The 57,671-nt window shown below is 35.5% G+C and carries 50 protein-coding genes (2 of these 50 cut by a window edge); 19 read left to right on the top strand and 31 right to left on the bottom strand.

The window, feature by feature from the left end:
* From NBRC110019_RS08160 to NBRC110019_RS08135, 6 genes are all read right to left on the bottom strand, one after another.
* Nucleotides 1-1,512: the 5' portion of a hypothetical protein gene (locus tag NBRC110019_RS08160; protein WP_281753909.1), read on the bottom strand. 798 nt of this gene lie to the left of the window's left edge; 1,512 of the gene's 2,310 nt are visible here — the first part of the coding sequence; it begins with the start codon at nt 1,510-1,512; the stop codon falls past the left edge of the window.
* A 93-nt stretch (nt 1,513-1,605) separates the two neighbouring features.
* On the bottom strand, nt 1,606-2,346 hold the full coding sequence (locus NBRC110019_RS08155; protein ID WP_281753907.1) for a glycerophosphodiester phosphodiesterase: 741 nt from the start codon (nt 2,344-2,346) through the stop codon (nt 1,606-1,608).
* Nucleotides 2,347-2,410: 64 nt separating this feature from the next.
* On the bottom strand, nt 2,411-2,827 hold the full coding sequence (locus NBRC110019_RS08150) for a GNAT family N-acetyltransferase (RefSeq protein ID WP_281753905.1): 417 nt from the start codon (nt 2,825-2,827) through the stop codon (nt 2,411-2,413).
* 5 nt (nt 2,828-2,832) lie between these two features.
* The gene (locus NBRC110019_RS08145) at nt 2,833-3,720 is read right to left on the bottom strand and encodes a putative outer membrane beta-barrel protein (protein WP_281753903.1); all 888 of its coding nucleotides are present in this window, start codon (nt 3,718-3,720) and stop codon (nt 2,833-2,835) included.
* A 31-nt stretch (nt 3,721-3,751) separates the two neighbouring features.
* Nucleotides 3,752-4,879 (bottom strand): glycosyltransferase family 2 protein, encoded by a 1,128-nt coding sequence (locus NBRC110019_RS08140; RefSeq protein WP_281753901.1) that lies wholly within the window; start codon nt 4,877-4,879, stop codon nt 3,752-3,754.
* Nucleotides 4,880-4,961: 82 nt separating this feature from the next.
* Nucleotides 4,962-5,888: a lysylphosphatidylglycerol synthase transmembrane domain-containing protein gene (locus tag NBRC110019_RS08135; RefSeq protein WP_281753899.1), complete on the bottom strand. Its 927-nt coding sequence runs from the start codon at nt 5,886-5,888 to the stop codon at nt 4,962-4,964.
* 36 nt (nt 5,889-5,924) lie between these two features.
* Between NBRC110019_RS08135 and ruvC the strand changes: the two genes are divergently transcribed.
* Both ruvC and NBRC110019_RS08125 read left to right on the top strand, forming a co-directional pair.
* A complete protein-coding gene (ruvC, locus tag NBRC110019_RS08130; RefSeq protein WP_281753897.1) occupies nt 5,925-6,476 on the top strand; it encodes a crossover junction endodeoxyribonuclease RuvC in 552 nt (183 codons plus the stop codon).
* 96 nt (nt 6,477-6,572) lie between these two features.
* The gene (locus tag NBRC110019_RS08125) at nt 6,573-8,354 is read left to right on the top strand and encodes a metallophosphoesterase family protein (RefSeq protein ID WP_281753894.1); all 1,782 of its coding nucleotides are present in this window, start codon (nt 6,573-6,575) and stop codon (nt 8,352-8,354) included.
* Between the two features lie 648 nt (nt 8,355-9,002).
* On the opposite strand, the gene NBRC110019_RS08120 is transcribed toward NBRC110019_RS08125, so the two are convergent.
* The 7 genes from NBRC110019_RS08120 to NBRC110019_RS08090 all read right to left on the bottom strand — a co-directional run bounded on the left by NBRC110019_RS08120 (nt 9,003) and on the right by NBRC110019_RS08090 (nt 19,732).
* A complete protein-coding gene (locus tag NBRC110019_RS08120; RefSeq protein WP_281753892.1) occupies nt 9,003-10,772 on the bottom strand; it encodes an alkaline phosphatase in 1,770 nt (589 codons plus the stop codon).
* Complete coding sequence (locus tag NBRC110019_RS08115) at nt 10,762-11,907, bottom strand: alkaline phosphatase (protein WP_281753890.1); 1,146 nt, start codon at nt 11,905-11,907, stop codon at nt 10,762-10,764. The genes NBRC110019_RS08120 and NBRC110019_RS08115 overlap by 11 nt, the downstream gene beginning before the upstream one ends.
* Nucleotides 11,908-11,986: 79 nt before the next feature.
* Nucleotides 11,987-13,690 (bottom strand): RagB/SusD family nutrient uptake outer membrane protein, encoded by a 1,704-nt coding sequence (locus NBRC110019_RS08110; RefSeq protein ID WP_281753889.1) that lies wholly within the window; start codon nt 13,688-13,690, stop codon nt 11,987-11,989.
* A gap of 21 nt (nt 13,691-13,711) precedes the next feature.
* Complete coding sequence (locus NBRC110019_RS08105) at nt 13,712-16,951, bottom strand: SusC/RagA family TonB-linked outer membrane protein (protein ID WP_281753888.1); 3,240 nt, start codon at nt 16,949-16,951, stop codon at nt 13,712-13,714.
* Nucleotides 16,952-17,046: 95 nt separating this feature from the next.
* A complete protein-coding gene (locus tag NBRC110019_RS08100) occupies nt 17,047-17,979 on the bottom strand; it encodes a FecR family protein (RefSeq protein WP_281753886.1) in 933 nt (310 codons plus the stop codon).
* Nucleotides 17,980-18,126: 147 nt separating this feature from the next.
* Nucleotides 18,127-18,699 (bottom strand): RNA polymerase sigma-70 factor, encoded by a 573-nt coding sequence (locus NBRC110019_RS08095; protein WP_281753885.1) that lies wholly within the window; start codon nt 18,697-18,699, stop codon nt 18,127-18,129.
* A 343-nt stretch (nt 18,700-19,042) separates the two neighbouring features.
* The gene (locus tag NBRC110019_RS08090; protein WP_281753884.1) at nt 19,043-19,732 is read right to left on the bottom strand and encodes a hypothetical protein; all 690 of its coding nucleotides are present in this window, start codon (nt 19,730-19,732) and stop codon (nt 19,043-19,045) included.
* Between the two features lie 746 nt (nt 19,733-20,478).
* On the opposite strand from NBRC110019_RS08090, the gene hemW reads away from it, so the two are divergent.
* The 3 genes from hemW to NBRC110019_RS08075 all read left to right on the top strand — a co-directional run bounded on the left by hemW (nt 20,479) and on the right by NBRC110019_RS08075 (nt 23,681).
* Nucleotides 20,479-21,636 carry a radical SAM family heme chaperone HemW gene (hemW, locus tag NBRC110019_RS08085; RefSeq protein ID WP_281753883.1) on the top strand — a complete coding sequence of 386 codons (1,158 nt, stop codon included), beginning with the start codon at nt 20,479-20,481 and terminating at the stop codon, nt 21,634-21,636.
* A complete protein-coding gene (locus tag NBRC110019_RS08080; RefSeq protein ID WP_281753881.1) occupies nt 21,636-22,382 on the top strand; it encodes a cyclase family protein in 747 nt (248 codons plus the stop codon). Before hemW ends, NBRC110019_RS08080 begins: the two co-directional genes overlap by 1 nt.
* A 111-nt stretch (nt 22,383-22,493) precedes the next feature.
* Nucleotides 22,494-23,681: a tetratricopeptide repeat protein gene (locus tag NBRC110019_RS08075; RefSeq protein WP_281753880.1), complete on the top strand. Its 1,188-nt coding sequence runs from the start codon at nt 22,494-22,496 to the stop codon at nt 23,679-23,681.
* Nucleotides 23,682-23,856: 175 nt separating this feature from the next.
* Here NBRC110019_RS08075 and NBRC110019_RS08070 read toward each other — a convergent pair whose 3' ends face one another.
* Nucleotides 23,857-25,059 (bottom strand): BaiN/RdsA family NAD(P)/FAD-dependent oxidoreductase, encoded by a 1,203-nt coding sequence (locus tag NBRC110019_RS08070; protein WP_281753879.1) that lies wholly within the window; start codon nt 25,057-25,059, stop codon nt 23,857-23,859.
* A gap of 227 nt (nt 25,060-25,286) precedes the next feature.
* On the opposite strand from NBRC110019_RS08070, the gene NBRC110019_RS08065 reads away from it, so the two are divergent.
* From NBRC110019_RS08065 to NBRC110019_RS08035, 7 genes are all read left to right on the top strand, one after another.
* Nucleotides 25,287-25,571 (top strand): hypothetical protein, encoded by a 285-nt coding sequence (locus NBRC110019_RS08065; protein ID WP_281753877.1) that lies wholly within the window; start codon nt 25,287-25,289, stop codon nt 25,569-25,571.
* Between the two features lie 302 nt (nt 25,572-25,873).
* Nucleotides 25,874-26,134, top strand: a complete 261-nt coding sequence (locus NBRC110019_RS08060) for a hypothetical protein (protein WP_281753875.1) — start codon at nt 25,874-25,876, stop codon at nt 26,132-26,134.
* A 205-nt stretch (nt 26,135-26,339) separates the two neighbouring features.
* Nucleotides 26,340-26,900: a hypothetical protein gene (locus tag NBRC110019_RS08055; RefSeq protein WP_281753874.1), complete on the top strand. Its 561-nt coding sequence runs from the start codon at nt 26,340-26,342 to the stop codon at nt 26,898-26,900.
* A gap of 62 nt (nt 26,901-26,962) precedes the next feature.
* Nucleotides 26,963-27,472 (top strand): hypothetical protein, encoded by a 510-nt coding sequence (locus tag NBRC110019_RS08050; protein ID WP_281753872.1) that lies wholly within the window; start codon nt 26,963-26,965, stop codon nt 27,470-27,472.
* A gap of 199 nt (nt 27,473-27,671) precedes the next feature.
* Entirely contained in the window at nt 27,672-28,358 is a 687-nt protein-coding gene (locus NBRC110019_RS08045) for a DUF4919 domain-containing protein (protein ID WP_281753870.1), read from the top strand.
* Nucleotides 28,359-28,395: 37 nt separating this feature from the next.
* Entirely contained in the window at nt 28,396-29,058 is a 663-nt protein-coding gene (locus NBRC110019_RS08040) for a hypothetical protein (RefSeq protein WP_281753869.1), read from the top strand.
* Between the two features lie 404 nt (nt 29,059-29,462).
* On the top strand, nt 29,463-29,963 hold the full coding sequence (locus tag NBRC110019_RS08035) for a hypothetical protein (RefSeq protein WP_281753868.1): 501 nt from the start codon (nt 29,463-29,465) through the stop codon (nt 29,961-29,963).
* Between the two features lie 59 nt (nt 29,964-30,022).
* Here NBRC110019_RS08035 and NBRC110019_RS08030 read toward each other — a convergent pair whose 3' ends face one another.
* From NBRC110019_RS08030 to NBRC110019_RS08020, 3 genes are all read right to left on the bottom strand, one after another.
* The gene (locus tag NBRC110019_RS08030) at nt 30,023-30,469 is read right to left on the bottom strand and encodes a hypothetical protein (RefSeq protein ID WP_281753867.1); all 447 of its coding nucleotides are present in this window, start codon (nt 30,467-30,469) and stop codon (nt 30,023-30,025) included.
* A 131-nt stretch (nt 30,470-30,600) separates the two neighbouring features.
* Nucleotides 30,601-30,795, bottom strand: coding sequence for a 30S ribosomal protein S21 (gene rpsU, locus NBRC110019_RS08025; protein ID WP_281753866.1), 195 nt, complete (start codon nt 30,793-30,795; stop codon nt 30,601-30,603).
* Nucleotides 30,796-31,248: 453 nt separating this feature from the next.
* A complete protein-coding gene (locus tag NBRC110019_RS08020) occupies nt 31,249-31,536 on the bottom strand; it encodes a hypothetical protein (protein ID WP_281753865.1) in 288 nt (95 codons plus the stop codon).
* 124 nt (nt 31,537-31,660) lie between these two features.
* Between NBRC110019_RS08020 and NBRC110019_RS08015 the strand changes: the two genes are divergently transcribed.
* Together NBRC110019_RS08015 and NBRC110019_RS08010 are read left to right on the top strand one after the other, a co-directional pair.
* On the top strand, nt 31,661-32,761 hold the full coding sequence (locus NBRC110019_RS08015) for a DUF4407 domain-containing protein (protein WP_281753864.1): 1,101 nt from the start codon (nt 31,661-31,663) through the stop codon (nt 32,759-32,761).
* 132 nt (nt 32,762-32,893) lie between these two features.
* On the top strand, nt 32,894-33,670 hold the full coding sequence (locus tag NBRC110019_RS08010; RefSeq protein ID WP_281753863.1) for a M15 family metallopeptidase: 777 nt from the start codon (nt 32,894-32,896) through the stop codon (nt 33,668-33,670).
* A 78-nt stretch (nt 33,671-33,748) separates the two neighbouring features.
* Here NBRC110019_RS08010 and NBRC110019_RS08005 read toward each other — a convergent pair whose 3' ends face one another.
* From NBRC110019_RS08005 to NBRC110019_RS07985, 5 genes are all read right to left on the bottom strand, one after another.
* Nucleotides 33,749-34,255 (bottom strand): hypothetical protein, encoded by a 507-nt coding sequence (locus NBRC110019_RS08005; protein ID WP_281753862.1) that lies wholly within the window; start codon nt 34,253-34,255, stop codon nt 33,749-33,751.
* Nucleotides 34,256-34,417: 162 nt separating this feature from the next.
* Nucleotides 34,418-34,780, bottom strand: a complete 363-nt coding sequence (locus tag NBRC110019_RS08000; protein ID WP_281753861.1) for a DUF805 domain-containing protein — start codon at nt 34,778-34,780, stop codon at nt 34,418-34,420.
* Nucleotides 34,781-34,983: 203 nt separating this feature from the next.
* Nucleotides 34,984-35,742 carry a succinate dehydrogenase/fumarate reductase iron-sulfur subunit gene (locus tag NBRC110019_RS07995; protein WP_281753986.1) on the bottom strand — a complete coding sequence of 253 codons (759 nt, stop codon included), beginning with the start codon at nt 35,740-35,742 and terminating at the stop codon, nt 34,984-34,986.
* Nucleotide 35,743: 1 nt separating this feature from the next.
* Nucleotides 35,744-37,759 (bottom strand): fumarate reductase/succinate dehydrogenase flavoprotein subunit, encoded by a 2,016-nt coding sequence (locus NBRC110019_RS07990; protein ID WP_281753860.1) that lies wholly within the window; start codon nt 37,757-37,759, stop codon nt 35,744-35,746.
* A gap of 12 nt (nt 37,760-37,771) precedes the next feature.
* Entirely contained in the window at nt 37,772-38,446 is a 675-nt protein-coding gene (locus NBRC110019_RS07985; protein ID WP_281753859.1) for a succinate dehydrogenase cytochrome b subunit, read from the bottom strand.
* Between the two features lie 343 nt (nt 38,447-38,789).
* Between NBRC110019_RS07985 and NBRC110019_RS07980 the strand changes: the two genes are divergently transcribed.
* The 4 genes from NBRC110019_RS07980 to NBRC110019_RS07965 all read left to right on the top strand — a co-directional run bounded on the left by NBRC110019_RS07980 (nt 38,790) and on the right by NBRC110019_RS07965 (nt 41,860).
* Nucleotides 38,790-40,082, top strand: coding sequence for an aminopeptidase P family protein (locus NBRC110019_RS07980; RefSeq protein WP_281753858.1), 1,293 nt, complete (start codon nt 38,790-38,792; stop codon nt 40,080-40,082).
* 259 nt (nt 40,083-40,341) lie between these two features.
* Nucleotides 40,342-41,121 carry an alpha/beta fold hydrolase gene (locus NBRC110019_RS07975; RefSeq protein WP_281753857.1) on the top strand — a complete coding sequence of 260 codons (780 nt, stop codon included), beginning with the start codon at nt 40,342-40,344 and terminating at the stop codon, nt 41,119-41,121.
* Nucleotides 41,121-41,612 carry a GNAT family N-acetyltransferase gene (locus NBRC110019_RS07970; RefSeq protein WP_281753856.1) on the top strand — a complete coding sequence of 164 codons (492 nt, stop codon included), beginning with the start codon at nt 41,121-41,123 and terminating at the stop codon, nt 41,610-41,612. The genes NBRC110019_RS07975 and NBRC110019_RS07970 overlap by 1 nt, the downstream gene beginning before the upstream one ends.
* A 53-nt stretch (nt 41,613-41,665) precedes the next feature.
* On the top strand, nt 41,666-41,860 hold the full coding sequence (locus NBRC110019_RS07965) for a hypothetical protein (RefSeq protein ID WP_281753854.1): 195 nt from the start codon (nt 41,666-41,668) through the stop codon (nt 41,858-41,860).
* Nucleotides 41,861-41,864: 4 nt separating this feature from the next.
* Here the strand turns inward: NBRC110019_RS07965 and NBRC110019_RS07960 are convergent, their stop codons facing one another.
* Nucleotides 41,865-42,077 carry a PH domain-containing protein gene (locus NBRC110019_RS07960; RefSeq protein WP_281753852.1) on the bottom strand — a complete coding sequence of 71 codons (213 nt, stop codon included), beginning with the start codon at nt 42,075-42,077 and terminating at the stop codon, nt 41,865-41,867.
* A gap of 25 nt (nt 42,078-42,102) precedes the next feature.
* Nucleotides 42,103-42,882 carry a nucleotidyltransferase domain-containing protein gene (locus NBRC110019_RS07955; protein WP_281753850.1) on the bottom strand — a complete coding sequence of 260 codons (780 nt, stop codon included), beginning with the start codon at nt 42,880-42,882 and terminating at the stop codon, nt 42,103-42,105.
* A 307-nt stretch (nt 42,883-43,189) separates the two neighbouring features.
* On the opposite strand from NBRC110019_RS07955, the gene NBRC110019_RS07950 reads away from it, so the two are divergent.
* Nucleotides 43,190-44,050: a sulfurtransferase gene (locus NBRC110019_RS07950; RefSeq protein ID WP_281753848.1), complete on the top strand. Its 861-nt coding sequence runs from the start codon at nt 43,190-43,192 to the stop codon at nt 44,048-44,050.
* A 94-nt stretch (nt 44,051-44,144) separates the two neighbouring features.
* Here NBRC110019_RS07950 and NBRC110019_RS07945 read toward each other — a convergent pair whose 3' ends face one another.
* The 7 genes from NBRC110019_RS07945 to NBRC110019_RS07915 all read right to left on the bottom strand — a co-directional run.
* The gene (locus tag NBRC110019_RS07945; protein ID WP_281753846.1) at nt 44,145-46,520 is read right to left on the bottom strand and encodes an outer membrane beta-barrel protein; all 2,376 of its coding nucleotides are present in this window, start codon (nt 46,518-46,520) and stop codon (nt 44,145-44,147) included.
* A gap of 334 nt (nt 46,521-46,854) precedes the next feature.
* Nucleotides 46,855-47,130: a FoF1 ATP synthase subunit delta/epsilon gene (locus tag NBRC110019_RS07940; RefSeq protein ID WP_281753844.1), complete on the bottom strand. Its 276-nt coding sequence runs from the start codon at nt 47,128-47,130 to the stop codon at nt 46,855-46,857.
* Nucleotides 47,131-47,189: 59 nt separating this feature from the next.
* Complete coding sequence (gene atpD / locus NBRC110019_RS07935) at nt 47,190-48,698, bottom strand: F0F1 ATP synthase subunit beta (RefSeq protein WP_281753842.1); 1,509 nt, start codon at nt 48,696-48,698, stop codon at nt 47,190-47,192.
* 216 nt (nt 48,699-48,914) lie between these two features.
* Complete coding sequence (locus tag NBRC110019_RS07930; protein ID WP_281753840.1) at nt 48,915-51,662, bottom strand: TonB-dependent receptor; 2,748 nt, start codon at nt 51,660-51,662, stop codon at nt 48,915-48,917.
* A gap of 281 nt (nt 51,663-51,943) precedes the next feature.
* Nucleotides 51,944-52,840, bottom strand: coding sequence for a restriction endonuclease (locus tag NBRC110019_RS07925; RefSeq protein WP_281753838.1), 897 nt, complete (start codon nt 52,838-52,840; stop codon nt 51,944-51,946).
* Nucleotides 52,841-52,914: 74 nt separating this feature from the next.
* A complete protein-coding gene (locus NBRC110019_RS07920; RefSeq protein WP_281753837.1) occupies nt 52,915-55,920 on the bottom strand; it encodes a type I restriction endonuclease subunit R in 3,006 nt (1,001 codons plus the stop codon).
* A 2-nt stretch (nt 55,921-55,922) separates the two neighbouring features.
* Nucleotides 55,923-57,671: the 3' portion of a DUF262 domain-containing protein gene (locus NBRC110019_RS07915; RefSeq protein ID WP_281753836.1), read on the bottom strand. It continues 219 nt past the right edge of the window; 1,749 of the gene's 1,968 nt are visible here — the last part of the coding sequence; its start codon lies beyond the right edge, outside the window; the stop codon is at nt 55,923-55,925.

Genomic DNA, 57,671 nt, shown 5'->3' with positions numbered 1-57,671 from the left:
AGCAGAAATCGTAATTCCGTACGAGAACATATTGGTAACAAACCTATCGTTATGCGGTATGTATTTAGGCATCTCTGTATTAAATGCGAAGGAACATTCCGCCTCGGGACCAAACAACACTAGCTTGGCTGTTCTTACATAGCTTAAGTCGGTCACCTTTTTTTGTATCACATCATCTTTATATAAATGATGCTCACTCTTGGTCACTTTTCGGGTATCTGTTTGGCTTAGTCCAAAATCACCAATAGTTAAACCTATTTTAAGTGATTTTAAAATCTCTGTAGCCGTAATTTTTTTGTATTCTATAAGCGCAATTGCAGTATTATCTACTTCCGATGCTTCTAAAATTTTATTCGCTCTTAATCGGATAATATTCTTGTGCTGACTTTCTAAAGCAGCCTCTGTAAAGGTGGCACTTAATAAGGTTTCCTCTGTTTTGGTATACGAGTATGAATACCCAACCCCAAGTTCTAACGTACTTTTAAGAACTCCTTTTATATCGTCTATTAATTTTTCTTCCAGTAGCTCATGTGCATCTGCAACCTTATCAGCTATCAGCCCCTTCACAGCTTCTATATTCTCAAAAGATTTTACTGTATCGGGTACATCTATCCCTAACTTATCTGCAATGTCTAGTAATTTTTTAAAATCAAAATCGGTATAGTTCTCTGGTAGTTTATCAAGCAGCCCCGTAGTTACCTCCACCAACTGGGTTACTTTATCACTAATAAACGCATCTAAGGCTTCGGTTATCAGTTCCGGATTATCAAAACTAACCCCAACTTTAAGACTCGCATCAACAGTCCCTTTTTGGGTAAGCGACTTACTTAAGGCTACAAAGTATTCATCTTGTTTCTTCTGTATAAGTATCTCAAAAGAATCTTCAATCTTATAGGTACATTTTAAATCGGCTCCCGAAGCTATCTTTAACTGTAACACATCTGATAACGATAACACCTTAGAAATCTCTTTTAAAGAAGCACTCAAGGTATCTGACAACGATACCGAAACACTCCCTTCTAAACTACCGTTTAAAGATGCTGTAAGCGCCGAATTATCCGATAAATTTTTAATACTTTTTAACGACAGAATATTTTTAAAATGGGTAACATCATCTATAACTGCACCCATTAACGAGCTAGTTTTATCATGTACTGAATAATACGAAAAAGACAATGCCTGATTGGCCTTAATCCCAAAATCAAAATTTCCAGAAGTAAAACTAACAGACGGAGCTACTCTACCTGTAATGGTATAAGCTAATATCCCTGAAGTATGTACCACATCGGCATAGTTCAATTTCATTAGAACCTCATCATCTGCAGGTATGGTAGTATTGTTATAAAGACATACTGAACCTGCCAATGAAGGTGTAATACCTACCGACCAATCATCGGTATTTGCTAAATCAATCTCCTCTTCAACTTCCTTAGATATAATTTCTTTTGAAGTACCTTCTGCTAATGTACTATTGGGTAAATTTATCCCATCAAAGTATTCACTTAAATCCATAGTCTTAATTGGTTTTATGATTTCAATAAAAAATAGAAATAAGCCCCTAACATATCAATACCTACTTATAGGTATTTTATAGAAAATATTCAGCTACTCCTCCCTATCAGGATAATTGGTAATAATACCTTCTACGCCTAACGTTTTCATATATGAAATATCTTCATCATTGTTCACGGTCCAGGTATAAATTTTAAAACCGGCACTATGTATACGGGCTACATTGGCCTCGGTAAGCTTACTATACTGCGGATTAATAGCTTCGGCTTTTACTTTAACAGCCATATCCATCGCTTTTAGTGGATCACCATCCACTAATACCGCTAATGGCATGGTGGTATCTAAAGCATACATTTTTTCCAATTCCTCCCAACGAAAACTCGAAAAGATGATATGCTCTTTTGTCCAACCCTTGGTGGCTATATATTCTTGTACCACCTTATACGATGGCCCAGCTGTATTAGCGCCTTTTAACTCAATATTAAATCTACATTTTGCGTCTATCAAGTCCATTACCTCTTGCAGTGTAGGTATCTTATATCCGCCTGTAAGTTTTAGTTTTTGCAACTCCTCATAGGTAAAGCCTTCAATGTTTCCTTTTACTCCAGTCATACGTTCCAAATCATCATCATGAAAAACCATTAACTCACCCGACTTAATTACGAACACATCAATCTCAATTGCATCTACATGCAAGTCTAACGCTTTCTGAATAGAAGGTAAGCTGTTTTCTGTTTCATATCCCATGGCACCACGGTGCCCAATTACCAAAGGTTGTTTTTGAATCGGCATAACTAATAAACCTATCAAGGCAAGAATTATTGTTGTTTTCATACCTCCAAATTACACTATTCCTAAGGTACAAAAAAGAAGCTTGTATTAAGTTTTGGCTAAATATTTATAATAGCTTTTCAAAACACACACTACTTGCTACCTCTTTATATTGTCCGTAATTCGGTATCACTTGGTAGTTGTTCTTCTTGTAAAGTCCGATAGCCTCGGGGTGTTTCTCTCCCGTTTCCAAAATTAATCGGATCATATTTAACGCTGTTGCCCATTCTTCCAGCGCCTTTAGTACTGCTGTGGCAATCCCTTTACCCCTGGCGGTTTCACTTACATACATACGTTTTACTTCCATCACTCCGGGTTCATAGAGCTTAACAGCTCCACACCCTACAGGAATACTATCTACGTACGCCACCACAACATGTTGCAGCATGTCTATTTTATTAAACTGGGCAAAAAACGCATGGTCTGCCCCATCTCTATGTGCTAAATCGGTATGCTCACTAGTAGTTTTATGTATTTTAATCATTGCTGTTATAGCGTAAATTTAAGTCCCAAGTTTACATCTACAGGAAACTCATCATTTGCATCATAAAACATGGCAACAATATCTGTATATTGTAATGTTACAAACATGTTATCAGATAGTTTTATGTCGGCCCCAACACCAAAAATAACTGGAATATCCAAATCGAAACCATCTTCGTCAAAGGTTATAATACCTCCGTCTTCAATAGCATATGCCTTGGTGAACGATTTATACCCAAAAGTAGCAATTTTACATTGGCCGTATAATTTAAAGGTTTCGTTATTCACAACCTTATATCTATAGTTAATAGACAATTGGGTAGCCGAATAATCATAATCTGTTGCTGTAAAGTTATGTCTTACATGTACAAAAGCACTGTGACCCGACGCTGGTGCAAGCTTATTATACACTTCCAACTCAGCCGTAATTTGTGGTGCCATTACATTGTTTGGGTTGTATGTATACACATTGTTAGAAACACCCCCCATAACACCTAACCTATATCCCATCTGAAAATGAATATTGGTATATACATAATTGCTATCCTTCGCCTTGTTGTAAGCTATGACAACCTTTTTAATACTGGTAAGGGTTAAGGTTGTTCTATTTATATTCACAGAAATGTCTGCATCTGAGGTAAGTTCTCTTAAAATTTCTTTGTATTCAAACTGATACTTAGCTGATTGATTCTGCGTATTCTTAAGTTCATAAAAAGTACCTTCTTTTGACACAAAATAACGGTACGTATTATTCTCTTTATGTACATATAAAGACAGGGCACCTTCTACTTCTGTCTGCATAGTTACACGTTCCTTATTAACCGTATACGATTGTTGGGTATAGCCTGCCAGTGTTACCAAACACATAAGTAAACCAAGAAATGTTTTTTTCATAAATGTTAGTTATATAGATAAAAATATTAATTTATTTTTTAAACGTATTTCCTTTCCAAGTATATGTACCAAAAAAACTACTAAATGCGGTGTAAGTAATAAAAAACGGATAAATAAACACAGCCAAATAGTACGAGCGAAGCATTTGCTGCTGATTAAAAAAGCCAGCGGTAGTGTAAATCATAAAAAAGTCCAAATTCATTTTTACTGCAAATCCAAGCAGCAACCATTTTACACTCATTTGTTCTAAGAACACCAACCCCGTATATATAGGCAATGCCATATTCATAAGCAATACAATAACCGCCACCAACTTTGTTATTGGATTACGGTAGGCGCTTGCTTTGGCACCCCAGCGTTTACGCTGGTGCAACAACTTTTTTAAGGTAGGTTGCGGTACCGTTGCTACAATGCTTTTAACCGATTTTAAATAACGTACACCATCAGGATACTTCTCCTGTATTTTTTCCATTAAAAAGATATCATCTCCACTACTAATATGTGTATTGCCCTTATAGCCTTCTACCTCGTTAAACACCTCTTTAGCATATGCCAAATTAGCCCCGTTGCACATAAAAGGTTTTCCTATACCAAAACCACCTATGGTACTTCCCATTAAGCTAAGAAAATCTAGTAGCTGAAACTTTTCTAAAAAGGTATTATTTACACTGTAAGCAACTGGCATAACTACCATTTTTGGCTGGTACTTGGTAATAAACATGGCCAACACTTCTAACCATTTAGAAGGTATTATACAATCACCATCGGTAGTTACTATCCAATCATGATGGGCTTGCGTGATGGCTAACCCAATTGCATCTTTTTTCGGACTATTGGTATGGCGTATACTATTTAGTAAATGGATATTATACGTTGAATGCTCGGTCATAAAATCGAGTACAATTTTCTCTGAGGTATCGGTTGAATTATCGTTTACCAATAGCACCTCCCATAAATGTCTAGGGTACTCTAACTGTTTTAACGAAGAAAGTAATAATGCCAGATGCTCGGCTTCGTTTTTAAACGGAATAACAATGGTAAATCCAATAGCATCCATTTTTTTAGAGAGTTTAAAGGGTTTTACCTTGGTAAAGCCATATAATAAAAGAAGGACTAGCATACCATAAACGGTACAAATAACTACCCAAAAAATAATCATGCTACAGTTGATTTAAGTCTAAATTTACTCGATAATCGAGATTCTATACTCCGAGGCTTGTCTCGAAATTAAAACATAATGCTTATAAATACTTCGTGGGCTTCCCCAGAAGTGATTTACCTATTACAAAGGTACCCAACAAGGCGGGAAAACCCGTATTAAAAATCCACATTAACAACGTTACTCCCAATACCAACGATGCCGGAATATGATATACCGAAAACAAAAAAACTGCTGCTCCTGCTTTTAATACCACATCAAATAACGCCATTACCGGAAGCAGCGACGCTGTAATATACATCACGGCAATAACACTCATACAAATACCATAGGGTACAGCTACCCCAAACGCTAACAGGAATACATAAAATTGATGCGAAAACACCAAATATCTTGCTAAGGAAACGAATAAATTAAGCCTTCTGTTTGCCAAAGGAAGTTGCTTATAATCTTGCCAAAGTACGGCTAGCGAGTAGTTTTTTATGGTGATATTTTTTAAAAACTTGAAGGCTAACAATACTAATATTGTACCTACAATTACCATACTAACCAACTGATACATTTGCAGATATAGCATACCTAGCAACCCCGCTATACAGGTTATTAATAACTGGTGCATATTGTGGTAAAAGGTAAGTTCAAAAACGGTAGCTCTTTTTTCTTTGGCATAGTATAACGACTTGGCTCCGTACTCTCCTAACCTGCCCGGTGTAAGTACTGCCAGTGTTTGGGCACCTATGGTTTGTACATAGGCTTGTACAAAACTAATGGGGGCTAATAGCGTTGCTAACTGTTGCCACTTTATAATTTCTAATCCCCAATTAATAACAGATAATAACGCAATACTTAACAGCAACCACCCCATATGTGCTTGGTTAAGAGCGTTTAAAAGATAGGTAAATCCTTCTGGTTCGGTACTTATATGGTGGTATACTACCCAAAAAGCAGCGAATATAATGGTTACTTTCAGCAGAACTATCAGATATTGTTTAGCTTTGTTGTAGTGCATAGGCATGCACGCAAATTACGTAATAAAGCAATACTATTGAAAACAGAGAGGATTATATTAGGAGTGGATCCGGGAACTACCATTATGGGATTCGGACTTATTAGGGTGGTGAATCGTAAAATGGAGTTTTTACAATTGAACGAACTAGACCTTAAAAAGTATACCGACCACTACCTGAAGCTTCAGAAAATATTTGAACGTACTATAGAACTTATTGATACGCATCACCCCGACGAAATTGCTATTGAAGCTCCTTTCTTTGGAAAAAATGTACAGAGTATGCTTAAATTGGGGCGTGCCCAAGGGGTTGCCATGGCAGCCGGACTCTCACGCCAAATACCGATTACCGAATACGAGCCTAAGAAAATAAAAATGGCGATTACCGGAAACGGAAACGCCAGCAAAGAGCAAGTGGCTAAAATGCTTCAGCAACTGCTAGGGATTAAAACCCTACCAAAAAACCTAGACTCTACCGACGGACTAGCCGCGGCGGTATGTCATTTCTTTAACGACGGCAAACCTGCTAAAACTAAAAACTACAGTGGTTGGGATAGTTTTGTAAAACAAAATAAGGATAGGGTTAAATAAAAGCCCCCTAGCCACCAATGGGGGCTACTAACCTTAAATTTCCCTTAACACGCTTTACTTTCTGCTATTGTATCTTAGAGGTTTTAATAACTGTATATGTTTCATAAGGTTCTTTTTAGTTTACTATTCTTGTATAGTTCTGTTACTATGGCGCAACAAACTCCAACTACGCAAATTGCCTTTTTAGCCGATGTGCATTTGCAAGACATCTACGGTAGTTTTTCAGACACCGATTTTAACGGCATTGTGAATCCGAATACCGGAAAGCCTACGATTCTTAGAACCATGGCTTCGCAATTACATTCTACCCGTATTTTTAATGAGAATTACTTTGCTTTTATAACAGCGTTGGAAGATATTGCCAAACGCAATATTCATTTAGTAGCTTTACCGGGCGACTATTCCGATGACGGGCAGCCCATTCATATAAAAGGGTTGAGTCGTATTTTACATCAATATGAAAAGGCGTATAACATACAGTTTTTTATTACTACCGGAAATCATGATCCGGTGGGACCGTTCCTTAAAGAATCTGGTAAAAATGACTTTCTAGGGGAAGGCGGAAAAGCACAACCTATTTTTAGTACAGAAGGATTATACACCCCTAATAAAGAAACAGAACATCCTACCATTATCACCAAAGACATTGCTAAAATGGGGTACGATGGCATTTTAAAAGAGCTCGGTGATTTCGGCTTTTTCCCAAGAGAACAATATACCTATTGGGCTACGCCATTTTCTGATTATTCGTACGAAACTTACACCTATAAAAAAGCACAGGCAGCAGCCAACTTAGACCAACGTACCTATGAGGTAGCACCCGGTTTTACCGTACCCGATGTTAGTTATGTGGTAGAACCTGTACCGGGCATTTGGTTATTGGCCATAGATGGCGATGTATACCTCCCTAAAAACACCAACGGAAATCCTGCTGACCCTCACAACTACCATGGAGCCAGTACGGGCTACAACAATGTACTTACCAACAAAAAACACCTAATAAATTGGGCTAAAAAAGTAGCTGCCGAAGCAAAAAAACATAACAAAACACTAATTACATTTAGTCATTTCCCCATGGTTGATTTTAACGATGATGCCAGCGCTACCATTGCAAAATTTATGGGATCTAAAAAGTGGCAACTAGAACGTGTACCAGACGAAGCCGTAGCCCAAGCCTTTGCTGATGCCGGAATTACCATTCATATTGCCGGACATATGCATATTAACGACACGGGAATACGCACCACTAAAAACGGACATACATTGGTGAATATTCAGTCGCCCTCATTGGCAGCATATATTCCAGGCTATAAGATTTTAACGTTGCATGATAAAACAACCATTGAAGTTGAAACTGTGACTTTAGATTCCGTACCTCACTTTGATGAATTGTTCCCTATGTATGAGACAGAACATGAATTTTTAAATGAATTACATTCTCCTAACATTTGGAATATGGAGGTTCTTGAATCTGACACCTATCATGATTTTATGTTATGGCATTTAAAAGAGCTGGTTCGGTTGCGTTTTATCAACGACTGGCCTGAGCCTGTTAAATCGTATTTACAACAAGCCTCTTTAGAAGATATTGCCCAAAAAGTGGGCTTGTCTATTACCAAAACCAACTGGACGGGTACCGATGTGATTTATGATTTTTATAAACTACGAAATGCCGATGTATTGGCCTTGCAAGATATTCCTGAGGAACGACTAAAATACTACCGCCAATTGATTTTAGCTTATAAAAATAATACCCCAAAAGATACCCTTGAAGCGCAACTACAACAGGTATTCTATTGTATTGATGCATTTTTAAATGGAGCTCCTGCACAGCATTTTAAGGTGAATCTGGAAACAGGTGAAGTAACTACCCTCTAACCCCAATGGGGAATTCTTACTCTGATGAGATGATAAATTTTGAATTGAAATGAAACTCGTCATGCTGGATTTATTTCAGCATCGCACAAGTAGCTCATGTGCTGTTTGGCTCACTCTGATGAGACACTGAACAAATTTCAGGGTGACGGTTCGGGTTTTGCCCGTCATGCTAGACTTGATTCAGCATCGCACAAGTAGCTCACGGACTGAATTTCTATTTTAAATTTTGAATGTATTTAGTCGAAAGTTGATGACTCAATCTCATGAGACACTGAACAAATTTCAGGGTGGACAGTTCGGGCTTTGCCCGTCATGCTAGACTTGATTCAGCATCGCACAAGTAGCTCACGGACTGAATTTCTATCTTAAATTTTGAATGTATTTAGTTGAAAGTTGATGACTCAATCTCATGAGACCCTGAACAAATTTCAGGGTGGACGATTCGGGCTTTGCCCGTCATGCTGGACTTGGTTCAGCATCGCACAAGTAGCTCACGTGCTGTTTGGCTGACTCAGATGCGACCCTGAAATGAATTCAGGGTGACGAGAAAGAAAAAAAGCGCGGCTTTTACAGCCGCGCTTTACGTAATTCAACTAAAAACACAAAAAAGCAATCCTGCTTATATTTTAGAATAAACTCTATGAAAAGTTATTCTGTTATTTCAACTATTTTTTTAAAAATTTCGGTGTTCTCATACACCCCTCTAAATATGGCCGCTTGTGGTCCGTAGGCAAATAAAGGTACCATCACCGCCGTATGATCGTGGGTTAAGAAACCTCCTTTAAAACCACCGTTATCGGTACCCTGCATAATCCCAAAACCAGATGTTTCATGATCGGCAGTAATAATAACCAACGTATTTTTATTCGCATCTGCTACTTTTAATACCTCCGCAATGGTTTGGTCAAAATCCAGCATTTCGTCTACAATACCTTTTACATTATTGGTATGTCCGTTACTATCAATTTTAGCCCCCTCAATCATCATAAAATAGGGTTTGTCCTGCGTTTCTAAGGTTTCTAAAACCTTTTTTACATGCATTGGGAAAATAGTCCCTCTTTCAAACGCTGCTGCTAGTCCTTTTTCAGACAAATACATGCTCGTTTTATCGGTAACCGAGTTAAAATGGGCTACATCTTTTAACGTATATGCTTCAGCAATCGCCTCCTGATCCTCTGCCCCTGCCGCTACAAAAAAGCGTACATTACTCTGGGTTAAGTCTTTTAAAATAGCTTTACTATCATCACGTTCTTGTACGTGTGCATAAAACGCAGACGGCGTAGCGCCGGTAATTCTATCGGTAGTAGCAAGTCCACAGATATACCCTTTAGCCGACAGGTATTCTACTAACGTTTCTAATGGCTTTCCATTGGGGTCGGTACCAATTGCACGGTTATTGGTTTTTTTACCTGTTGCCATAGCGGTTCCTCCGGCAGCAGAATCGGTTACCAAATCGTCATAAGACGAGGTTTTTACTAAACCTATATCTTTTAATTGCGTAACAGTAAGATTTCCTCCGTTACTAATCATAGCCGAAGTAATCTGACTCAATCCGTTACCATCACCTATCATTAAAATAATATTCATAGGAGTAGCCGCTGCATCATAATCATAGGCAGGTGTATACACATTAATGCCCTTTTCTAACGTATAGGTTTGCTCATCCATATGCGCCAAAAACTCAGCTGCGATTCCTGGTTTATCGGTATTTATAAAATCAATTCCCATGGTAGCAAAACGGTACCAAGCGGTTTTGGTATCGGGTGCTCCCCAAAAGCGCATAGGTTTCCCCATTTTATGCACTTTGGTAATTACCGCATTCAGCTTGTCAGAATCTCCGGCAGTAATACGCCCTAATCCGTTCCAAACCGAATACTCTTTAAAGCTTTTGCTTACCAAAGCCACCTTACTCAAATCAATGGTATCTAAGTCTTCTATATTTTGATGGTCGAACCAAATAAAATTAGGGTACGCTTTGTACTCCTTTGGTGCTGGGCGATTTCCCGAAATAACGACCTTGAAATTCTTATTATTAATTAGCTCAGGATATTCTTTTAATACCTTAACCAATGCTTTTAGGGTAGCTTTCGCATCCGATTTAACATCTACCAATAGCTGTACCTTGTTTAAGTTATTCGCTTTAGCCAATTTGGCAATAGGCGTCAGATACAATGATTCTATGGTATTAGCTGCAATAATTTCATCTTCTGCATGCGTTACATATAAAGTACCTTTCTTTAAAAACACATCGGCTTCTATAGAGTTGGCTCCATTGGTATACGCTTTCCAAAACGGAAACTGCTGATGATAATCGTTGTGCGAGTGCATGCCGTACGTTGCTTGTTGCGCAAACGTATAGGTAACACCCAATACTAATAATCCTATTAGTAGTAAAAATCGGAATGTTTTATTTTTCATGAGTTGTGTTATTTAAAGCCTGCATAAATTTGTGATAGATTTCGTTATTCTCATACACTCCTCTAAAGAGTTCTTCCCCTTTGCCTTTGGCAAATACAGGAACCAATTCTGTACTGTGTTGATTGTCCTGAAAATATACTTGTATCTTATCTTTTACTTCATGTTGCTTACCATCTGCCCCCATTTCGTAGTACTTACCCAAACTAACACCCCCCGTTTCATGGTCGGCCGTAATCACAACTAACGTATTTGGGTGTTTTTCTACATAGTCTAACACCACTCCTATAGTTTTATCAAAATCTAGTACCTCTCGTATCATCATGGTATCATTTTTAGCATGACCACCCCAATCAATAAATGAGCCCTCTACCATCATAAAAAACGGTTTCTTTTTGGCATCAAAATAATCCAGTGCTTTTTTAGTAGCATCCGGCAGAAAATCACCTCTCCCTTTTAGTTTGTTAGGCAATTCGTCTTCTGCTAATAAAAAGGCATTCGATTTTTTATAGTCTACCTTTCCTAAGTCAACCGTATCTATATGGTAATTTTTGGCTATCAAAGTATCCATCAGGTTGATTCCGTCGGTACGTTTATTGAAAAACTTTTTACCACCACCTGCAAGAAAATCAATATTTGCATTGGCTAATTGCATCGCAATTTCTTCGTGCATATCTCTATCTGGTACATGCGCATAAAACGCCGCCGGAGTTGCATGTGTAATAGCAGTTAAACTAATTAACCCAGTGGCATAGCCCCTATCTTGCAGTTGCTCTAAAATAGTAGGTTTTGCAACCGTATCGGTGGTTACACCAATAGCTCTTTTATATGTTTTTTCACCAATAGAAAAAGCGGTAGCTCCGGCTGCAGAATCAGTTATTAAATAATCACTGCTCGAGGTTCTGCTTAATCCTAAGGATGTAAATTGTTTAAAATTAGGGGTTTCTTCACCAAAATAGAAAGCACTAGATACCTGCGGAACCCCCATTCCGTCACCTATCATAAAAATAACACTTAGCGGTTCTTCTTGTTCAGTATCGGTGGTAGCAGCTTCCTCTGTATTTTTTATATCAGTACATCCAATAGCAAAAGATGTCAATACACCTACTAATGCTATTTTACCAAAATTCATCATCATCAACTTATTTTAAAAAGTAATGGCAGCAAGTAAAAATGCTTACTGCCATTACTATATATTTTAAGTACTTCAATTATTATTAGTAACCAGAATTTTGCTCTAAATATCCAGGCGTGTTAGAAGCTCCGTCAACTGCACTCTGTGGAATTGGGAACAATCTATTGTATACATCCGTATCTGTTTTAGATGTCCAAGAATCCTCATAGTGACCAAAACGAATCATATCTGTACGTCTAAGTGCTTCCCAGTAAAACTCAAATCCACGCTCACGATACATGATATCTAAATCGATAGAAGACAACGCTGCAGGAATAGGAGTTCTAGCAGTTCTTGAGGTTCTTACAGTATTAACGTCTGCCAATGCACTCGCATTATCTCCGTTTCTTAAATACGCTTCAGCACGCATCATATAAATATCTGCATAACGTAACAATACTAAATCTGCCTGCCCTTTATTTCTACCAGTGTTAGAAGTACTAGAGAATTCGTATTTCTCTACACGGTATCCATCAGAGTAATCTCTATTGGTTTCAAGGTCAATTAACAACGTATGATCTACATAGCTATTATACCCATCTCTTTGCTCAATCACAGCTCCTACAAAATAAGAACCATCAGAACATAAATCAAAAGGTTGTCCGTCGTCAGCATTACGTAATCCCCACTGAACACCTCTTAAAATACCTCTGTTAATTTCAAAATCAGCTCCGTCTATACAGAAAGAATCATCGTTTGTTAAACCAGCAGGAATCTCTAGATTTTCTTTAAAGAAACGGTTATCAGCCTCTGCCGGATCTACACTTCCGTAAGCATCTACCCATGTTTGGTAGAAATCAGGAGTAATAGCCGGTCCATCTGTACCATTTGCTCCAGGATACTCTGGCAATGGGTACATACTACCAGAAAGTGACCAATATGCCCAACGGTTATGGCTACCCTCGATATCAGGACGTTGATCAACTGCAAAAATTAACTCAGCGTTATCATGATTGTCATCATTAAACAACTCAAAATACTCAGGAGAAAGTGTATACTTACCAGAATTGATTACTAGGTTACAGTAGTAAATTACATTATCCATATCTTGCGATGTAAATGAAGGCGTTCCATAAGGATCACGGTAAACCGCAGCATTCAAATACAATCTAGATAACATACCATATACAGCTGGTTGTGAAATTCTACCAGGACCTAAATCGTCACCAATTAAATCTGCTATAGCTAAAAATTCGCTTTCAATATAATCTATGGCTTCTTGTGTACGTAAAATTTCAGAAGTTTCGTCGTTACTGTCTTTCTTAAAAACAATACCCCAGTTATCTAAAAACAACATGTTGTAATAAGCTCTTAAGGCTTTCATTTCATATAAAGCAGCCTGTGCCTGAGCATCACTTTCTGCTAAAGGTTCTAATACTTCAATAGCCGTTACTGATCTTGATAATAATAAAGTTAGGTACGACCAAGTATCACCAACCACTCCATTACTCGTAGTAGTGGTATGCTTATGTAACTCTATGTATTTACCGTTATCATACCAATCTTGGTTTGCTCCACGAGGAGGTAAAATACCTTCATCAGAAGAAATTAATTGCAATCCAAAATAACGTGTATGTCTAAAAGCTTGTGGAAGCGGGCCATATGCCGGAGCTACAATACCATCAACTACATCTGCCTCTCCTGTTCCGGTTAAGGATTCATCTAAAATTTGTTCGTCTAAATCGGTACATCCACTTATAAATAATAAGTTGAACCCTAAAAACGCTATAAATATTTTCTTTATCATTTTAAAATTGATTTTCTAAGATTAAAAATTAACATCTAAGCCAAACAAGAAAGTTCGAGCCTTTGGATAACTGTAGTAATCGATTCCAAAAGATTGTACACCTCCTGTAGAATAATCGATATTAACCTCTGGATCAAAACCACTATAGTTTGTAATTACAAATAAGTTCTGACCAGTAACAGATAAACGAATACTCTTAATTACATCTTGGAATCCTAAAATTTTAGAGTCTAATGTATATCCAAGTGTAGCATTATTTAAACGTAAGTAACTACCATCTTCAAGGTAACGCGTAGAAATTTCAGAAGTATTGTTTACATTTTCGTTAGGATACTGCAATGCAAGATCTGTAGTGTTAGAAGAAATTGATAAATCTCCCACAGTGAATGATGTTAATGCTGTATTGTTGAATATTTTGTTTCCAGCAACCCCATTAAAATTCAACCCAAGATCAAACTTCTTGTAGTTCATATTAATGTAGAATGCATAGTTTACATCTGGTAAAGCTGAACCTACCGCCACACGGTCATCATCAGTACTTTCACCATCTCCGTTCACATCTCTAAAAATATTATACCCGTCATCATCTATTCCTAAGAACTCTTTCATGTAGAAAGAACCAATAGGCTGTCCGTTGATATAACCATTTACAGTAGCACCTGTTAAACCAGGTCCTTGTGCAGATCCGGTAGTAAGCACTTTAAAAGGAGAGCTTTCAACTTTGTTTTTAATAAAACTTACGTTACCTCCCACATTAATTTTAAACTTATCTGAAATAGCCTGTGTATAATCTAAAGCCAATTCAACACCACTATTCTTAATTTTCATACCCGGAATATTAGTCCAGTATGTATCGGTAGGCTGAATAGGGTCTGTTGGTGTAACTTCTAATAAGATATTATCAGATACTTTACTAAAGTAATCTACACTACCACTTAGTCTACCATCAAGAAAACCAAAGTCTAAACCAATGTTTGTTTGCGTAGTTACCTCCCACTGAATATCAGGGTTCGCAATACGTGTATAGATAGTCCCTACAGGGTAATCTCCTGTTTCGTATAACGGATACGTAACATTTTTTCCGGTAGAATCTTCAAAACTTGCTTGTGTAATTTTACTAGGAATCTCTTGATTACCCGTTTTACCCCAGCTAGCTCTTAATTTTAAGTTGTTGAAGATATCCTGACTTTTCATAAAATCTTCCTGCGTAATTCTCCAAACCATTGCTAAAGAAGGGAAGTATCCGTATTTGTTATTATCACCAAATTTAGAAGAACCATCTGCTCTAAAAGTAGCGGTAAGTAAATATCTATCGTCATAGTTATAATTCACTCTACCAAAGAAAGATTGTAACTCGTTAATAGTAGCCTCAGAAGTTGGTGTAAAAGTTTCACCAGCAGCTTCTAATTGGTAGCTTGGCTCTACCCCATTTACAGGGAAATCGCTGTAAGACCAGCTTCTTTTTACATAAAATATCTCCTGATAAGTATGTCCTGCTAAGAATGACATGCTATGCTTATTAAAAGCAACATCATAAGTAAAGTAGTTTTCTACTAAAGTGTTTCTGTTTTCAGCATAGTTAACAGTTAAATCTCCCTCTTCTAAAGGTAGTGAGTTTGGTGTGTTCTGTACGTTACGATTCGTTACCGAATAGTCTACCCCTAAGTTTAATTTATAGGTTAACCCTTTAATAATTTCAAGAGACGGAGAAATGTTTGCCAAAATACGGTTGTTACTGGTATCGTCTCCATATAAATTTTGTCTAATAAGCGGGTTAAAAGCACCATTATTAAAAGTAGTAGTAGGCTCGCCATCTGTATAAGCAGCATATGTTGGGTTCATAGTTAACATGTCTCCAACAATGGTAGTAATTAATGGTCTTTCCATTTTAGTTCTACTACCCGTTAAGTTAAAGTCTACTTTAAAACGATCGTTAAATAACTCCTGCGTTAAATTAACTCTAGCAGAATAACGTCTTAAATTACTATTTGCAAAAATACCTTCTAAATTTTCTGCATTTACAGAAGCGTAGTATTTTGTATCACTATTACCTCCACTAGCAGAGAATCCTAAGTTATGAGAAATCCCAGTTCTTGTTAATACATCTTGCCAATCGGTGTTTGCACCACCGTCATCTAATGTACCACCAATAGCCTGAACCTCAGTACGGAATTTACTTGCAGAGAAAACGTCCATTTTATTAGCCATGCTAGAAATAGAAACGCTAGAAGTAAATTGCATATTTGCTTTTCCTTCTTTTCCTTTTTTAGTGGTAATTACAATTACCCCGTTAGCTGCTCTAGCACCGTAGATAGCAGAAGCAGAAGCATCTTTTAAAACATCAATGCTTTCAATATCTTGAGGGTTAAGAAAGTTTAATGGGTTAGTTGGTACCCCATTACTAGTATTATCTAAAGCAAAACCATCTACTACATATAAAGGAGTAGACCCCGAACGTAAACTTCCCATACCACGAATGGTAATGTTTTGAGCACTTCCAGGTTCTCCACTAGCAGAGGTAACCGTAACACCCGCTACTTTACCCTGAATTAATTGCTCTGGAGAAGTCACCAATCCTTTATTTAAATCTTCTTCATTTAAAGAAGTTACCGAACCTGTTAGATCTGATTTCTTTTGGGTACCATACCCAATTACAACTACCTCATCTAATTGAGCTGCATCTGGAACAAGTGATATATCGATAGACGTTTGCCCGTTTACAGAAACATCTATGGTCTTATACCCTAAGTAAGAGATTGATAAAACAGCATCTTCACTTTGTAATGTAATTTTATACTCCCCATTAAAGTCGGTTGAAACTCCGTTAGAGGTTCCTTTTTCCATAACGGTAACTCCTGGTACAGGTACGCCCGTTTCGTCGGTTACTTTACCAGTAACCTCTAGTTGTTGTAATCTTTTAGTACTTGTAACTTTTTGAGACTCTGTTATAATTACATCATCTTCCTGAGCTATGTATGTAAAATCGGCCTTTTTAGCTAAATTGTCTAAAATGTTCTTTACCGTTTCGTTGGTATACACTGCTTTGTAAGAAGTATTGTTCTTTAAAACAAACTCACCATAGGTAAATGTAACGTGCGACTTTTTGCTGATCTCTGAAAAAATCTTGGTTAACGAAACATTTTCTAAATTAATAGTTATTTTTGTTTCCTCTATTTTGTTCGCATCAAGGGCATAAGAAGATGAAAACAATAAGAAGAAAGCAACGACACACCATATGTGCCTGTTTTTTTTCAAATTCATAATAAAAATGTAATTAAGTGTTTGTGTTATCTATTTACATGGGCGCTTTTAGGAGGTGCCTGTGGCTGCAGGCCCTCTTTTTTGTTCATTCTTTTTTAGTCTACTTTTTCAATTAAAATCATATTATTTTTTGCTGTGTTATGGGTTATTTTAACTTCGTTTAAAAGATTAATACGGTTTATAATTTTATCTAGTTCTTCTCCTCTTCTAAATCCTACAGACACCAATACGTTTTTAGCATCGTCATCTTTAAACTCATAGGTTACATCATACAGTTCTGTTAACACCTTACTAAAATCTTCCATAGATATACCGCTCAATGTTACTCGTTCATGTTGCCATAGATTATACAAACCAGCAGTTACCGGTAATTCGGTTAAACTTCCGCTTGGTACATCAAAAATTCCTTGTTCGTTTAAGACTAAGTTTACAGTATCCTTTTGGTGGTATACCTTTACCTGTCCTTCGGTTACGGTAACTTTAATATCTTGACTCCTTTGTTTTATATTAAATTGAGTACCTACCACTCTGGTTTGTAAATCGCCCGTTTTAATTATAAATGGCTTTTCAGGATTTTTAGCTACCTTAAAAAATGCTTCCCCTTTAAGCTTCACATTTCTCATTTCTGTATTAAAGTTTTCTGTATACTCTAACTGGCTATTAATATTAAGAGTTACTACAGACCCATCTGCCAGCACCAACTCTTTTGGAGCATTTCCTTTATTATATACAATGGTGTTGTTAGGTAGTGTATCGGTAAAGAAATAAGCTCCCAAACCTACTCCAACTAACACAACTACCGCTGCTGCTATACGCAACCAATAATATCCGTTGGTATTCATATGACTTTGTACACCACTAAATATTTCGGCATTTAATCGTTCTTTCGTTTGAGCATTGGTAAATACCTTTTCTTCACCAGTATGGGTAAAGTAATCCTCAAACTTTTTTATCAGTGCCGCCTCAGCATCTGTTGCCTTTCCGTCAAAATATTTCTGCAATAATTGCTTAAACTTCTTCTCTGTCATCGAGTGTCTTTTGCCTTATATACCAACAAGACATGTTTACCCCTACTCATTTTTTTCAATTAATGTTTTGGTAATATTCAAGAAGAAAATCCACCGATTTGTTTACAGTGAGTTAATAAATGAAGATTAATTTCTTTACAAAAGAGATTATATAATAGGTGTTAAAGAGAATAGTAAGGCAGCCGATTTTTTAAGTAATTTAAAGGCCTTGGTGATGTGATTTTCTACTGTGCTTTCAGAAATCCCCAACTCTTCTGCAATTTCTTTATTTTTTAGTCCGTCTATACGACTCAACTTAAATACTTCTTTGCATTTTTCGGGTAAAACTTCCATCTTTTTTTCAATCAGTTGTTTTGTCTCGTCAAGTGTAATTATATCGCTATCATCGGTTTCTAAAGCATTTTCTATGTGCAGTTCTTTTAATGCTTCTAAGTGCGACTCACTAAATTTAATGTTACGAAGTTCTTTTAATACACGAAATCGGACAGCCTTGTACAAATATGCTTTTATATTATCGTTTTGGATGTCTTTACGACGTTCCCAGAAGTCTATCCAAACATCTTGTACCATATCTTTGGCCAAAGACTCTTCTTGTAAAAGTGAAAATGCGTAATAATACAGTGGCTCCCACAATAAATTGAATAGCTTTCTAAAGGCTTTTTCATCAGAAGCCTTTACTTGCTTAACCAACGTATTAATAGCTGTAGTATCACTTGTCATTTGACAAAGGAAATAAAAATATGTTGAAGGAAATTTAAGAAAATGTAAAATGATTTGTTCGCCACTGATAATTTAACCTACAACGATTTCTCTTATTTTTAACTTCAAAAAACAACTATAAAACAACATATTACACCCTGAAACCCTAAAGTAGAAAACAAGCTTTGACATGCTCACCTATTGTGGTTTTTAGAAAAAAATCTGACTGTGAGGTCTCGCAGAAAGATGAAGCTTGACCGCTATTTTGAAGTGGCTCAATACTAGAAATTACATACTCTGAGACGTCTTTCGAAATAGGAATGCAATGCTTACTAAATGCTTTGTGAAATTGCCCCGAAGTAGTTTACTCATTTTTCTTGAGCAATGCCTTTAATCGATTTATTTTATCGATATGCGATTTTTTACCAAAATTAATGAATGCCTTTTTTTGAGTTTCATCCATTCCTTTATTAGCTATCATTGTTTCTATTAATTCATTTCCTCTTATGGTATCTCTTACCTCAATAAACATAGAAATCATTCCTAATGTATCTACACGCTTCCAATAAGCCCCTTCCTTTTCTTTAAGTAGTCGTTGTGCTTGCTTGTAGTAGGATGCTGCCTTCGCAGGCTTATTCATTACTTCCAATAACAATCCGGAATGTACATAATCTCCAAAAGTAGGGTCTCCTGTAAGCAACACCTTTTTATTAGCCGAAAGTGCCTCATTAAACTTACCAGAATTTGTATATAAGTTTACCAATAGCTTATTGGCACTAGTATAATAGGCATCTGCCGCCACAATTTGCTCACAAATAGCAATGGCTTTTGCCGTATTACCAATCATACGTGCATTAGTAGCAACCAGATATAGACTATCTGAAATTTTTTCCTGTATTGCGGTTCGTTGTGGTACAATTTTCTTAGCGGTAACCTCCTCGGGTAGCGGAATGGTATCTGTAGCAGCATGTTTTTGCTCTGAGCTTGTAGTTGTATTACAAGAAACTAAAACACCCAAGGTAACAAGTACCCATAATCTGACTATTACTTTCATATGTACAAAGGCAATTTTTAACGAGGTTAAAAGTACTAATTGTACGTTAGAAAAGATCGTTTATATCCATAAAAAAAAGCGCCATTAACCGGTAAATTAATGACGCTTTTAAAGATATTACCAACTATTACTTACTACTTGTTTTGGTACTTTACAACTGTGCTCCATATGCTTTCTAAACGTATATAGAAAGTACCTTAAATTATAGATATCAAAAATAACAATTCTATTCAAACATGGTATTTTTTAGAATACTATTTTTTAAAAATAACACTTAAATAGTTAAAAACATAAAAATAATACAAAAAAAACTTAATTCCCTTTCTTTTTCTACAACCTTGTACATAATCTTTACAATAAAGAAACTTTTTACTACATACCTACAAGTGTTTTACCCTCAATAATTTTATATTCCACTTGGTAGTTTACATAATTGTATCTATACAAGTTATCTTTTACCCATGTGATACTCGTATCTGTTCCATCCGATTACTATACTTCCAAAGTATTAGCATCTTTTCAAAAATAAAGAGAACCCTCTAACACTACCTCCTTGTACTCAGATGTATGGCTGCACCCCAATAATAGCATGCTAAGTAACGCCAAAATATAATATTTCTTCATTGCAGATTGTTTTGGTATTAAATGTAGGGTTTTTATACCGTAAAAAAATAATCCATAGCCCTTAATCAATAATTCTTAATTATAAATTCCCGTACCTTTGCCCTGTTAACCCAATAACACCTATGGCCGGTATTTATATTCATATTCCATTTTGCAAACAGGCATGTCATTATTGCGACTTCCATTTTTCTACTTCATTAAAAAAGAAAGAAGAAATGATTGCTGCTTTAAAGACTGAAATTACACTGCGCAAAACCGAATTTGAAAATAGCCCTGTAGAAACCATCTACTTTGGTGGGGGCACGCCTAGCATATTATCGGTAGCTGAAATTAACGACCTCATCCAACAGGTGTATGCGCACTACACGGTAGTTTCTAATCCTGAGATTACCTTAGAAGCAAACCCCGACGATTTAGATACGGATGTGTTTGAGCAGTACAAAGCCATTGGTATTAATAGACTAAGCATTGGAGTGCAAAGCTTTTTTGAGGAAGATTTGCAGCTAATGAACAGAGCCCACAATGCTACCGAAGCGGAAAAATGTATTAGAGAGGCTACCGTATATTTTGATAATATTACCATAGACCTCATCTACGGGATTCCGAATATGACGAACGAACGTTGGTTGCAAAATGTACAGAAGGCATTAGATTTTGGTATTCCGCATATTAGCAGTTATGCTCTTACAGTTGAACCTAAAACGGCATTAGCTAGTTTTATAGCCAAAGGCACCGTGCCCGATGTTGACGATGCCGTAGCACAAGAACACTTTTACTTATTAGTAGACACCCTAGCCAACAACGGTTTTATACATTACGAACTATCTAATTTTGGGAAACCCGACTATTTTAGCAAGAACAATACGGCTTATTGGCTGGGCAAAAAATACATAGGTATTGGTCCGTCTGCACATAGTTACAATGGTGTGCAACGTAGCTGGAATATTGCCAACAATACCAAATATATTAAGAGTTTACAGGAAGGCATACTACCTGCTGAGGTAGAAACCCTAACACTAACCGACCGTTACAATGAGGCAATAATGACCGGTCTACGTACCATTTGGGGCGTATCGGTAAATAGAGTTCAGCAGGAATTTGGCGACACCTGCCATAACTACCTTTTAGAACAAGCAGCTAAACCTGTAGAACATGGTTTATTAGCCTTAGAAACTACTCCACACGGAACCGTACTAAAAACCACCGCTAAAGGAAAGTTTTTAGCAGACGGATTGGCTTCTGATTTATTTCTGTTAAATTTGGAAGAAACAGCAGAGTAGTGAAAGTAGCTATTACACATTCCGGTAAACAGTATCAGGCAGACTTTAGCCTACCTATAGATATTTCCATTCCTTTAACAGGTACTCCTGATAATGTAAATGCTTGGTATGTACCACACCCAACCATACAACCCGTAACCGATGGTGATTTTGTTGGAAGTGTTGCCGCAGGAAGTTCTACCAACTTTAACAACATACTGTTTAATCCCCATGGGCATGGTACCCATACCGAATGTGTAGGGCATATTACCAAAGAATTTTACAATGTAAATGAGGTGTTAACCACCTACTTTTTCATAACGCAATTGGTGTCGGTGACACCAGAACCCCAAGGTGAAGATTTGGTAATTACACGTTCACAATTGGAAACCGCTTTAGAGGGCACTACCCCCGAAGCCGTTGTGATACGCACCTACCCCAACCCACAAACAAAATTACGCAAACAATACGCGCATAGCAATCCGCCATACTTATTAGAAGCCGCCGCCTTGTTTTTAAAAGAAATTGGGATAAAGCATTTACTCATTGATTTACCATCGGTAGATAAAGAAAAAGACAACGGTGCCCTGCTGGCTCACAAAGCCTTTTGGAACTATCACGGTGAGCTTAGACTAGATGCTACCATTACCGAATTTATATACGTACCCGATACCGTTGCAGACGGACCGTATTTGCTAAACCTTCAAATAGCGTCGTTTGTAAATGATGCTTCGCCTAGCAAACCGGTATTGTATGAAATATTGTAATACATTGTTAAACAATTATTTAAAACAATTAAAAAATCAACAAAACCACCTTAATGCATAAAAAATAATTGTATTTTTACACTATATAGTAAAACCAAATTAGCAAGCTCAATGTCTGAAGAAGAAGAGGCGGAGTTACATATAATTGAACCTAAAAAGTCAAAAAAAGAAACTCCTTTCGAAAGAAAAACAATATTAAATACATCTAAAAAATGGTACTCATCAATAAAAGAAACCACCTTTTTAAGTTATACTTTTATCCTATTTATTGTTTCTGTCTTACTTATCTCACTATATTCTTTAAACACTCCTTCTGATTTCTTAAGAGTTAGCTCATCATTAATTATACTCACTTTAGCCAGTTTTTTTACCGGAAGCATATTTGGTTTCCTCTTTGGACTACCTAATTATAAAGCTCATAATGAAAATTCTGAAAACAATATTGTTGATCATCAATACGACAAAAATCCATCTCTAAAAGAAATTACAAGTTGGTTAACTAAAATTATTGTTGGAGTATCTCTGGTTGAAATAAAATCAATAATTAAATATTTTAGTGAATTAATAAAAGATATATCATTTTACATCTCTGGCGATTTTCAAAGACATGTGTTAATAGTAGGTGCATTAATAATTTTCTTTTTCATCTTAGGCTTTATAGTATTCTTTCTAATTACTGTAACAAAAATATTTGAAATGCTTGTTAAAAATGACATGAACATTAAACATCTATTAAATAATACATTAATGGATTCTAAAGAAGCCCATATAAATAATGTTTTAAAAAACGATGATTTCAAGTCATTTAGTGTAAAACAGAAAAATCTAATTTTGCAGTATGTAAGTAATAATGGACTCAATAAATTAGATCCCTTTTATACAAAACGTCTAGCTAAATTTTTATACCTACAGAAAGAATACGATGCAGCTGCAAAGGCTTTTGAAATTGCTTATGAAAAAAACAGCAAAGATTATTACAGTTTTCTAAATGCTTGTTTTATTAGAAGCAGATTTTTAAAACAATTCAGTAAGTCAAATAAAAAGCTAAAAGAATTCACTGAGAAAAATCCAAAATTCCCACCTGCATTTTACAATTTAAGTTGTAATTACAACCGTGAATATAATGAGCTAGATAATGAAAATAAAGAAGATGATTATGGTAAAGACCTTAGGCTAAATGCTAGGGAATACTTAAAAAAAGCATTAACTCTAGACAGAGGTCTATACAGTGAAGCACTGAAAGACTCAGCTCTTAATGGCCTGGATATAAAAAATATATTAGCAGAAGTAACACAATAAATTTAATAGGATTAACATTTTTTTACTTAAAAATTAAGTATCTTTGAATATTAAATTATTTAGATCATAATGAAAAATCAAGACATCACCACATTATAATTGATAAATCCTTTGTTTATCTTTAACTGTTTCCAATACTTAAAAAAGTGGTTATAAGTAATTTTAATGATTCCCATTAACCCACAACAGCTTTTGCTACAATAAAGCCACCCGTCCAGGCATTCTGAAAGTTAAATCCTCCGGTAATGGCATCTATATTTAACACCTCACCAGCAAGGTAAAGGTTAGCGTGTAATTTGCTTTCAAAGGTTTTAAAGTTCACCTCTTTGAGCTCTACCCCTCCGGCAGTAACAAACTCTTCTTTAAAGGTGCTCTTACCATTAATGGTAAAGGTAGCAGCAGTTGAAGCAGTGGCTAATTGGTTGAGTTGTTTTTTAGAGACATCTGCCCAACGAATTTCGGTTAGGTTTAGTTCCTTTACAATACCCTCCCATAAACGTTTTGGAATATCGAATACACGAGTATTCCCAATGTTTTTTTTAGGCTGATGTTCTTTACAATCTTTCAACACTTCCATTGCCTCATCAAAACTCACTGTATGTAACCAGTTTACCTGTATGTTAAACTTATACGCTTTATCCGCTAAGGCACGAGCCCCCCAAGCAGATAATTTCAATACGGCAGGACCGCTAAATCCCCAATGAGTTACCAATAAAGGTCCAACAGATTCTAGTTTAGTCCCTGGTATTTTTACCAATGCCATTGTTGCCAATCCCGGAATGGGTTTTAGCAATGGGTGCTTACAATTAAAGGTAAACAACGATGGTACCGGTGGCACAATAGTATGCCCTAGCGCTTCTAATACCTTCCAGATTTTAGGATTACTTCCTGTAGCTACTACCACTTTCTTGGCAGTAACAGTATCGGTCCCCAATTGTACTTTATACCCTTCATCTTCGGGTACAATATCTTTAACCGGAACCCCTTTTAAAACGGTGACTCCGTATTTCTTAGCTTCGCTCAAAAAACAATCGATGATGGTTTGCGAACTATCACTCTCCGGAAAAATGCGCCCGTCTTCTTCAATCTTCAAGGCGACTCCACGAGTATCAAACCACTCCATTACATCACCACTCATAAACGTATGAAAGGGACCATTCAATTCACGTTCTCCTCTAGGGTAGTTTTTAGCCAGTTCTTTTGGTACAAATTCGGCATGGGTTACATTGCAACGCCCTCCTCCAGATATTTTCACCTTAGAAAGTACTTCTTTACCGCGCTCAGCAATTACAACTTTAAGAGCGCTTTGTTGTGCAATATTTATTGCAGTAAAAAATCCGGCCGCACCGCCTCCTATTACCAAAACATCTGTAGTCATACTGCAAAGGTAGTTTTTTTAAGTTGGGCACCAGAGGCTAGTTCATATATGCTATTTAAACCATTAAAAACCATCCCTATTCACTCCCAAAATACAGCTTTCTAAGCCGTAATTTTAGCGTTTCTTTGATACTATTTATGATTCCTTTGATACTTAAAGCAAACAGGGGATCGTATCTTTGATTTTATAAAAATGTATTAAAGAGTAACGTGAAACATCACATACACATGCCGCAAGATATGAACCATAATTCGTCCTCCTTAACCGGAATGCTACTTACTATACTTCACTTAATAGTGGGTATTCTTATGGCTATTATGGTCTTATTAGTAAGCCTTTTAGTTATAGGAGGTATAAACAACATTCTACTAATGATACCCGCTTTAGCGTTTTTAACTTCGCTAGGCATAATTATGCATAAATCTGGTTATAAAAATATAGCTACCGGTATTGGTTTGGGCGCTATTGTACTAATTTTAGTTACTTTTTTCTTCTTTAAACTTATTGGGTAACACTACTTAAAAGCGTATAAAATTGTCCTTTCATTACGCATAATACTTCTATTTTAACTATTACTACATCACAATTAACACTCCATTAAGAACTAGCTGTTATCGTTTAAAATATATTCGCCATTATAATATTTTAACGGCTTAATACTTAATATAGTAAGAAGCAATAAAACTCTCCTCATCATCATTCTTTTAGTTTTAAAACTTTTATGTATACCGCTAGTAAAGAGCGGTATACTTACCTTTAAAAGCCCCCTCTAATTACAAAATATTGTATCTTTAAACAATTTAATATAACAAATATGAAAACTACTATACGCTACTATATTGGTAGTATTGTTTTATTTTTTGTTGGGTTTATACTACACGATAACTTTTTAGCAGCTATCAATTATTTAATTAATAATGATTTAGTTCAATTATCCTACAACAACCTATCTGAACCTTTTTATACAAAAATGAGCTTTGCCTTAATTTTAGGGGCCGTACCTGTACTCTTAAAAATAGCGAATAGTATTGCCAAGTTTACCAAAAAACAGCTTATAATAACCATAGTGTACTAGTTTTGGCTATAGCTAATATAGCACGCAAAATTATTGCTATAAAAACCTATCCGCTCCTATCTATAAAACATGAAAACTTAGTGTTCCCTATAAAACCTTCACTATTTAATACCTCACTACTTTATGGTGCCATAGTTGGTCTTATAATTTGTACATTGTTATTTTTTATAATAAACAGAAGTCTAGACAAAAAGATATAAAACCGATGAATCAACTGTTACAAGGAATAGAATACTACCTTTTTCACTACGTATTTAAAAGTTTTGGCCTCTACACACTTTTTTATATACTATGGATACTTTTTAAAAGAAACAATAAATCTGTAAAAAAGTATGATGCTATTGCTTGTAAATTGATGGGTACTATAGGTATTGTAATGGGTATTTTGGTTACTGTAAATACCCTGTTATGGTACTACCAAGAGGCCACCTTAGAACAACAACAACACTATTTACAACGCCTTACCGGTTCTTATGGTTATGGTATTTGGTTTAATCCGTTACTACTATTAGTGCTATCGCAACTGCTATGGATTCCATTTTTAAGAAAAGCCCTTTTGTACAGATTGCTAACACTTCCTTTTTTCCTGTTCACCATAGAGCAGATAATTATTTTAACCACTTCATTTCATAGAGATTACTTACCCTCTTCATATCATACAGCCATACCAATCTTAGAAATAATTATAGCTTTAATAGGCTTCTTATTGGTTACCGGAGGTATCTATTATTTTTTAAAGAAAAAAGGAAAAATAAGTGGAGAATAGGTTTATATACTAGCATACGCTAAATTAAATTACATAAACAACCAATAAATAACAACAACATCATGACAAAACGAGATTTTCTACGCTTACTAATTAAAACATCTGCTCTTTACATGCTAATCACTAATATCTTCAATATTAGCTGGATAGCTATGACTCCGCAAATACCATACATTGACATTGTTATGACTTTTATTTATATTATACTATTAGCTATCTTATTTTGGCTAATAAACCATTATACAGATGCAATTATTAACTTCTTGAAGTTAGACCGTCATTTTGATGATGACCAAATTGTTATTGGTAACTTTAACTTACAAGGTATATTTACCGTTGCTGTTGTATGTATTGGAGGATATTTAATTGTAAACCAGATATTCGATTTCTGCTATTATTGTATTTTGGCATTTAAAGAAAAAGTAGCTGCTCACTCTTCAACGGAATCTTTGTATCCTATCACTAATTATTACAGAAAATGGATTACCTCTGGGGCATCTGTAATACTAGGCTATGCACTACTTACAAATGCTAAAAGAATAGGAAGCTGGCTATATCAACAAAATAAATAAAATCATGAAGCACCTATATTAGATACGCTTACTAATATATCTAGAACAGGTCATAATCTCACTAATTCAATAGAACAAACTAAACTCATTTTTTTTACAAAAAGTAAGCAATTGTTTAACACAATAACTACTTTAGATTACTTATATTTACTTTACTATTTACACTCCAAAGTAATTTGAAATAAGAGTACTTATTGCTATGAAATTATTGCTTACAGCTTTCTTTTTCATGCTATTTATAAATAGCTATGGACAAGAGTCGGTTGATTTTAGTCAGCCAAATTATGAAAATATAGAAAAAGAGATTTCTAAAAAAAGATCTGATTTTTATTATCCTAAGCTCATGGAAAAATTTCAAAAAGGAGATTCAACCATGACTATAGATGAGAAACGACATCTATACTATGGTTTTCAGTTTCAGGATGGGTATAATCCCTATGCTCGCTCTACTTATAAAGACAGTTTACAAACTGTTCTTAAAGAAGCCAACCCCACCAAAGAAGATATGAAAGACATTATTCGTTTTGGTGATTTGATACTAGCCGAAAACCCATTTGAATTGCGCACTATAAACTATCAGCTATATGCGTACGAACACCTTCAGATGGAAGAAGCATTTCATCAAAAGCTACAAATGTTTAGATCGATAATAGATGCTATATTTAGCTCAGGTAACGGGCTAACAGAAGAAACGGCTTACTACGTTATTTACGTTGCGCATGAGTACATTATTCTTGAAATAAACGAGTACACCTTTGAGGGGCAAAGTCTTATACATCATAAATACGACTACATGGAAATATCCGAAAACCCGGATGAAGTAAAAGGTCTCTATTTTGACGTTTCCGCCAGTTTAAATAGCATGTCTAAAATGTTTGAGAATTAATGTTTATATTCGATTAACTACTAATACTTTTACCTCCATGGCAGACCAATCCTTTAGGGCGTTCAGGTTTTTTACTACGTTAGAACAAGCCAATGATATGGCTACATTTTTGGAAGGCAAAAATATCCCTACTCAGTTAGCCGACAATGTACCTCCTCTTGATACTACCTTTTCTGGTAGCACTGTAACTCATCAAGTAGAAGTACAAATACCACAAAATTATTTTGCTAAAGCCGAAGCATTGGTGAAAAATGAATACAAAGAAAATCTGGATGACATAGATCCTGAATATTATTTATTTAGTTTTACAAACGAAGAGTTATATGACGTTTTATTAAAATATGATGAGTGGGGTGATTTAGATTATCAGTTGGCTCAAAAAATACTTAAAAATCGAGGGAAAACAATAGACAACGATGTATTAGAGGCTTTAAAACGCCAGCGTTTAAAAGATTTATCTCAACCAGAAAAAAATCAGACACCGTGGATTTTTTCCGGATATCTATTTGCACTATTGGGCGGCTTTATAGGAATTCTTATAGGCTACTCGTTGTTTGCTAATAAAAAGACATTACCTAACGGCACAAAAGTATATGCGCATACCGCTGCTACTCGTGCACATGGTCATTACATTTTTTATCTAGGTATTGGAATGTTTTTGGTGACCATGGTGCTGCGCCTAAGTGGCAAAGCGATTTAATTAAAAAGTAAACACGGATGGGTAACCATTACCTTTGTGGTACTATTACTTTTCTATAAAACTTTTGATAACCTGCTACACATTTTAGAAGTTACTAGTACATACTAAAAATAATTTTACGTACATTGTATACTACATTAGTGATTAACTCTCCTCAACAATTGAACTCATCTCATAATTTACTCAATAATTGAGATTAAATACTTGGAAGGCTTGCCCCAAAGTAATTTACTTACAAACTAGAATAAAACTGCAACACTTTTATAAATAACAGCTAAAAAAATAAATATTTAACACTTATAACATCAAATCATTAAAATAAATATCCTTATTTTTACAAATAGTTAACAAACACCACACAGATATACAAGACAGTAAACCAATTAATTAAAACTATTTATAGGGTGAAAATTGCTCGTATAATTATTTTTCTATTGTTAACCATACTAACCGGAGTATACTTTGGCTTGGGGTCTTTTACTCAGTTTGTATACTTTTTTGTAGTCATTTTATTTGGCACAGTTGTCTCTGGTATTTGGCTAACCTATTCAACATTAGATAAAGTAAAAAACCAATATTTAGTGCGCTTACTTGGTTTTTCTGTAGGCTCGTTAATGTTATGCGTAGCCACCTATCAAGTTAAAAACTACATTAACCAAAAACATGCCGAAAATCTTATTGCCTGCATAGATAAATACAAATTACATCACAGTAACTACCCAGAAAGCTTAGAACAGCTCGCAACTGAATCTGAAGAGGACTTACCTCAATATTTTTACAAATTAAGTTGTCATAATTTTGACTATGTAGTAAGTAATCATAACTATATTTTAGCATTTAATATAGATAACGCAACCTATAAGCTTTATAATAGCCGGAGTAAGGTTTGGTTTATACAAGATTAACTAAAAAAACCCGTAAACATACTATGCTTACGGGCTCTATATTTTATAAAAATACGTTCTTAATCAAACCATAATTGGTAAGGTATCATAAGCAAAAATAACAGCAATCCTACCATGTAAAAGAATGCTATTTTACCAAATTTTGCTTTAGCGGTAGTTTTCTTTTTATGAACAGACCACCCAATAGTAATTAAAGCTATAGCAATAACATTGGTTAAAGGGTGCTCTAAAAGTACTTTACGTAATAATGGGTTTTTCATTACCCCTGCACCTAGCTCAGACCATTGAGAAAAACGTGGTGAAACAAAGTACAAAACAATACCTATTAATAATTGTATATGAGAAACAATTAACCCAAATAGGCTAATACGTAAATCTTTATCGGTAAATGGTTTATTAGTAATAAACTTTACAATTGCATTAATGGTTGCTAAAAACAAAATTAACAGCACTAAATAAGCCCAATAAGAGTGAATGGTTAAAATCGCATTGTATACTTTAGACATAATTATAATTTTTATGGTTGCTAAAATACAATTTAAGATAATGCGATACTACCAATTTTTAAAAGTTATTATGTATACACAAATAAAAAACCACTATTGTTAAATAGTGGTTCTCTATATTATTGTGACCTTTATTCTTCCAGATTTCTTAAAAAAGCTTCTTTATGAGCCGCTTTTTGCTTGGCTTTTCTTCTGGCTACTGAAGGTTTTGTAAAGTGCTGCCTTTCTCTTAACTCATTTAACACCTTAGTGTTTCTAAACTTTCTTTTGTGTCTTTTTAAAGCACGCTCTATACTCTCGCCTTCTTTTACAATGGTTTTTAACATAAAAATCCTCCTTTTAATTTAATAATTCAGCCCCAATTATAAAAATAAAATTCATAAAAGCAAGCTACAAACCCTTTTTATGATAATTATAGCAAAATTCTCTTAATTCCTTCAATAATTTTGCATTATTATAAGCTAACGCAATTGCTTTTATACTTCAAATGTTACTTTATACGTAAAGACATGTGCAGGTATACTTTTAGTAACTCCCCTACCAACTGGCTCCAATGGCACAACCATCACTCATAGTAACAGGGCAACAATCGAGTCGTACAAAATTAAAGTTCATAAACACATTACTCCCCATTTTGGTATTTACCCCCATAGTCTGCACATAGCGGTTTTTCTATACGGATATTGGCTCCAACTTCTGCAAAGAGTTGGCACTGTATGTTGTCTTTTTCGGTAACCTCTCTAGGTGAGGTAGCATTAAATGTACTTCTAAACTTATTATCAAGCTACACTTAAAAGCATCATTACAAAAGTAACACCACCTAAAAGCACTAGTATGGGGGCTAAAATGCTAATTACCAGTCCGGCTATAGAGAGCCCCATACCATTCTCTAATTTGTCTGCTTTTACTATACCAATAATACTAAAAATGACTCCTAGTATCCATAATATAAAATCTAAAAAAGGAATCCAGAATAAGAAAATAGCTAACAGTGCTAACGTAAAACCAGCAATGCCAAAACTATTGGTTTCCTTTCTTTCAAATCCATGATCATATTGCCTATTCATTACAGTCAAGTTTTTACTACAAAAAACTAAGATACAAGATATTATACAATGTACTTGTAACATTTTACCAAAAATTGCGTTATATACAGTATCAATCATCAATCAAAAAACGATCTCTACAGTTATGATACAAAAGTTTTTTATCCTCTGTTCCGGAGCAGATAAAGCTATTCTGGAAACCTGCTCCAACGGAGAGCGCAACAAATATGCAGGCATGGGTGCCACCGTTTTCTTTACGGCACTTATGGCTTGGATTGCGGGTTCTTATGCACTATACACTATTTTTGATAACGTTTACACCGCTGTGTTTTTCGGACTCATTTGGGGGCTACTCATCTTTAATTTAGATAGGTACATTGTAGGTACCATGCGTAAAAAAGATTCTAAACTTAATGAGCTAGTACAGGCTACCCCTCGTATTATATTAGCCATTATTATTGCTATTGTAATTTCTAAACCTTTGGAATTAAAGATTTTTCAAAAAGAAATTGATGCCGTTTTACAAGAGGAACGCAATGCCAAATTACTAACCAATAAATCGCAAGTAACCGCCTACTACCAAAATGATATTAATCAATTAACGGGCGCTATTTCTATGCTAAAAAAAGAGGTTTCCGATAAAGAAACTGAAGTAAATGCATTGTATAAAACCTATATTGAAGAGGCCGAAGGTGTATCGGGTACCAAAAAATTAGGTAAAGGCCCTGTATATGAGGAAAAACGCCAAAAGCACGACACAGCTTTACAAGAATTGCAATTACTAAAAGAACAAAATAGCCTTAAAATAGCTGATAAAGAAAAAGAAATACAGGCGCTTAATACCCAACTACAGGAACAAATTACCACTACCAATCCGGTGATAGAAAACTTTGACGGACTCATGGCTCGTATTACCGCCTTGGGTAAACTCCCCTGGATACCGGTACTTTTTATTACACTGTTATTTCTAACCATAGAAACAGCCCCTGTAATTATAAAACTACTAGCTTCTAAAGGAGAGTACGATGCTAAGCTTGCCGATATAGAAGAAACTCAAACTGGATGGTTGGCTCAAAAGGCATATCAACGTAAGCAACAGCAAGAAACAGACAGAGATCTGAACGATCGTATTTATGAAGATCTGAAGACCGATGAAGCATTATACTGTGTGAAAAAAGAAAAAGCAGCAGAAATTGCCCGTTTGCAAGCAACTGCATTTTACGAGCAACAAAAATCTATTTTATAAGGCGAGGTAGCTACGTATCATAGCAGGAAAGCGTAGCTATTTAAACCGATGGTATATACCATCGGTTTTTTTATTACTTCTTTAATAGATATTCCATTATAGAAACGGTATCTTTCGATAAAAAGAAACGCTATGAAAAGTATTGGTAAGTTGGCTCTCATAGGAATGTTTTGTTTGGCTTCATGCAACAACGCGTCTCGGAAATCTGAAAAATCTATAGCTAAAGCAACTCCTAAGGAGGCTAATTCTGAAGTTGTAAATACTTCTGAAACCAAACAAACTACCGGTATTACAAAAGCATTTGTATTGGGTAAATTTGACTTTACCACCAACCCTTCTTTTACTAAAATAGGAGCTCCGTATGCTTCTAAAAACTTATACCTAAAGAAGGAAACTTTTAATGCTTTTAAAAAAATGTATGAGGCGGCTAAAAAAGATGGAGTTACGCTTACCATTATTTCCGGAACTCGTAACTTTAATTACCAAAAAGGTATTTGGGAGCGTAAGTGGGAAAAATATAAAGACCTTGAACCGCTAGAGCGCGCTAAAAAAATACTGGAGTATAGTTCTATGCCCTCTACATCCAGACACCATTGGGGAACCGATATGGATATAAACAATCTTAATAACTCCTATTTTGAGAGTGGAGCAGGGCGTAAAGTATACAACTGGTTGCAACAACATGCTCATAGCTATGGTTTCTATCAAGTATACACAGATAAGTCTACAGGTAGACCCGGATATAGTATGGAAAAATGGCATTGGAGCTATACCTCATTAGCTAAACAGTACCTTAACTTCTATAATGAAAATATTAATTACTCAGACATTAATGGTTTTAAAGGATCTGAGCTTGCCAAAGACTTGTATGTAATAAAGTTATATGTGAATGGGGTTAATAAAATGTAATTTTACAAACTACCCTCAAAGTAAACCGTTCAGGCATTCCTGAAAACTGATTTTTACTTTCGAGATAAACCTCGGTATTTAATCTTGATTACCGAGTAAAATTTCCTTTTTAAGAGCCACAAGTCCAGTAACCACTATACCTAACATTAAAGGCAAATATAACAACGCAATGTTGGTACCAATGTTTACCCCTAAATTAAAAAACACCAACCCTAAATAACCCAACACAAAATAATTAACCAATCCCTTATCTTTCGTGCGAACAGCAAACAAAATAAGGTTAGTCAAAATAATCAGCCCACTTAATAACACTAAAATGCTACTGTTTATAAAACCAAACTGCCAATGGGTAATTTTAAACAACACCCCTACACAAAAGACAGCAACCCCAAGAGCCGATACCACCCAAGCTCTAGCACTTTTTATAAAGTATGTTTCTACATAGATTAAAAAGAACAAAGAAATGAGGAGAAACTTATTTATTAAAGCAAGCAACAGAGTGTCTAAAAAAAGTAAAGAAACGGTATTAACTACCATTAAAGCAAAGTATATAACAAGAACTGCGTAATATATTTTTTTGGACATAAGAATTTGTTAGTTGTTAGTTGTTAGTTGTTAGTTGTTAGTTGTTAGTTGTTAGTTGTTAATTGTTAATTGTTAATTGTTAAGATACAACAAATACCACAAACAAAAAACAGCAGGTAAAAACCTACTGTTCGTTATATTTAAAAAAGAAATACTTCTTACTTATGCAACTTCTTTAGGGTTAGGCCCCCACTTGTTTTCTCCTGGTTCACCATCGGTTGCCATCAAAACAATAAGCCAAATTGCTCCTACTAATGGAATTAACCCAACAAGACACATCCATCCGCTTTTACCTACGTCGTGTAATCTACGTACAGCTACAGCAAAACCAGGTAAAAATACTACTAATGAGTACAAAGTTCTTATAACTCCTACATCATCAAGTCCAGTACCTAACAACATATCTAAAATCGCTGCTACAATACTAAAAATTATATTAAACAAAATGAACATCCAATACTCTTGTCTTCTTGCACGTCCTTTAAAATCGACATACTGCCTTAAAACCTTTAAATACCAATCCATAATAATAAAATAGTTAGTTAATTTGTTTAGATTATCAATTTACAATAGTTCGAATTTAGTAAATTTTTATAATAAACAGCAATATTTTTTACACCCAAAAACTCATACCAACTAACAAAAAAACCGGGAACACAAATGTGCTCCCGGTTTACTTGGTATAAATATAAGATGAATCACTAAGAGTAAAATTCTTTCCTTCTTAATTATGACTTAGCAAGGCTTGCAGCAAGGTACTCACGGTTCATACGAGCAATGTTCTCTAAAGAAATTCCTTTAGGACATTCAATCTCACAAGCTCCTGTATTGGTACAGTTACCAAAACCTTCTAAATCCATTTGTTTAACCATGTTCATTACACGCTCTGTAGCCTCTACTCTACCTTGCGGCAACAAAGCAAACTGAGATACTTTAGCAGACGTAAATAACATAGCACTGGCATTTTTACAAGCAGCCACACATGCACCACAACCAATACAAGTAGCAGCATCCATAGCCTTGTCTGCAGCTTCTTTACTAATTGGAATAGCGTTAGCATCTTGTGTATTACCAGAAGTATTTATAGAAATATACCCCCCAGCTTGTTGAATTCTTTCAAAAGCAGTACGGTCTACAATTAAGTCTTTTATTACTGGGAATGCAGCAGCTCTCCATGGCTCAATTACAATTGTATCACCATCGTTAAACATACGCATGTGTAACTGACACGTGGTAATACCACGATCTGGACCATGCGCCTCGCCGTTGATTTGTAATGAACACATACCGCAGATACCTTCTCTACAGTCGTGGTCAAAAGCAACAGGCTCTTCTCCTTTAGCCACTAAACCTTCATTCAAAACGTCCATCATTTCCAGAAAAGACATATGTTCCGAGATATCAGTAACTTTATATTCGACCATTTGACCCTTAGCCTTTGAGTCTTTCTGTCTCCAAATTTTAAGTGTTAAATTCATAATGTCTATCTTATTTGTATGAACGTTGTTTTAGTTCAATATCTTTAAATTCTAATTGTTCTTTGTGTAACACAGCATCACTTGGTTCTCCTTTAAATTCCCAAGCTGAAACGTATGCATACTCTGTATCGTTACGTTTTGCTTCTCCTTTTTGTTCACCGTCTAACTCAACAGACTCTTCACGGAAGTGACCTCCACAAGATTCGTTTCTGTTAAGTGCATCCATAGCAAACAATTCACCAAGTTCAAGGAAGTCGGCTACTCTACCTGCCTTCTCTAACTCTGGGTTCAACTCATCTGCACCACCCGGTACTTTAACTTCTTTCCAAAACTCGTCACGAAGGGCTTTAATTTCAGCAATCGCTTCTTTAAGACCTTTTTCGTTACGAGACATACCACATTTCTCCCACATGATTTTACCTAGTTTCTTATGGTAATAATCAACTGAGTTGGTACCCTCATTATTAACAAAGAAATCAATTCTGTCTTTAACCGATTTTTCAGCTTCGTCAAATTCAGGGGAATCTGTTGGTATTTTTCCGGTTCTAATCTCGTTAGAAAGGTAATCACCTATTGTATAAGGCAATACAAAGTAACCATCTGCCAAACCTTGCATTAATGCAGAAGCTCCTAAACGGTTAGCACCGTGATCAGAGAAGTTAGCCTCACCAATACAATATAAACCAGGTACCGTAGTCATTAAATTATAATCTACCCAAACACCACCCATGGTATAGTGTGTTGCCGGATAAATCATCATTGGTGTTTCGTATGGGTTCTCATCCACGATTTTTTCATACATCTGGAATAAGTTACCATATTTAGCTTCAACAATTGCTTTTCCTAATTCATAAACTTTTGCTGCACTAGGACTTTTAATATTATGAATTTTAGCCTGCTCTTTACCGTAACGCTCAATAGCCGAAGAAAAGTCTAAATAAACCGCTTCACCTGTAGCATTTACACCGTAACCAGCATCACAACGCTCTTTAGCCGCTCTAGATGCAACATCACGAGGTACTAAGTTACCAAATGCAGGATATCTTCTTTCTAAGTAATAATCTCTATCTTCTTCAGCAATTTGAGTAGGTTTCAATCTACCTTCTTGTAATGCCTTAGCATCATCAAGTTTTGCCGGTACCCAAATTCTACCATCATTCCGTAACGACTCAGACATCAATGTTAATTTAGACTGATAGTCACCAGTACGAGGTATACAAGTTGGGTGAATTTGTGTAAAACATGGGTTAGCAAAGAAAGCCCCTTTTTTATGAATTTTCCAAGCTGCAGTAGCATTAGATCCCATTGCATTCGTAGATAAGAAATAAACGTTACCATAACCACCGGTAGCAATTACTACTGCGTGAGCAGAGTGTCTTTCAATTTCTCCGGTAATAAGGTTACGCGCAATAATACCACGTGCACTACCATTTACAACAACCACGTCTAACATTTCGTGACGGTTGTACATATCTATTTTACCACGAGCAATCTGGCGGTTCATAGCCGAGTATGCTCCTAATAATAACTGTTGTCCTGTTTGTCCTTTAGCGTAAAACGTACGCGATACCAACACCCCACCAAACGAACGGTTATCTAACAGCCCGCCATAGTCACGTGCAAAAGGAACTCCTTGTGCCACACACTGGTCAATTATATTTCCAGAAACCTCAGCCAAACGATATACGTTAGCCTCACGAGAACGGTAATCACCACCTTTTACAGTATCGTAAAATAAACGATAGTTAGAATCACCATCACCCATGTAGTTTTTAGCTGCATTGATACCCCCTTGAGCTGCAATAGAGTGCGCTCTACGAGGAGAATCTTGGTAAGCAAATGCTTTTACATTGTAGCCCAACTCAGCTAACGTAGCTGCTGCCGAACCTCCTGCTAAACCTGTTCCCACAACAATGATATCGATATGACGCTTGTTAGCCGGGTTAACCAGGTTAATTTTATCTTTATAAGTAGTCCACTTATCTTTAATTGGACCCTCAGGTACTTTTGAATCTAAAATAGCCATACTGAATCTGTTTTATTGGGTAATGAAATGGAACAATGCAATGAAAATAAATCCTAACGGAATTACAATTGCATAAATGTTTCCTAGTTTAACAATTGCATTACGGAACTTACGAACACCAATCGACTGGAAAGCAGATTGAAAACCGTGTAATAAGTGCAATGATAATAACGCAAAACCTACACAATAAAAAATTACTCTCCATAGGTCTGCAAATTTAGCATGCATTTCCTCGTAATATCTAAGATGCTCAGTTCCAGGAATAACACCGCTCATATCGCCTTCAACGTATTTTACGGTCATCTCATGTACCCAGAAATCATAAAAGTGTAATCCTAAGAAAGCTAAAATTACAGCACCACTTACTAACATGTTTCTAGACATCCATGAAGCACTAGCTCCACCATTATATTTAGAATACTTTACAGGTCTTGAAGCTTTGTTTTTAGCTTCTAAAACAAACCCCATTACAAAGTGAAACACAACCCCTAAAATAAGAATTGGTTGCATTAAAAATTGTACCAAAGGATTTGTTCCCATAAAATGAGAAGCTTCATTAAAAGCATCTTCACTAAATATAGAAATAAAATTCACAGAAAAGTGTAGTAACAAGAAAATAATAAGAAAGAGAGCCGAAAGAGCCATTGCGACTTTCCTTGCTATTGATGATTTTATTAATCCGCTCATTGGTTTAAGAAATTTTGTTATACAAAAATAGAGTAAGAGGCTTTTATTAACAAAACTTTGATGCTCATTTAATGTCCATTTTATCTATTTAGAATGAATATAAAAAGGTGTTTTAACGGTACACTACATCGTTTGAGGCGTATTCCCACATGATTCCTTATAAATGTAGCGCACTAAAATGATATATGTTATTGTTATTTTTAAACAAGTGCTTGTAATTTGTAGAGTTTACCCCAAAACAAGCTCTAAAACTAGCTAACATTAACAGTTTTTAGCATCTCTATTTCTGCCATTCTTTAACAATTATATACCTTTGTGTGAATCATAATTAAATACAAAACGTATGAAATACTTCCCTATAAGCAGTACCCTTTTTGTGAAAAACAGAGCCAAATTTACAGCGGCTATGAAACCAAAAAGTATTGCTGTTTTTAACTCAAACGATATGTACCCTATTGGTGCCGATAGTACCTTACCTTTTGAACAAGCTCGCGATTTATTTTATTTGAGCGGCGCCGACCAAGAAGAAACGATTCTTGTACTGTTTCCTGATAGCATTAACCCTAAACATAAAGAAGTTCTTTTTGTTCGTGAAACCAATGAACACATTGCTATCTGGGAAGGGGAAAAATTAACGAAAGAAGCAGCTACCAAAACCAGTGGTATTAAAACTGTTTATTGGTTAACTGATTTTGAGCGTGTGTTCCATGAGTTAATGTGCGAAGCTGAAACCATATACTTTAATACCAATGAACATTACCGCCAATCGGTGCAAACACAAACCCGTGAAGACCGTTTTATTGAATGGTGCAAAAATAAGTACCCCGCTCATGCTATTGCCAAAAGCAACCAGATATTACAAAAAGCAAGAGGAGTAAAAGAGCCTGAGGAGATAGCGCTTATTAAAAACGCATGCGATATTACCGAAAAAGGGTTTAAACGAATTCTTCAGTTTGTTAAACCAGGGGTAATGGAATATGAGATTGAAGCTGAATTTATGCACGAGTTTTTAAGAAACCGTTCTAGAGGTTTTGCCTACACTCCTATTGTTGCTAGTGGTTATAATGCAAATGTATTACACTACATACAAAACAATCAAGAATGTAAAGATGGTGATATGTTATTACTGGATGTTGGTGCAGAATATGCAAACTATGCTAGTGATATGACACGTACCATTCCTGTAAACGGACGTTTTACCGACAGACAAAAACAGGTTTACAATGCAGTACTTAGAGTAAAGGAGGAAGCTACCAAAATGTTGGTTCCGGGTACTATGTGGGAAGCGTATCATGTAGAGGTTGGTAAACTAATGACTTCTGAATTACTTGGACTTGGATTGTTAGATAAAGCCGATGTACAAAATGAGAATCCGGATTGGCCTGCTTATAAAAAATACTTTATGCACGGTACCAGTCACCATATGGGATTAGACACGCACGATTATGGGGCTCTTAAAACACCTATGGAAGCAAATATGGTGTTTACGGTAGAACCTGGCATTTACATTCCTGCTGAAAACATGGGAATCCGTTTAGAAGATGATATGGTGATACAAGAAAACGGCGCACCTATCAACCTAATGGAAAACATTCCGTTAACGGTTGAGGAAATTGAAGACTGGATGAATAAATAGAATAATTCTGAATTTTGAATATATTAAAATGGGTAGTGAGCAATCGCTACCCATTTTTTATTGGGGTAATTGGGGAATAAGCTGAACCGTTCACCCTGAACTGGTTTCAGGGTCGCATCTGAGTGAGCCAAACAGTACGGGAGTTACTTGTGTGATGCTGAAACAAGTTCAGCATGACGGATACGATAATTTTTAATTCCCCCATTGGGGGTTAGGGGGCTTTAAAGTATCTTTACACTGGTAATAAAATAGATTCACGATGCCTTTACTCCCTCATAACAATGCACAGATACATTATACTAGTACTGGAAGCGGTACTGCCGTGGTGTTACTTCATGGCTTTTTAGAAAATAGCACTATCTACCAACCCTTTGTTAACGAACTAGCAAAAAACCATACGGTAGTAGTGATTGATTTACCCGGACACGGACAAACGGGTTGTTTTGCCGAAGTGCACACCATGGAATTGATGGCAGATATAGTACATCTTGTTTTAGAAAAAGAAGGGATTACCACTGCCGGACTTACAGGTCACTCTATGGGTGGCTATGTGGCGTTGGCGTTTTTGCACAAATACCCCGAAAAAGTTACGCATCTAATGTTACTAAATTCGGTAGCTTCTGAAGACACTCCTGAAAAGAAACTAAACAGAGACCGTGGTATTAAGGTGGCTAAAGAAATGCCTGAGAACTTTATTAGCATGGGGGTTATGAATTTGTTTTCGGAAGAACATAAGGTTAGTCTTGAGAAAGAAATAAAGGCCCTAAAACAAGAAGCTCTAAAAACACAAGTGGCTGGTATTACCGCTGCCTTAGCCGGAATGAAAATACGTCCTGATTTGGTTAACTTATTTAAAAATGCAAACATTAAAAAGCATTATATCATAGGTAACGAAGACCCTACTATTAATGTAGACGCTATTATTGAACAAGCGGATGCAGTAGGTGCCAATACCACCGTAGTACGTGGCGGACATATGAGTTACATTGAAAATAAAGAAGAGACGTTGCAGGCTCTTATTGAATTTTTTAAAAACTAATGCTACAACAACTTCACCATACACATCATAAAGAGGCTACTCTCTTATTTACAGCAGTAGTACAACACATGCAAGCTACAGGCTTAGACCAGTGGGATTCCATATACCCTGCAGCAACCCATATTACCGAAGACATTTCTTTGGGACACGCCTACGGTTATTTTGTAAACAACCTCTTAGCAGGCTATGTTGCTCTTAATGAAATATACAGTGATGAGTACAACAATATCCCATGGAAAACCCAAGCTCCTTTTCTTGTGGTGCATCGTTTGGCATTTGCACCGAAATTTCAAGGACAAGGTTTGGGTAAAAAATGCATGCTAGCCATTGAAACACTGGCTAAAACAAAAGACTATAAAGCCATAAGATTTGACACCTTTATACCTAACATAAGTGCCAACAACCTGTATATAAATCTCGGATACCAAAATAAAGGCACCGTTACCTTTAGAAAAGGCCAGTTCTATTGTTATGAAAAAATACTTGTATAAACAGTCTTAAAATCCAATGGAAAATTAGTACATTTATACTAAAATTAAGAATTATGAGCCCTACAAGACTAAAAATCACCTTCATTTCAGGTATCGCAATGCTTACCACTACCTACGCGTTAAAACACAAGGAGATTTTCGCAGATAGCATCGCAGGTTTTTTCTTTGGTTTTAGCTATGCATTGTTAGGTATTTGTATCTTTTATTTAGCTAAGCAAAATCTTACCCGTAAACAACCTCATAACTAACCACTCAGCACCTTAATCCCGTACAATTTCTATTGTTAGCATTCAGTGCTTTTACACCTGCTATAAGCTCCTCATTATTTATAAGAGCAACATAAATTTCGCTGTACTTATTATACACAAGTACCAAACCTCCTCTAGCCAAGGCTGACTTTACTCCAGACCATACGGTTTTCCCAACTATAATTTTCTGAATATCTCCAACAGGTATACTAACCACTATTTAACAACCTTTTACCCTTTTATTATTTACTAACTTGGCGGTAATAATATTCCATTACTGCTTCCTCAGTAGCGGTTTGCAACTGTACTTTATCTGTAAACAATTCCTGACGTAATTCTTTATATAGGGTTACAGTGCGCAACAAGGTGTCTAATAAATTATCTCTATCATACTGTGGTAAAGTCTGCTTTAATTTTTCATAATCAACACTACTCAAATTAGTTTCTACTTTACGTACTCCTTTAGGCAAATTTCCATTTTTAATCTGAATCATAGACCCAATAACTACCATTCTTAAAAAGCCAAAAAAATCAAAAGCTTCCATAAGCTCTCCCCTACCAATTTTTAGCAATGTGTAATGTACCCAAATCCAAAACCGATCTTCAATCCATTGATAGTCAGGATACGGAAATACCCCAGTCGTTTCATCTAAACGCTTTTGCAACATCCCCTCCGGGTCATGCAATAAAACGGGTGTTTCTATTCGGTCACCAAACTCCTCCAGTGTTACAAACTTAAAATCTACATGTAAAATAGGGTTACGGTACAAACAGATTAGCAAACGCGGTTCTCCCACATGTTCCCCTGTAAACCCAGATATATAATTAGGTATGCTATTGGCAATAGCCTTCATATTTTCCGGATTTTGAGTATTCTTGTTTTTGGTTACAATAACCAAATCAACATCCGAAAATTCATCCAGCTCACCAGTAATCCACGATCCTCCGGCAGCCACTCCAAGTACCTCTTTGTTTTTCTTAAGTACTTCTATAGCCTTTGTAGCAAATTGTTGTTGTATCATTTCTTATATCTTTCCCCAACCATCGAGAATTCATATTTTATGGACAATCCACAAAATGAAAAATTAAAGATATTAAAATAGAACTCTTCTATTATTACCTCAACTTTAATCCTTTTAAAAATAACCTTCCACATTTTTTTAGCACTAGTTCTTAATTATGGGTTACCATCCAATACGTATTTGTATTTTTTTCAAAGCTAAGAGAAATGTAAAAACACTTTTTATAATTTTATGCAATTCAACCTGATTAATTAAGTATAACTATTCTTATCTTAGCATATAGCCAACACTTTATCTTTAAATACAGATGAAATCAAACCTTAGCCCTATTATTACTGGTACGTCTTTACGTTCGGTTCTTAATTCCAGTTCAGTAATTATTATAGATGCTGGTAGTAGTCCTAAAGCTCAGGAAAACTATCAAAAAAACCATATTTCAGGTGCTTTTTATATAGACCTTAATACGCAATTATCTAACATAAAAGAAGATGCCGCTAAAGGAGGCCGACATCCATTACCTTCTCCTGAGGCTTTTGCTACTGTTTTAGAAACCTATGGAATTACACCCAATAGTCATATTGTTATTTACGATATGTTTTATGGAGCCAATGCGGCTGCCCGCTTGTGGTGGATGCTTACTGCCATAGGACACCAAAAAGTACAGGTATTGAGTGGCGGACTAGAAGCGGCTGAAAAAGCCGGAATTTCTATAGATGCTAACAACGTACCTACACCAGAAAAAGGGTATTACACAGCCACTACATGGGCTTTGCCTACCGCTACTATAGACGAAGTAGCTAGCACCGTTAATTTGGAAAATGGCTTGGTCATAGACGTACGTGATACTCCAAGATACAACGGAAAGACGGAACCTATAGATTTGATTGCCGGACATATTCCCGGAGCGGTTAATATTCCTTTTAAAGAAAATCTTACCGAAGAGTTTCTTTTTAAAAGTCCAGAAGAACTACACCAAAAATACACAACAGCTTTTGAAGGAAAGGCTACGGAACACATTATAATACATTGCGGATCGGGGGTTACGGCTTGTCATACCTTATTAGCAACTGCCTATGCAGGTTTGCCAATACCTAAGCTATATGTAGGTTCGTGGAGCGAGTGGAGCCGCAATAACCGCCCTATAGCAACACTACAAGTACCAAAATAATAACCAAAGGGCAAACTTTGTTAAGCTGCAACCAGTAACGGAAAGCGAAGTGGATACCCTACTAAAAAGTTGTATTCCGATAACTGGAGATAGTTTATTTATTATCTTGAATACGATTTTCTTCTTCCTGAGAAGAATTGGTTCTCTTTTTCTCTTTCTTAAAGCTATTTCCAAAGCTATAGGTTAGTTGCATATATACGTTACGTCTGTACCAGTCACTTACTACATTAGCATCTACATTACTATAGGTTACCGTACCCATAAATTTACGGTTAAGGATATCGCCTACACCCACATTTACTTTTAGCTTCTCATTCATAAATTTACGACTAAAAGCAGCGTTCATATTAGCAATCCAATCGTATTTAATTTGTCCTTCTAACCCTGAAGAATTGTAATACCCAAACACCTCTGCGTTAATCTTCCAAGGTAGCGTGTACTGCACATTAAAAAAGGCAGAAGTTCCCCAATTATCTAAATACAACCGTGGTGAAAGCTCATCCGAAGAGTACTTGTTGTAATTTACAATTACTCCAACATACCCGTCCATTCCTTTTAAGAAATTAAGAGGTGCATACAAACTAAAATTCCAGTACTCACGGTTCGCCAAATTAATCATACTACGTGACACTTCAGCAGTGGTATCATCCTGAGTAATAATCTCAAATAGGGCGTCGCTTGTTTTACCATAGGCAACACTAAAAAACGGCTGACTATCATAGAGCAAACTAAATTGCGTATTATGCGTAAACTCTGGTTTTAAATTGGCATTTCCTTTTTCATATGTATACGGATCGTAATAATACACAAACGAGTTTAAGGAGTTATAAGAAGGTCTGCTGATACGGTAACTATACGAAACATTAGCTCCAAAATGCTCAGAAAACTCTCGGCTTATACTAGCACTCGGAAAAATTTTAGAGATGTTCCGTTCATTAGTCTTCTGCGGATTGGTAGAAGTCCCTTTAGTATCGCTTTGCTCCCAGCGTACCCCACCTGAATACGACCACTTACCAACTTTACCACTCACCTTTGTATATAAGGCTAAGATATTTTCATCTACTAAAAATCGATTACTCTGGTTAGTTTGGTACTCAAAAGTTCCGGTACTATTTTCTGTATACGACTGTAAATCACTATCGGTATCAACCATTGAATACTTGGCACCCATCATATAACTAAAATTCTCAGAAAGCGTATGCTTGTAATCTCCTTTAAAAGTTAAAATTTGATAGGTACTGTTCTGAAAATAACGTTGGTTATCATAATCAATACTACTTTGCCCCACCTGATATAAATCGTTAACATTATCGTTAGTATAGTCAACAAAATTCACATCTACATTTACCTTATCTTTCTTATTATCGAACTCGTAATACGGATTCACATTAAATACATTCTGTTGTTTGTTAAACACACTATTGGTTAACAACTCCTCAGTACTGGTAGCAGTTATCACAGCCGTACCGTTATCGGTAGCTCTATCAGAATCGGTATACGAATATCTTGAGCTTACACCCAAACTGTTAAATTCATTAATGTAATAATCTAATCTTCCGTTAACTCTATACGTCTTCGGGTCGTACGGCGAAATGGTACTTTGTTTGTACACCGCATCTCCAACAGTTCTGGTAATAAATAAATCTTCTCTACTGGCATAATGACTTAATCCGCCTCCTAATTGCCAGTTTATTTTATTCTTATAACTTGCCACCGAAGCACTTGTAGCATACTCGTATTGATTATCGTACCCCTGATACGCCTTCACATTTCCATAAGTACCCAACTTTACATTCTTCTTTAAAATAATGTTTACAATGGGTCCCGATCCGGCAGCATCAAACTCGGCGCCTGGTTGCTTTATCAATTCTACCTTTGCTATATTATCGGCAGGCATGTCTCGTAGCAACGATGCCAAGTCCATATAATCAGTCGTCTTTCCGTTAATTAATATCCGTACTCCTTGTTGCCCCGCATAGGTAACCTTATCGTTACTCACAATAAGTCCGGGTACTTTTTTCATCACGTCAGAAAGATTGGTACTCACTGTTTCAGCATCTTCTAAATCAACAATTAACTTTTCGGCAGTTTGCTTAATAGTAGGTTTCTTTTTGGTAACTACTACCTCCTCTAGATTTTCGGTAGTTTCTTCCAAATCAAAATTCAAGACTTTAGTTTCATTACCCTGTACCGTAAAATTTTCAGATTTTTTTGTTTTAAAACCTAGTACCGAAACTATGATATGATAATCACCATCAGTAATACTTTCAAATATATAATTCCCGTTATTATCGGTAACTACCCCAGTAACTACCTCTTCCCCGGGTGCTTTATACAGTACCACATTCGCAAAAGGAAGCTGTTCCCCAGAAACTTCTTTTACAGATCCTTTAATGATATTTTGAGCTTGCATTGAAGCAATAAAAAGAAAGAACATGCAGCAAGAGAACAGTATCGTATGAATTCTCATAGTTGTTTTTTGATTGATGATGTTATTAGTATAAAAGACACAAAAAATTGAATTTTGTTACAATCTACACCACAAAAAAAATGTCATTTTTACAAAAGGCGAACTAGAAAGCTCGCCTTTTGAAACAAATAACACAAAAAGTAATTAACAAAAATTCTTAAACAATGCATATTTATAACCTATCCTCTACATATTCCTATTCAAATCTGTACTCTAATAGAAACATCAAATAGTATAAAAAACGCAGCAAAAGACAGATTATTACAAAATGGAGCCAACAAAAAATCCCCGGCACTAAAAGCACCGGGGATTTCTGTATGCATGAATAACTATTTTAGTCTGCTAAAACAATTATTTTATTGTCGTTCATTTCTATTGTTCCACTACTTATAGCCAAGGTAGTAGCACCATTATCGGCACCAAACTTTGCTTTAAACGCTTCATCAATAGTAATATTACCTTTAATTTTTATAGTTCCTTTACCTAATATAGACACAATAGCGGCGTGGTTGTTCAAAATTTGAAACTCACCATTTAAACCTGGTACGGTAACTGCCTCTACCTGACCTTCAAACAAGGTAGCTTCTGGTGTAACTATTTCTAAAATCATAATTCTACGTTATCAGTTATTTGGTTGCAATGAAACTGCTTCCGACCACTGTGTTTTTATTAAGCTTCAGCTAACATTTTCTCTCCGGCCTCAATAGCTTCTTCAATACTACCCTTAAGGTTAAAAGCAGCTTCCGGTAAATGATCTAACTCACCATCCATAATCATGTTAAAGCCTTTAATAGTTTCCTTAATGTCTACTAAAACACCAGGAATACCAGTAAACTGCTCTGCCACGTGGAACGGCTGAGATAAGAAACGTTGTACTCTACGAGCACGAGCTACAACAAGTTTATCTTCTTCACTCAATTCTTCCATACCTAAGATGGCAATAATATCCTGAAGTTCTTTATAGCGTTGTAAAATCTCTTTTACTTTTTGTGCACATCCGTAATGTTCTTTACCTAAAATTTCAGGAGTTAAGATACGAGAAGTAGAATCTAACGGATCCACTGCAGGATAAATACCTAACTCAGCAATTTTACGAGAAAGTACTGTAGTTGCATCTAAGTGAGCAAAGGTAGTTGCAGGAGCCGGGTCAGTTAAATCATCCGCAGGTACGTAAACCGCCTGTACCGATGTAATAGATCCTCTTTTAGTAGAAGCAATACGCTCTTGCATAGCTCCCATCTCAGTTGCTAATGTTGGTTGGTAACCTACCGCAGAAGGCATACGCCCTAATAACGCAGATACCTCAGAACCAGCCTGTGTAAAACGGAAGATGTTATCCACAAAGAAAAGTACGTCTTTTCCTTGGCTGTCACCAGCACCATCACGGAAATACTCAGCAATAGTTAACCCCGATAAAGCCACACGAGCACGTGCTCCAGGTGGTTCGTTCATCTGTCCGAATACGAAAGTTGCTTTAGAGTCTTTCATAGTTGTTTTATCAACTTTAGAAAGATCCCATCCGCCTTCTTCCATAGAGTGCATAAAGTCATCTCCGTATTTAATAATACCAGACTCTAACATCTCTCTTAAAAGGTCATTTCCTTCACGAGTTCTTTCACCTACACCAGCGAATACCGATAAACCTCCGTGACCTTTTGCTATATTGTTAATTAATTCCTGAATCAATACTGTTTTACCTACACCGGCACCACCTAATAAACCAATTTTTCCTCCTTTTGCATAAGGTTCAATAAGGTCAATTACTTTAATACCAGTAAAAAGTACTTCAGAAGAAGTTGACAAATCTTCAAATTTAGGAGCTTCACGGTGAATAGGAAGTCCGTCTTTTCCTTCTTTAGGAAGGTCTCCTAAACCGTCAATAGCATCACCAATTACGTTAAATAGACGACCATATATATTTGCCCCGATTGGCATTTGGATAGGGTTACCAGTAGCAACTACTGCAGTTCCTCTACTTAAACCATCTGTTGAATCCATAGATATTGTTCTAACGGTATCTTCACCAATGTGAGACTGTACCTCTAAAATTAATTTAGAACCGTCTGCTTTATCAATCTCTAGAGAATCATAAATTTTTGGAAGGGCCGATTCGGTTTCAAATACTACATCTACTACCGGGCCGATGATCTGTGCAACTTTACCTGTAACTTTTGACATTACTTTATAAATTGTTTTATTTATCTGCTTTTTCAGTGTGCAAAGATATACTTTAAACAATAACTATTAACAGTTTTTATCATTTTTTTGCTAAGTTCAAATACTTTTTGTGTTAAAGTAAAAAAATATAACAGCCTGATGTATAGCCTTATTAAAATCAAAAAACTTCGACAGAATACACTGCCGAAGTCTTTCATATGTGATGAATAACAATATTTAAGGCTTAATTGTCCACGACAAATAGTACATAGACCCAATACGCCCCGTACCTATTGCCTGATAGTACTCATTACCACCTATATTAGTGGCTCCCAGTTTAAACGATGAGTTTAAGAAATCTATCCCATAGTTAATCTGTGCATCTACTACATGAAATGCTGGTACATCTCCGTCGGCAAATGAAGCCTGCCAAAAGTAGGCATCACTCCATCTCCAGCTTACTTTAAACCCAACATTTTTAAATAAATTCTCGTTTCCAATACTCGCTTTCACCTTATGTTTTGGCGTATTAAAACTTGGTCTGAAATCAGGATCTTCACTTTCGTCAAAATCAAACTCAGAGTAGGTATAGTTAATATCAAAATCGTAATCTTTAAACAGTTTTGTTTCAATACCTGCATTCACCCCGTAAGAGTTAATATCTACAGCAGAATTAGTGTATCCCTGAAACGCCTGATAATCCCCGTTTTGTAAAGCCAACAACGAATATGTATTATCGCCAACTACCCCATATAATGGAACCAAAACGGTTTCGGTAGAAATGAAATCCTGATACTTATTATAGTATCCGCTAACATCTACCATTATCGATTTAATTTTACCACGGTACCCTAACTCTAAAGCGGTTACTTGCTCTGGTTTTACCAAATCAACATTGGCAGCTACTGGCATACCCTCAACTACCGAACGGTATGAAAACGCATTTTCATATACATCTCTACCACTTACTGTAGCTTCTGTTTGCCCTGTGATACCCTGACCACTAAAAGATAAGGTATTAGTTGTTGTATATCTATCTAAGTTATCTGGCGCAGAACCTACTAAGATAGCCGACCCAGCGTTAAGACCTATATATAAATCTTGTGTAGTTGGGTTTCTGAAACCTGTTTGTACAGAGGCTCTCAAATTATGGTTTCCTTCTTTCCCTAAAGTATACCCTAATGATAAACGCGGAGAGAAGAACCCATCAAACAACTCAGACTTATCAAAACGACCTGAAGCTGTAACTTTTAAACGATCTTCTAATAATTTTTTCTGAATTTGAGTGTATGCTCCGTACTCTTTATACGTAATTGCCCCATCATAATCTGTAAAGATAGTACCCATAGAGTTTAATTTATACTGACGGAAAGAACCTCCTATTTGTATCTCGGCAAATTTTTTAGTTAAATGTGTAAAGTTATAATTAGCATCTACATGATGTAATTTGGTTTTATCTTGAAACTTAGCACCTGTAGCCAAATCAGGATCGTTAATCACCTGATTAAATGCACCTTTAAATGCATCTGTTCCGGGTAGAAGCCTACCCGCATCAGCAGATTGACGTGCCATATCATGTGCTGCTTGGTAATCTAACAGCACTCCTGTACCTACCCCTAAACGACCTGCAATATAGGCTTCCGCATAATCGGTAAACCATTGCGTATCTCCTTTCCAAGAACGGTTAATATTAATAGCTGCAAAGCGGCTATCATAAGAGTCCCCAGCATCTTCGGTAGTCATATATCCACGTACAAAGAAATTATCATTTTTAATTTCCAATTTGTACTGTTCCATTAAAAAGTTATTTAAAGCATAACGGTTAGACCCTTGGTATATAGTATTACCACTACCAATTTTGTAAACTCCAATAATTTCCAAGTCATCTGCAAACGGACGGTAATGCACTGCAACATCGGCTTTCATGCTTTCTGCATTATAATTCATTAAATCCGTTTCATTATAACCTGTTCTAGAAACCACATCAGCACCAAGAGTACCAGTTGGCAAACCAGCAAGCTCATCAAAATTAAGCGTAGTTGACACCTCGTCACCATATACATTTAAACCATTATAAGCAGGATTACTACGATCTGCTCCAGGCATATCTAAATCCATTTCACTATTCGCATACCAATCGGTTCCGCTTAAATATGAAAAGTTTGCTTTTACAGCTATCTTATTATTAAAGGCTTTCGCTAAACGAATCCCCATATCGTAATACTCATTGGTACCAGCCGCCTTTTGAGAGGTTACCCCACCTTTTACATACGCACTAATTCCTTGATCATCAAACGGACTTTTAGAACGCATAAAAAGTATTCCGTTAAAGGCATTAGCTCCATAAAGCGCCGAAGAAGCCCCTGGTAACAACTCTACACTAGCAACATCTAGCTCGTTCATACCAAGTAAGTTACCCAACACAAAGTTTAGTGCTGGCGAAGCGTTATCCATTCCATCAATCAACTGCACAAAACGCGTATTGGCAAACGTGGCAAAACCCCTTGTGTTCACCGATTTAAACGTTAACGAGTTGGTATTTAAATCAACGCCTTTAAAGTTTTCAAGTCCATCATAAAAAGATACCGAAGCCGTGTTTTTAATCTGTTTGATTCCCATTCGTTCTACAGACACAGGAGATTCAAAAACACGTTCTGGTGTTCTGGAAGCAGAAAGCACAATTTCGTCTAACTGTGTATGCTCTTCTTCCAACTGTACCAAAATATTTTGGTTATTGGCTGTAATTTCAAACGTTTTAGAGGAAAAGCCGATACTAGTAACAACTATATTAAAAGGAGGCGTTTGTTGAGTAATTAAAGTGAAATTACCATCAAAATCGGCAACAACACCAGTACTCCCACCTTCAACTGTTACATTAGCAGGGATAGGGTCATTATTTAAATCTACTACCTTTCCCGTAACCTTGGTTTGAGAGAATAGGAAGGTAGTGCATAAAAATGCAATTATACTTACTAATTGTTTCATTTGGTATTTTATTAATTTTTCGATAGCAATATACGTTTTTTTTTAATTCAATAATAAAACTCCCGAAAAATTTATAATACAGTAACAAAACCTACTCCACAGTAACAGATTTTGCTAAGTTACGAGGTTTATCTACGTTACATCTTCGCATAAAAGCAATATGGTAAGACAACAACTGAAATGGAATGGTTGCCACTAACGGGGTAAATTGAGATTATTTTTTCAACCTCGTTTAATAACCATAATAGATATTTTTAAATTAATATTCAAAAAGGGGTAGTTTATTCTCCCTCAAAAAAGTCATTATCAAGTTCCTTAATTTCGTACATTATCTTTACTTGTACCCCAACATTATATTGATGCATTAAATCAACTAGTTTCAACCCGTCAATTAAAATTATGGTATGATGAGCTTCTCTTGCTTTTTTTATTGCAGCTTCATCAAAAGTTGAAGTAGTTATAAATACGCCTTTAGTGGTGTCTCCACTCATTGCCCCAATAAAATTTCTAATATCCTTTTCTCTAACTTTATTTTCTGTATATCTTTTTGCTTGAGTGTATATTTTTTCAAGACCAAGTTTATCTTCATTAATAATTCCGTCAATTCCTCCATCTCCCGATTTTGAAGTTTCTATAAAATCTCCATAACCCATTCTTTTAAGTAAAATTAAAATCACTTTTTCAAAAAAATAAGGGTCAATTTCTTTTAGTTTATCTAATAACTCAGTTTTAACTTCAGTTTCGATAGTAGAGAATCCATTATCAATTAAATCTTGTGGAGAAGCATTATCAATGTCGATTGTTACCAAATCTAACTTATTATTTTTTTTACTTTGCACCAAAGAACGATGGTTAATAAAATCTGGGTCATTTTGAAGGTCCGATAATAAAAGTTTACCATTATTAAAGGCTAGCATACCTTTATCGGTTATTTTAACTAACCCTCTTTTTGGGTAGGTAACAAATTTGCCCATTTTCAGATACGATTTACCCCAAAGTATTCTGTCGACTAATACATTTGCACCTGAACTTGTTTTTTTATCCAAAAGTTCTTTAGGGAGTTGAGAATAGTAACCATCTCTAACTTTTCTAGCTAATTCTCTACTATTTATAACTTCCACCGAATTCAAAACTTCTAGAATTGGTATAAAGGTTTGGTGATATTTTGGTAATTCCATTTATATTTAATCTTCAGTTGTATTGTCCAATACTCAATTATTTTTCATACTAACACAATCAGTATTAGGGATGTTTAAATACTTTTTCTCATTAATTCTTTTACCATATCAAAGACCATAGAGTTAAATTCCTCTTTGGCTTCTGGGTTATCGTTTATAACTTTATAGAAATCAAAGTTTGTTGTAACGTGCTTTAATAACTCGTCTTGAGCAATTTTATCACTTGTAATTCGCGCATTTTGTTCATCAGAATGTTGTATTGAATTTAGCATATCCTCATTTTTGGCTACTCCATTTACAATACTTTCTGCCATTTGCCTCACTTTATCAGCATCTTCAAATTCAGTTCCGTAGCGGGCGTTAAAAGTTTGAATAATATTTGATAATTGGTCAATCTCAGGGTCACTTGTTCCTCCTCTCATTTCTGTAGGAATAGGTTGTAAATCTTCTCCCTGTTCCATTGCTATATTTGTGGTGGCTTCCAACTGTAGGCGGTAACTATCCATATCTATATTATCTAAAACACCTTGTGAAAAATCAGGTTCAGTATCAGTTCCTAATTTGCTTTGTAAATGATTTAAGAAAATATACAGACGCTCTAAATATGCATTTTCAAAATCTACAATTTGAGATAAGAATATATACAAACGTACATAAGTCTTTACTTTTGCTCTAAAATCCGCTTGTTGTTGTTGTTCTAATTCTTCTCTAAAAATAGCACTAGATTGGTCTAAAATGTCGTGTAACTGGTCTACAGGTACATTTGCCAATATTTTATTCGAAAATTCTTCAACTTGCTCTCTAGAATACACTTCATAATTGTCTAAAGCATCTTTTAAATCAAATAATTTATTTGGGTCTGTACCTTCTCCTAAAATAGTATTCTCAAAATAAGGTTTAAAAGCTTTTTCTATATCTTCAGATGAATTAGCAAAATCTAACACAAAAGTATCTTGTTTTAATGGGTGACTTCTATTTAAACGAGATAAGGTTTGTACAGCATTTACACCACCTAATTTTTTGTCTACATACATAGTATGGAGTAGTGGTTGATCAAATCCTGTTTGGAATTTGTTTGCTACTAATAGAAACTTGTATTCGTCTTTTTCAAATTCCTCTGGAATGTTTCCGCTTGGAAAACCGTTTAAACTTGATTCTGTTTCTCCATTTATTTCACCAGAAAACCCGACAACTGCTTTATAAGGGCTATTAATAGATTTTAAATATGCATCAAAAGCTTGTTTGTATTGTACTGCTTTTGCCCTGCTACTTGTTATCATCATAGCCTTAGCTTTTCCTCCTATTTTTTTCTTTCTAACTACATTATCCATAAAATGGTCTATCATCAAAATAGATTTCTTTTTTACGGCGTGGTTGTGCCCTTCTACATAGGCTTTCAGTTTCTTTTGTGCCTTTTTCTTATCGTACTCTGGGTCGTCTTCTATCTTTTTCAGTAAAGCATAAAAGCTTTGGTATGTTGTATAATTGAGCAATACATCTTTGATAAAACCTTCCTCTATGGCTTGTTTCATTGAGTACAAATGAAATGCCTTGTATTTGGTTTTTCCATCCTGTTCAAAAGGTTCACCAAATAATTCTAAAGTTTTATTTTTCGGTGTTGCTGTAAAAGCAAAGTAGCTAGCATTTGGTAATAGTTTACGAGCTTTCACCATTGCTCTTATAAAATCTTCTCCTGTTACTTCATCATCTTCAGTGTCGTCATAATTTTCTAAATCACTTTGCAACTGTTCTTCATCTGAAACTTTAGCAAGTGTTTCGTTTAATTTACGAGCCATTTGTCCGCTTAAACTACTATGGGCTTCATCTATAATTATTCCAAAATTATTACTCGGTAAATCACCAATATCCTCGACAATATGGGGGAATTTTTGAATGGTAGTAATTATTATTTTTTTTCCTTCTTCTAATGCAGTTTTTAATTGTTTACTTCCATCTGTAATAGCTTGTACAACACCTTTGACTTGTTGGTATTGTTTTATGTTTTCTCGTATTTGCTTATCTAAAACTCTTCGGTCTGTGATGACAATAACGGTATCAAAAATTGTTTTAGAACCTGATTTATCATGTAAACCAACCAGTTGGTGAGCCAACCAAGAAATGGAGTTACTTTTACCTGAACCTGCCGAATGTTGTATCAAATATTTTTGACCTGCCCCTTTTTCTTGTGCATCTGCTAATAATTGGGAAACGGCGTTTAATTGATGAAAACGAGGAAATATAAGTTTTTTAGTTTTCTTTACTTTTTTCTTACCCTTAGCGTCTCTATACTCTTTGTCTTCTGTGATTAATTTAGCATAGTTTTGAAGGATATTGGTAAGCGAATCTTTGGTTAAAATCTCTTTCCAAAGGTAATCTGTTTTTATACCGCCATTGGGTTCGTTTCCTGCTCCGTTTTTATTGCCTTTGTTAAATGGTAAAAAATAAGATTTGTCTGCTTTTAGTTCAGTACACATCCAAACTTCTTCTGTGTCCACTGCAAAATTAACAACCATCCTACCCAAACGAAACAATTCTTCATTTGGGTTACGGTCTGTTTTATATTGCTTTATGGCATGTTTTACATTTTGATTGGTAAGCTCGTTTTTAAGCTCAAAACTTATTATTGGCAAACCATTTATAAAACTGACTACATCTAAAGAGTTTTTGTTTTTGGTAGAATAATATACCTGTCGTATAACCGAAAAGATATTGGCTTGGTACAAGTCATTTGCTTTTTGGTTGTATACAGAAACTGGTTTGTCATAAAACAAGCGTAGCTTGGTATCTGTAAAGCCATCTACAATACCTTTACGCAAAACTTCTATAACGCCCTTTTGTCTTATTTGGTCGTTTAAACGCTTTACTATTTTTTGTTTGTAAAGGTCTTTATGGTAACGTTTTAATTTGTCTAATGCTTTGGCTTGTGTTTTTTCTAAAAACTGAAACAGCAAATCTTCATCAATACAATTGATATTATTGTAATTGCTGTTTGCTCTTTCTACATAGTTGTTGCTATTAACTAAATAATCAACAATATGCTTTTCAAAGCCATTTTCTTTTGTATTGGTGTTTTTACTCATAGTTAATTCAAATTGTGGTCATGAAAGTAATCATTTAACAATACCATTATTTTTTCAAAATGTTCTTTTGCTTTTTCATCATTCCAAATATCTTCATTATATATTAAATCTGATTTTAAGCTATCTATACTTCCTTTTGCTTTTTTATTTTCAAACATACTGCGTTTAACACCATAAGCCTTGTCACTGTATTCTGAATTTATACTTCTAGTAACCAGCACTAAATTGCCCATTGTATCTAAGGATTCAGTACAAACCTTGTCTCTAGGGTCTCTTGGGTTTTGCGGGCCTATATGTTCAATTGAGTTTCTTGCCGTCATTTTATAATTACCCCAATCATCTTCTTTATCCAATTGACCTCTATAATACCAGAGTATAAATTCTATTTTATAAAACCAATAGTGTGGAAAGCTAACACCTGAATTATTTAAATTCTCCAGAGTTCCGAAAACTGTTTCTGCATCACATTCTATATCTAAAAAATCTTCCATAGAATTAATAGTTCTTTCTGGTAAAGAAATATGCTCGGTATTTGAACTAAATAAGGTATTGTCTAATTGTCTTAACCAGTAATAGGCATCATTAAATGATGGTTTTTCATCAATCATCCAATATAAAAAAGGTGTCAACCAGTATTGAGTCGTGTTTTGTTGAGAATGGTATAATATGCTTTGTAGCAATGCCATTCCGTTCAAACTGTCTTTATTCAATCTTCTTAAATAATAAGTCCAGCCTCCTTTTTTTTGGTTTTGTTTATAAATGTCCTTAATACCGTGTTCTTCTTTGTCTTCTGAAACAGTAATCCACTTTATTACATATCTGTCAAAGCTATATCTAACTTTAAACAAGGTTTCAAAGAATCTAACTACAAATTTTTCGTTGATAATTTCAGACTTCAATAAGTGCTTGTCAAAAGTTTCTAAAAGCTCTTTTTCATTAATGCGTAAAATATCGTCATCTTCATTTTCGAATAGAAAAATACGTAATGTATGTAGCAAAAGTTGAGGAAAAGAGAGAATACTCCTTACTGGTTCAAACTCATCTTCATTTGATTCTGGATGATGAGTAATGTTGTCTTTAATTGAAGTTGCAATATCCTCGTATTGTTCAGGATGTTCTAACACATCGCTTAGCACAAGAGTGGTTTGAGGATTTGAACTTTCGAATAAATTTAAAACATCATTAATGTGAAATCCATTATGATAAATATGAGCTACATCCTTTGAAGAGCCAATTTCTAAGGCAATAACACGTTCTAAATAATTATCCATTACAGAACATACTTGCCATAGTTTGGCATATTGATTCCTCTTTTCTACATTTTTAATGTAGTTAAGTAGCCTAGCTTTAAGTATCTCGTGATGTGCCAACTGCTCACCTCTGTTGTTTAAGGCTTCAAATAGTTTGTTAAGGTCTGTAGTTTTTGGCACATCGGTTAATACCATTTTTACTTTTTCAAAAATATAATTTGAGAATTTTATTTTTTCTTCCTCATCTTTTAAGTGTTGTAAAATCAATTGGTTAATTTGATTTCGAGCTTTCCCTATTTTTAATAAATCGGAATAGTCTTTTGAATCATTTGATGAAGAATGTTCTGCATTACCTATATTATTGAAATAGTCTGTTACATTTTGACGAATGGCAAACTTTAACCTAAGTTCTCCATTTTTATAGGTGAATGGCTCAAGATTACCTCCTAATTCATTGGATAATAACCATAGTGTGGTAAAACGCTGCTGCCCATCTACTAG

The sequence above is a fragment of the Neptunitalea chrysea genome (assembly GCF_027924145.1).
Taxonomy (GTDB): Bacteria; Bacteroidota; Bacteroidia; order Flavobacteriales; family Flavobacteriaceae; genus Neptunitalea; species Neptunitalea chrysea.
This window is presented reverse-complemented; position numbering and strand designations above follow the sequence as displayed.

What these genes read in the sequence shown, in the direction of transcription:
- NBRC110019_RS08125 (WP_281753894.1), top strand. Translation starts at nt 6,573, where the DNA reads ATGTTTCATAAGGTTCTTTTTAGTTTACTATTCTTGTATAGTTCTGTT.
- NBRC110019_RS08145 (WP_281753903.1), bottom strand. Translation starts at nt 3,720, where the DNA reads ATGAAAAAAACATTTCTTGGTTTACTTATGTGTTTGGTAACACTGGCA.
- NBRC110019_RS07955 (WP_281753850.1), bottom strand. Translation starts at nt 42,882, where the DNA reads ATGATACAACAACAATTTGCTACAAAGGCTATAGAAGTACTTAAGAAA.
- NBRC110019_RS07925 (WP_281753838.1), bottom strand. Translation starts at nt 52,840, where the DNA reads ATGGAATTACCAAAATATCACCAAACCTTTATACCAATTCTAGAAGTT.
- NBRC110019_RS08000 (WP_281753861.1), bottom strand. Translation starts at nt 34,780, where the DNA reads ATGGATTGGTATTTAAAGGTTTTAAGGCAGTATGTCGATTTTAAAGGA.
- NBRC110019_RS08135 (WP_281753899.1), bottom strand. Translation starts at nt 5,888, where the DNA reads ATGCACTACAACAAAGCTAAACAATATCTGATAGTTCTGCTGAAAGTA.
- NBRC110019_RS07965 (WP_281753854.1), top strand. Translation starts at nt 41,666, where the DNA reads ATGAGCCCTACAAGACTAAAAATCACCTTCATTTCAGGTATCGCAATG.
- NBRC110019_RS07980 (WP_281753858.1), top strand. Translation starts at nt 38,790, where the DNA reads ATGAAATACTTCCCTATAAGCAGTACCCTTTTTGTGAAAAACAGAGCC.
- NBRC110019_RS08100 (WP_281753886.1), bottom strand. Translation starts at nt 17,979, where the DNA reads ATGACAGAGAAGAAGTTTAAGCAATTATTGCAGAAATATTTTGACGGA.
- NBRC110019_RS07990 (WP_281753860.1), bottom strand. Translation starts at nt 37,759, where the DNA reads ATGGCTATTTTAGATTCAAAAGTACCTGAGGGTCCAATTAAAGATAAG.
- NBRC110019_RS08055 (WP_281753874.1), top strand. Translation starts at nt 26,340, where the DNA reads ATGAATCAACTGTTACAAGGAATAGAATACTACCTTTTTCACTACGTA.
- NBRC110019_RS08095 (WP_281753885.1), bottom strand. Translation starts at nt 18,699, where the DNA reads ATGACAAGTGATACTACAGCTATTAATACGTTGGTTAAGCAAGTAAAG.
- NBRC110019_RS08010 (WP_281753863.1), top strand. Translation starts at nt 32,894, where the DNA reads ATGAAAAGTATTGGTAAGTTGGCTCTCATAGGAATGTTTTGTTTGGCT.
- NBRC110019_RS07950 (WP_281753848.1), top strand. Translation starts at nt 43,190, where the DNA reads ATGAAATCAAACCTTAGCCCTATTATTACTGGTACGTCTTTACGTTCG.
- NBRC110019_RS08050 (WP_281753872.1), top strand. Translation starts at nt 26,963, where the DNA reads ATGACAAAACGAGATTTTCTACGCTTACTAATTAAAACATCTGCTCTT.
- NBRC110019_RS07930 (WP_281753840.1), bottom strand. Translation starts at nt 51,662, where the DNA reads ATGAAACAATTAGTAAGTATAATTGCATTTTTATGCACTACCTTCCTA.
- NBRC110019_RS08140 (WP_281753901.1), bottom strand. Translation starts at nt 4,879, where the DNA reads ATGATTATTTTTTGGGTAGTTATTTGTACCGTTTATGGTATGCTAGTC.
- NBRC110019_RS08060 (WP_281753875.1), top strand. Translation starts at nt 25,874, where the DNA reads ATGAAAACTACTATACGCTACTATATTGGTAGTATTGTTTTATTTTTT.
- NBRC110019_RS08020 (WP_281753865.1), bottom strand. Translation starts at nt 31,536, where the DNA reads ATGAATAGGCAATATGATCATGGATTTGAAAGAAAGGAAACCAATAGT.
- NBRC110019_RS07940 (WP_281753844.1), bottom strand. Translation starts at nt 47,130, where the DNA reads ATGATTTTAGAAATAGTTACACCAGAAGCTACCTTGTTTGAAGGTCAG.
- rpsU (WP_281753866.1), bottom strand. Translation starts at nt 30,795, where the DNA reads ATGTTAAAAACCATTGTAAAAGAAGGCGAGAGTATAGAGCGTGCTTTA.
- NBRC110019_RS08155 (WP_281753907.1), bottom strand. Translation starts at nt 2,346, where the DNA reads ATGAAAACAACAATAATTCTTGCCTTGATAGGTTTATTAGTTATGCCG.
- NBRC110019_RS08030 (WP_281753867.1), bottom strand. Translation starts at nt 30,469, where the DNA reads ATGTCTAAAGTATACAATGCGATTTTAACCATTCACTCTTATTGGGCT.
- NBRC110019_RS08065 (WP_281753877.1), top strand. Translation starts at nt 25,287, where the DNA reads ATGCCGCAAGATATGAACCATAATTCGTCCTCCTTAACCGGAATGCTA.
- NBRC110019_RS07920 (WP_281753837.1), bottom strand. Translation starts at nt 55,920, where the DNA reads ATGAGTAAAAACACCAATACAAAAGAAAATGGCTTTGAAAAGCATATT.
- NBRC110019_RS08015 (WP_281753864.1), top strand. Translation starts at nt 31,661, where the DNA reads ATGATACAAAAGTTTTTTATCCTCTGTTCCGGAGCAGATAAAGCTATT.
- NBRC110019_RS08110 (WP_281753889.1), bottom strand. Translation starts at nt 13,690, where the DNA reads ATGATAAAGAAAATATTTATAGCGTTTTTAGGGTTCAACTTATTATTT.
- NBRC110019_RS08120 (WP_281753892.1), bottom strand. Translation starts at nt 10,772, where the DNA reads ATGAAAAATAAAACATTCCGATTTTTACTACTAATAGGATTATTAGTA.
- NBRC110019_RS07975 (WP_281753857.1), top strand. Translation starts at nt 40,342, where the DNA reads ATGCCTTTACTCCCTCATAACAATGCACAGATACATTATACTAGTACT.
- NBRC110019_RS08105 (WP_281753888.1), bottom strand. Translation starts at nt 16,951, where the DNA reads ATGAATTTGAAAAAAAACAGGCACATATGGTGTGTCGTTGCTTTCTTC.
- NBRC110019_RS08115 (WP_281753890.1), bottom strand. Translation starts at nt 11,907, where the DNA reads ATGATGATGAATTTTGGTAAAATAGCATTAGTAGGTGTATTGACATCT.
- NBRC110019_RS08005 (WP_281753862.1), bottom strand. Translation starts at nt 34,255, where the DNA reads ATGTCCAAAAAAATATATTACGCAGTTCTTGTTATATACTTTGCTTTA.
- NBRC110019_RS07945 (WP_281753846.1), bottom strand. Translation starts at nt 46,520, where the DNA reads ATGAGAATTCATACGATACTGTTCTCTTGCTGCATGTTCTTTCTTTTT.
- NBRC110019_RS08045 (WP_281753870.1), top strand. Translation starts at nt 27,672, where the DNA reads ATGAAATTATTGCTTACAGCTTTCTTTTTCATGCTATTTATAAATAGC.
- atpD (WP_281753842.1), bottom strand. Translation starts at nt 48,698, where the DNA reads ATGTCAAAAGTTACAGGTAAAGTTGCACAGATCATCGGCCCGGTAGTA.
- NBRC110019_RS08040 (WP_281753869.1), top strand. Translation starts at nt 28,396, where the DNA reads ATGGCAGACCAATCCTTTAGGGCGTTCAGGTTTTTTACTACGTTAGAA.
- NBRC110019_RS07985 (WP_281753859.1), bottom strand. Translation starts at nt 38,446, where the DNA reads ATGAGCGGATTAATAAAATCATCAATAGCAAGGAAAGTCGCAATGGCT.
- hemW (WP_281753883.1), top strand. Translation starts at nt 20,479, where the DNA reads ATGGCCGGTATTTATATTCATATTCCATTTTGCAAACAGGCATGTCAT.
- NBRC110019_RS08150 (WP_281753905.1), bottom strand. Translation starts at nt 2,827, where the DNA reads ATGATTAAAATACATAAAACTACTAGTGAGCATACCGATTTAGCACAT.
- NBRC110019_RS08090 (WP_281753884.1), bottom strand. Translation starts at nt 19,732, where the DNA reads ATGAAAGTAATAGTCAGATTATGGGTACTTGTTACCTTGGGTGTTTTA.
- NBRC110019_RS07970 (WP_281753856.1), top strand. Translation starts at nt 41,121, where the DNA reads ATGCTACAACAACTTCACCATACACATCATAAAGAGGCTACTCTCTTA.
- NBRC110019_RS08070 (WP_281753879.1), bottom strand. Translation starts at nt 25,059, where the DNA reads ATGACTACAGATGTTTTGGTAATAGGAGGCGGTGCGGCCGGATTTTTT.
- NBRC110019_RS08075 (WP_281753880.1), top strand. Translation starts at nt 22,494, where the DNA reads ATGTCTGAAGAAGAAGAGGCGGAGTTACATATAATTGAACCTAAAAAG.